The organism is Okeania sp. SIO2C2, assembly GCF_010692625.1.
Lineage (GTDB): Bacteria > Cyanobacteriota > Cyanobacteriia > Cyanobacteriales > Microcoleaceae > Okeania > Okeania hirsuta.
In genome coordinates this window covers 57,672-115,342 of the sequence record NZ_JAAHGM010000007.1, presented here as the reverse complement: position 1 = coordinate 115,342, position 57,671 = coordinate 57,672, and the positions used below count along the sequence as shown (strand labels likewise).

Sequence of the window (57,671 nt, the reverse complement as noted above, 5' to 3'; positions counted from 1 at the left end):
TTCACGTCGAAAAGGCATAAATCCTGAGTTACTAAGGGTTCTAGCCATTTTTAAGGCTTTGACGTAATTCCCTTGTCAAGACTGACTTTGACGCATTTTTCCTACCAAAAAATGTCTAAGTACCATTATTTATTTTCTGGAGATGTCTATTTGAGAAATGACTCAGCATTGATGGTAGGTATTCCTGCACATAACTTTTCCGGCGTTGCTGATTTGAGGTATGATATCATTCAGGATAAGAGGGCGAGCAAAAAACTTTCTCCTTCTACTCGGGGTTTCTTATTCTTTCTCCCCTCCTGACTCCTAACTTCCCCTCCAGGGGTGTGGGGTGGGTTGACTCCTAAGTAATTAGGATTAATATCATACACGTGCTTCAGCAACGCCACTTTTCCAAGTATTTTCACAAAGCAGTTCATTAGACATCTGGTAAAAATCAAAAATCAAATCAATTCTCACACATAAATTATCAATTCTTTCTCCCTACTGCCTACTTCCTACTGCCTACTTCCTCATTTGGTGGAGATGTCTATTTTCAACAAAGCCATAATTAATTATTAGACATCTGGTGAAAAAGATATAAACTTTTTGCAAGAGTAGGGAACAGGGAAAAGCGGTGCGACCCCCCATCGGCGACACACGCATCTGGTAGCGCACTTCTGTGAGGGAACAGGGAACAGGGAATAGATTTTCACACCTAAGATACGAAAAATGATTTTGTAAGTTACTGTTACAACTCTAGCTTATCTTAAATAAAAAGCAAGTTTATTTTCTGGAGATATCGGCGTTGCTGATTTGAGCTATGATTTGTATTTTTTGGCGATTGCTAAACTATATTAATGACAAATATTTGAGATTCTTCAGTTTTTATTTTCATACCTTGATTCAGCAACGCCGAGATATCTATTAATTGTTGACCCTTCCATGATAAAATTCAAATTACTGACTCCTAATTTTTTAACTACCAAAACTTCATGTCTGACAAAACTTATGAATTAATTCTGCGAAACAGTCGCTTATTGCAACCAACTCAACAAACAGAAATAGTAGATATCGCCATTGATGACAGTAAAATTGTTGCTATTTCTAAGGATATTCCAGCTTTTGCATACCAAGAACTTGACCTTCAGGGAAAATTAGTCAGTCCACCATTTGTCGAATCTCACATTCATCTAGACTCTGCTCTCACTGCTGGAGAACCACGATGGAATCAAAGTGGAACATTATTTGAAGGTATAGAAATTTGGGGCGATCGTAAGCAAGAGTTGACACTAGAAGATGTGAAAAAACGTGCTATTGACACTCTTAAACTCCAAGCTAGACAAGGAGTATTATTTGTTAGAACCCACATCGATGTTAGTGAACCAAAACTAACAGCATTACAAGCACTTTTAGAAGTCAAAGAAATTGTCAAAGATTGGATGGCTTTACAAATAGTTGCTTTTCCCCAAGATGGTATTTATAGTAAAGATGAAAACCTCTCACTTTTAGAAAAAGCTTTACAATTAGGAGTGGATGGTGTGGGTGGAATTCCTCATTATGAATTTACGAGGGAAGATGGGGTAAAATCTGTGCATAAAATCTTTGAATTGGCAGAAAAATATGACTGTTTTATCGATATTCATTGTGATGAAATAGATGACGACCAATCACGTTTTTTAGAAGTAGTTGCTGCTGATGCTATTAGAACAGGTTTAACTTCACAAGTGACTGCTAGTCATACTACTGTTTTTGGCTATTATAATAATGCTTATGCTTTTAAATTAATGAGTTTATTAGAGAGGTCTAAAATTAATTTTATTGCTAATCCTTTAATTAATATTACTCTTCAAGGTCGTACTGATACTTATCCTAAAAGACGGGGTGTGACACGAGTAAAAGAGTTATGGGAACGAGGACTAAATGTTAGTTTTGGCCATAATTGTGTGCAAGATCCTTGGTATAGTTTGGGTACTGGTAGTATGTTAGATGTGGCTTATATGGGCGTACATATATGTCAGATGACTGGAATGGCAGAAATTGATGCTTGTTATCAAATGGTTACTTGGAATGGTGCAAAAACTTTAGGAGTAGAAGATGGGTATGGAATTAAAGTAGGAAATCCAGGCAATTTGATAGTTTTAGATGCGGATAGTTGTTTTAATGCAGTTAGGAAACGTGCTACTGTAAAATATGTATTTTGTCAGGGTAAATTATTGGCAGAGACTATTCCGAAAACAATTAAATTTACTTCTTTTACTTAAGGGAAATATTTTTGATTATACTGTAGTTCTTGTGTAATGAAAAAATCAAGAAATAGACTAAAAAAATCGTGGTAAAACTACTTAAAAAAAATGGATAATTTATCATCAATTATCCATTTTTTATGATGAGGATTTCCTGATCAACTCTCAAAGCCTTTGTTTGTAAATTATTTAGCCTTTTTTAGAAAAAAAAAGAATGCAATTTTTTCGCTCCAAAAAGCTGAAAATACTCAAACTTTTAGCAAACCTAGATAGACAGAAACCAGACCATTATTCCTGCCTTCCTATTCCAGATTTATGAGGTATAAAACCTGACTTATAACCTCTACAAAAATACTTTTTCAGCAAACCCTAATTACTAATTTAATTATGAAAAATATCGAAAAATATGTGGAATGTACGGCAGAATTAATCAATTTACCATTACAGCCAGAACACCTTCCCGGTGTAGTAGAAAATCTAGAAAAAATTGCAGCGATCGCTCAATTAGTCATAGACTTTCCCCTGCCACCAGAAATAGAGCAAGCACCAAAATTTGACCCAGAAAAATTAGGGAATTGATATGGCTACAAAAACTAGTGGTGGTGGATTGTAATGGTCGTGCATTGTAATTATTTTTGTTACCAGACACAGCAGTAGGAGCATCTTGCTCCCGTACTCGCGGGCAGGACCCGCACTAGACATTGTTCATCTGCGTATACCATTACTATGCAGAACTATCCAAAAACTTTTTTACTTTTTTACTTTTTTACTTTTTTACCTATTAAACCAAAATGACTATCAAATTTAATGAAATAGATGCAATAGCGATCGCCACAGCCATCAAAACAGGCGAAATCACAGCTCAAACCATAGTAACTAAATGCTTACAACAAATTAACCAGCACAACCAAACCCTCAACTGCTTCACTGCTATTACTGCAGAAACCGCACTTAACACTGCCAAACAAATAGACACAGAAATTGCTCAAGGCAAAAATCCTGGTATCCTAGCAGGCGTGCCCTTTGCAGTCAAAAATCTCTACGACATCGCAGGTATAATAACTCTCGCTGGAGCCAAAATAAACGCCGAAAACCCACCCGCAACAGTAGACGCAACCGCCGTAGCTAAACTCAAACAAGCAGGTGCCATCCTAGTTGGTGCCCTCAATATGGATGAATACGCCTACGGTTTTGTCACCGAAAATAGTCACTACGGCGCAACACCAAACCCTCACGACCTCACCCGCATCTCCGGCGGTTCCTCCGGTGGCTCTGCTGCTGCCGTTGCTGCTGGTTTAGTACCCATAACCCTCGGTTCCGATACCAACGGTTCTATCCGCGTGCCAGCCTCCTTATGCGGTGTATTCGGATTTAAACCCACTTATGGGCGTTTATCACGAGCAGGCGTTTTTCTGTTTGCCAATAGTTTAGACCATGTCGGACCATTTGCTCGTTCTGTAAGAGACATCGCAACAGTTTATGATGTTTTACAGGGGCCAGATATTAGAGACCCAGTTTGTACCCATCGTACTCCGGAAGCTTGTTTGCCTCAACTCAATCACAATATTGAAGGTTTACGCATTGCAGTTGCTAACGGTCACTTTGCCACAGGTGGGGAGCCAGAAGTTTTCGCAGCAGTGGAACAGGTGGCGACAGCATTGGGAGTAACTCGAAGGGTGACGATACCGGAAGCACACCGAGCTAGAGCTGCTGCTTATATTATTACTGCTACGGAGGGAGCTAATTTACATTTGGATAACTTACGCACTCGCCCCCAAGATTTCGACCCGGCAACTCGCGGTCGCTTTTTAGCTGGCGCTTTAATTCCGGCAGACTGGTATATTCAAGCTCAACGTTTCCGCCGTTGGTATCAAGGTTGTGTTGGAGAAATATTTAAGGAAGTAGATATTATTCTGGCTCCCACTACACCTTGTGTTGCGCCACTATTGGGGCAGGAAAAAATGACTATTGCTGGGGAGGAAGTGTTGGTGCGTCCGAATTTAGGTTTGTATACGCAACCTTTATCTTTTATTGGGTTGCCAGTTTTGTCAGTACCCATCCGTCGTACTAACGGTTTACCTTTGGGAGTACAAATTATTGCTGCACCTTATAATGAAGCATTGATTTTACAGGTAGCAGCAGCGTTGGAGATGGAACAGTTAGTAGGACTAAGTTCATAGTTTTGGGGAACTAGGAAACACAAATTCATCTTAAAGTGTATCTCAATTAGACATCTAGTGGTGGTTTATTCTACAATGCGAATGGTAGTGCACCAGGTTTCGGAGATGGCGCTCAATTTGCTACTCTCCTTGGTAGTCCGGATTTGACGACAGATAATTTCGTTCTCAGATAGTATGTCTACGTAGTTTTTAGCAATAGTGGAACTATTGGGAGATAGAGAAGACAAGGGAGACATAGTTATCAAAAAACTTTTTGCTTCTTCTGGAAGGCAACTCGCTATTCTCTATCTTTTTCCTGTTTTTGGTTTCCTGTAAATCTGGTTAAAACCACGATTTTCACATTGCTAGTTTACGAAGTATGGCGCTAGGCAAAACAACCACATTGCCAGTACTGTACCGTAGTACGTATACAGCAGCAATCCACGCTTACGGTGCTAATTGCCACTACCTTCTCCGGCCAAAAGATTATTGAGGCTACTTTTTAAGTTTTTGGTTAATTATAACACATTTTTTTGACACCGAAATTTTACTATAATTTATAAGTTATACCAAATCCGATTACTATAGACCACAATATATTATTGAGAAAAGCTTGATATATATGAATTGTAGTTAACTTATTTGTGGTCTAGCTAAACTGGATTTGGTATTATTAAGTAGTTGACTACTCCAGGAACTAAAGTCACGGAAATTCTTAGAATAAATATTGATTATTTGACTAAAAACATTGATGTATTTGCCTCTTATTTAAAAAATAATTAGGCTATTTTTGAACTAAAAAAATGTTTAAATATCACTCATTAAACTTAAAATCTTAGCTTAAAGGTAGAAAGCAAAAGTTATATCATGTCCGGTAGCATCGGTATTGTATAGCAAGGGTAGGGAACAGGGAACAGGGAACAGGGAACAGGGAACAGGCAAGAATACTTAAGAGCAAGAAAAAAACTTAAATTTCCTGTAGATATTCACCTTTGGGTTTACACGAACGATACCAGCGGACATGATATTATTTATTCCATTAAAAAGTAAAAAGTTATATAATATCAATACCCAGAATAATTATCGAATTGACATTATAATATTTTTATTACTGTAAACTAAGGCAGCCTAATTTAAAGCCAAAATATTGAATTTCAAAGAGTATAAATCCCTTGAGAAATAAAACCAGTCTCATAGGTCACTTTATTTGAGTTTTTACGGCCTACACTTTCATCCTTTATCAACAATTAATGGGAGGGTTGAGAAGAGGTTATGCTAGTCAAACGTTGACAAATTTTACTGAAACTTTAGAAGCGTTTGTTACAGAAATTTCTTACAACTTTTTTTGTTTGCTGCAAGAGCATCAAGATGTTTTTGCAGAGCATAAAGCGAATCTGGGATTTGTTTGGGGATAGACTCAGGTATAATCTACTTGTGATCAAAGATTGAAATTATTTTATTTTACTTTTTTCCAAAAGTCCAGGTATCATTGATAGTCAATCAGTAAAAACCACAGAGATTGGTTGTAGTGCGTTAAGAAAGTGGACATTGGTGGCGGAGGATGTATAGCTTGTCAACTCGTACCATTTTTTTCTTTTAATTCTACTCATATCATAATCTACACTATCTGTCGCCATTGTTGAGATAATTGATATAAATCTGTGAGTTTAAACCATACTTAGTATAATTAATATTTACCCACCTGAATATTTTAAGTGTAAGTCCCACTAGATTAATGCTCAAAAAAGAATTAAGAAGCTCGCTGTTAAAAAAACGTCAGTCTATGTCGGAGACAGAATGGAGGGAAAAGAGCGATCGCCTTTGCCACCACTTACAAAATTACTCCCTATTTCAAAAAGCTCAAACTGTTTTAGCCTACTTTAGTTTCCGTCAAGAAGTAGACCTTAGTTTATTATTTACAAATAATCGAGAAAATTCAACAGTTTCTAATAAAAATTGGGGATTTCCACGGTGTGTCAAAAAAACTCTATCTTGGCATATTTGCCAACCTGAAAGTTCTTTACAAAAAGGCATTTATGGTATCTTAGAACCAGAATCAAATGCACCATTATTACATTCATCAGAAGTAGATTTAATTTTAATTCCTGCTGTTGCTTGCGATCTAAATGGTTATCGTTTAGGCTATGGTGGTGGTTTTTATGACCGGATGTTAAGTTCTGAAGAATGGGCATCAAAACCTACTATAGGAATTGTATTTGAATTTGCTTATTTACAACAATTACCAATAGATCCTTGGGATAGACCTCTAAGTGCCGTTTGTACAGAAAATGGTGTAAAATAGATAGTGTATAATAGGCAATAGGCATCTTCATGGAGGAGTCAGGAGTCAGGAGTCAGAAGTCAGGAGTTAGGAGTTAAGAGGAAAAAAATAAGTAACAAAAGAAGAAGAAAGTTTTTGTTCGTGTAAGCAGAACGGAGTTCTATATAAGTCCAAGTAGTGTCATAATTAACTTATTTGCTCAATGACTATATGTTAGTTCCTAAATTGAAAATTTTTTCCTTCTTCTTTATTGTTTGTTATTTCTTGGTGACTCCTACTTTAGCAATTCAGACAAAAGATGGTACAGTTTATTTTGCTCAACCACCTCGCCTAGTTAAGGCAGTGACTACCCGTAGTGAAACCTATGTTTGGAGTGCAACCTATTACTTTACTCTCAGTTTATTGCCTGATGCTAGAGTGCCATTGGAACGAGTAACAATTACCAAAACTGAAGGATCTGGCAATATCCGATATAACCCAAAGAAAATTATTGCCTTTGAAGGAACTCATCGCCAGAAAGGACAGCAACTGGCAGTCGAAGAAGTGGCGGTCGTTCGGGAAACTAATACTGTCTCAGTAACCTTTAACCCTCCAGTACCTCCAGGCAAAACTTTTACTATAGGTTTGCGTCCAGTGCGGACTCCTAAGTATGGGGGTATATATTTATTTGGGGTGACAGCTTTTCCTGTGGGAGAAAAATCATCTGGTCATTTTCTTGGCTATGGTAGACTTCATTTTTATGACAGTTCTAATAGTTATGATTAAAAGATATTACTAAAAATTATAGAATGGTGAAAGCAGTTATCTTATTATCAGGAGGATTAGATTCCTCAACGGTTTTGTACCAAGCAAAAGCAGATGGTTGTCAATGTTATGCTATTTCTTTTGACTACCAACAACGCCATCGTCGAGAATTAGACTCAGCCAAAAAAATTGCTGAAAGTGTGGGTGTAGTAGAACATCATGTTGTTAGTTTTGACCTCAGACTATGGGGAGGATCAGCATTAACTGATAATCAAATTGATTTACCAAACGATCGCTCTGTTGAGGAAATGTCGCAAAATATCCCTATTACTTATGTTCCAGCGCGTAATACTATTTTTCTGAGTTTTGCCCTCGCTTATGCTGAAGTTGTCAATGCGAGTCGGGTTTATATTGGGGTGAATGCTTTAGACTATTCGGGTTATCCTGACTGTCGCCCAGACTATATTCAGGCCATGCAAGAAGTGTTTCGCCTGGGAACTAAACAGGGGAGGGAGGGTGAAGCGATCGCTATTGTTTCTCCACTTATTGATATGAAAAAGACCGAAATTATTCAATTGGGTAATAGTTTAGGAGTACCTTGGGAGAAAACTTGGTCATGTTATGCAGGTGAAGAAAAACCTTGTGGTGTATGTGATTCTTGTCGCTTGCGGTTAGCTGCTTTCCAGGAGTTGGGATTAACAGATCCATTGTCTGATTAAAAATCTTTGTTCATAGTAGTACGCGCTGGTATATTTACAAATTGCCGGAATGGCTAATTGCTGATTATCTGTATCTAGTCAGCTTTTTTCCTACTCCCTGAATGTAGCGCTATAGTTCCTGTTTCATGGAGTAGGTAGTTTTGTTGCGAATATCGCAATAGAAGTTTTTACTTACAGCGGTTTTCATTTCGGTAGACCACACTAGGGACCTTCCATGGAAGGTCTCTACTGGGTTTTGATTGTGACGTCAGGTCCTCAATCAGCAAAAGCGCTGTAGGAATTTCCCAGAAATCAACTATCTGAGAGTATTAAAAAATAAAAACAAAAAAAATATAGGCGGATTAACTAATTGAATCTGTCAAATTCTACCAATTTCCCTTAAAATTTTATTAACGGCTATTACAATTTTATTAAAAAATAATACTGTTTTAGATTTTTGTGTTTTAATTTTTCTCTTTTAAACACAAAATAATTCTTCAACTTTACTATCACTAAATATTGTAATTGTCAAGAGAAAAACTTTTATAGTATTTGAATTATGGAATGGCAAGAAAATTCTGGTAATTGGGTACTAATACCTTCTCACCCCAAAGCAGTCATACATTTTTTGGGAGGAGCGTTTGTTGCAACTGCACCCAATGTAACTTATCGGTGGTTATTGGAAATGCTAGCAAATCAAGGATATGCAGTAATAGCGACTCCTTTTGTCAATACTTTAGATCATTTAGCAATGGCTAAAAATGTTCTCAGCAGTTTTGATAGCTGTCTCAATCTTATTTATGCTCAAAGAATACTGCGAAAAAAAAGTCTACCTATATATGGCATTGGGCATAGCATGGGATGTAAGTTACATTTACTGATAGGTAGCTTATTTTCTCTAGAAAGAGCTGGAAATATTTTGATATCTTTTAATAATTCTGCAGCTCGTGATGCAATACCCTTGGTGGAACAGATATCTCCTGTGATGAAAGTAGAATTTACTCCATCTCCTAAGATTACAAACCGCCTAATTCAAAAGCGTTATCAAATTCGGCGCAATTTATTGATTAAATTTAAAGACGATGATATAGATCAAACTCTTCGTTTGAGTGATTTGTTGAGATTACGTTTTCCCGATCTGGTGACAGTTAAAAGATTAAATGGAAATCATTTAACACCTTTGGGCCAAGATATAAATTGGCCTGTAGGAAAAGTATATACTCCTATAGATGCGATCGGTCAATGGCTCAAACAAGAAGTTTATCGAGACCTCAATCAACTTAAACGTGAAATTTTGCTTTGGCTCAATCCATTGGCACAAATCTCATAGCTTTACACTCACACATTTTAGATTTAGCTGTTACTATCAGAAGTTTGATTTTGTTCTTTGGGGCATGGCCAATAATCTTTACTAATTAACAAACAATTCCGATTTTCGGATGTACTACGGGTATAACTAATATTGTCTGCTATGGCATACATAAGTTTTATACCCCGTCCACCAGGAGCAAATATATCTGTTTGAGCTGGTTGTGCTTTTAACCATTCTTCCAAGTCAAAAGGCGGACCACAATCCCAAATTCTAATTTCTGTGTGGTAACTGAATATTGTAACTTCAATGTCTATAAGTGTTTCTCTAGATAAATCTCTATGGGCATGGCGGGCTGCATTAGTAAAACCTTCAGCCAAAGCCAGCTCACACTGTAGCCAAACTGTTTTCGGAATAGCTGCTTGATATAATTGTTCAAACCATGACAAAACTTTGTCGTTTTCTCTAAGGTCTGAACTAACTTGTAAAAAAGCACTATGTTTCGTAGGTAATTTATCAGATCCTTTGACTTTATTCACACTTACTGTCTTAAATTTATTACATAATATTTTAGATATATCCTAAGCTATATTGTAAAGTATGTGTATAAAATTTATGTAAATAATTTAAAAAAATGAAGAAAGTTGATGAAAAAAGGGATTCGATCCCAATGTAAGATTGAAGACCACTAATTTTTAAAAGGCGTGGGAGAATTAAACCCAATATCTGCAAAATGAAGGAATTAAGAAAAGAAAAAAAATATTAGCACTTTACTTATATCCTTCCTCCTGCTTCATTCAAATGAAGCGAGTGAAATAAAAACTCCTGTTGGTCTTACTCACTTTTATGTTGGCTTTAGCCGAAACAGTGAATTGTTTAACTGAGTGCATGATGTATAAAATTTTGGTTATTGATGATGATATTGCCATTCAGGAATTGCTCAAAAGAGTTCTCCAGAAACAGGGTTATGAAGTGACGGTAGCAAGTAATGGTGAAGATGGTTTTCAACAGGCACAAAATTTACAACCTGCTTTGATTATCTGTGACTGGATCATGCCACGACTCACAGGAATAGAGGTATGCAGCCGAGTTAAAACAAATTCTGAGCTATCTACTACTTTCTTCATTTTATTAACTTCTTTAGGAACGGTTCAAGATCGAGTTAAAGGTCTGGACGCAGGTGCTGATGACTTTATTTCTAAACCAATAGAAATGAGTGAATTGACTGCCAGGGTCAGAGCAGGGTTACGATTACATCAGCTATCTCAAGACTTACAAACCCAAAAGCGACTATTAGAAGCAGAATTAGCTGAAGCTGCTGATTATGTGCGCTCTCTTCTACCAGAACCCTTAATGGAACCAGTAAAAGTTGAATCACAGTTTATTCCTTCTCGCAAATTAGGAGGAGACTGCTTTGATTATTATTGGCTGGACGACAATTACTTAGCTATGTATTTACTGGATGTAGCTGGCCATGGTTTACGGGCGGCACTTCCTTCTGTGTCAGTTTTGAATTTATTAAGGTCGAAGGCAATACCGAATATAGATTACCATCAACCTAGTGATGTACTTAGAGCTTTAAATAATACTTACCAGATGACCTATCAAAATGACAAATACTTTACAATCTGGTATGGGGTGTATAATCGCTCTGAAAATCAACTGGTATATGCAAGTGCAGGTCATCCTCCGGCTGTTTTAATTTTAGGTAATGGTCAGTCTAGTCAGGTGAATAAGTTGAAGACTCCAGGAATGCCTATTGGTATGTTTCCAGATGTGACTTATGTTGATGATTCTTGTGTAGTTGAGAAGTTGAGTTCTCTGTATATTTTTAGTGATGGTGTTTATGAAATTCCTCAACCTGGAGGAGAAATCTGGGGTATAGATAACTTGATCGATTTAATTTTAGAGTACCATAAATACGGTTATTTTCATCTAGATAAGATATTAAACTATGTGCGAGATTTGAATTGTGGTCATGCCTTTAGTGATGATTTTTCTTTACTAAAAATTATTTTTGGTTAGCTTGCTGATATAAGCTAAGAGACATTTAGTTTTTATGTTCTTTGTTAAGGGTTAAGGGTTCCCTTTGATCAAGAGGTTCTATAGTTTAAATGTTCAAAAGCTTATATCAGGTGTGATAAATTTTTGTTAAAAATACTTAGGGTGTTTGTAGTAGTCTATCAAGATAGTTTTGAGGGGTCATATTACCCAAAAAACATTACCCAAAAATCGCAGTTACAAAAATCTATCCATCACTTCAAAGTTGACAGACCACTAATAGTTTGCAGATATGCCTTCAGTAAAATCTGCCTTTAGTAACATCTTTGATTATGTAGAAACAGCTAATTTTTTTGCCAATATCTGTCGAAAGCCAAATGGTCAATTAATTTATATTGGTGGTCAAAAAGCTAATCCTGAAAATGCTATTAAGATACCTGCAATAGCTGAATAGGGAACTGGATATGTTGCTGAAAACGGAAATATTATCTATATTGTAACAGGTGCTACTTTAAGTATTGTAGAAAATGGTAAGACTATCAGTGAAGAACAAATAACCAATGTGTGTAGTCAATTTTTTGAAAAAGTATGTCAAGAGAGATAGTAGCTCTATTGATTTTTATTTCAAGAAAGTTTAATTCGCCTCCCTTGCCAGATATGCTTTTTATTGAATCATAGAAATTTAATTATTAAATTTTGCTTCTATGTTGTATCATGGAATCCATTAATTAATTTATCGGAGAACTAAACTGTGAATTTTGTTAAGACTAATCAACAGCTCTTAAAGTTAGGACTGTTGACAATTACTACATTCTTTTTATATACATTTTTAGCAAAAGCTCTAGCAGATCATAACAATCTAGAAACAGAGCAAGGAACTATATTATTAGCTGAACTTCCCCGGAATAATCGGCGTATTTGTCTTCAACGTGGAGACAACTGGTCTGAAGTAAATTATTTTGAATCCAAGAACTATTTTGCCAATATTTGTCGTCAACCAAATGGTAAATTAATGTTAGTTGCAGGCAGAAAATCTAATCCGAATCAAGTTTTAGAGTTACCTGTAGAATTTAATCAAGGATATGCTGCAATTGATGGAAATAAAACTTTCAGAGTGAATGATGGTTCTTTTAGTCTAGCAATCAATGGTCTGGTCGTGAAGAGAGAAGAAATTACTTATCAACAACAATAAAACTAGGTATTGTTGATTTGCGATTGAAGCAAAAATTAAAAATTAAGATGTTAGAGTAATTATTTCCTCTATTCATTATGATCAATCAATACAAACAGTCTCTAATATATTTCGGTGGTCCTGTATATGTAGTGATAAAATTGTGGTCAGGCGATATAGCTGCTGCTAGTCTCCCCCTCTCATGTAGCGCAGCGAAACGCTTCATTTAGTTTCTATATCAATTGCTAATCAGAGCCATTGTTTGTGATTTTTATGGTCAACAAATGACTACATTTCATTACATTGGATGATGAGTTTACCCAGTTTTTTCTTAGTATATTTAATAGACCGAGAAACTTCAGCATACTTATTATTAACGTAATTCTGGAACCATTTTTTCGACACACCTGTTACAGGAATTAAAAAGTGCCAAACTAATTTATCAATTAATTCTTTGGCTTCATTACTAAATATAATTTATTTTACTATTTTCCACAAATTGTCACAGACAATTTTGACACTGATGTTTTTGTTTTTCTGAAGTGAATAATCCCATTTTTAACAATATAATTACTACCACAACTAGGGCAGAACTGAATTATAGAGATAGAGATTTTTATGATTACTTTCAATAGATAATAGGAGACTTTTTGGTTAGAATGTTTGGGGTTAATTCCTGATGATTTTATAGCTGATTATATGAAGCGTTTTGCTGCGCGACATGAAAGGCAGAGCCTAGAGGCAGCTATATTGCCTAGACAATAATTTTTAAATTTTTCAGCAGGAGAAAACGTAACTTGAGAGTACAAAGTTCTTCTAAAAAACGGTGTGCTCTCAAGACTGATAAGTATTACTGGAAAAGGCTTACCGAAGAATTAATAATTAAATAATTAAATAATTCAGGTTGAAAGCTTCCCCTTTCAAGGGGAAAAAAATAAATTTTTTCCTTTTAGTTAATCCTCTCCCTTTTAGGGAGAGGTAATTATCCATTATCCATTATCCATGGATGAAAGCACCTATGATTCTGAATCGATAGTTTTTAACCTTGAGTCCCTGAAAGCCTTGGCTAGCAATAGTTATTCCAAGAACTTTACACTGTCTAAAAACGTAATATTTTCAAGATTAATCTCAAAAACTAATAATTTATATTGACTTATCACTACATATACAGGACTATCACTTATCTAGTGTATATACAGCATTAATACCTACATCTCAATCCCAATAAAAAAATTTTCCAGTTTACAAAATTCTACCTTCCTGGTCATCAGTGACTACAACTTCATTTTCGTCAAAGGGTAGATCACCAGTGTTGGTTACTTCATAAGTCCAAGTAACTGTCTCGCCAGCAGCAATTTCTACTGCTTCCTCTATGGTGTCAGCATCTACACCATTAGTGAACTTTTCAATGTCAATACCAGGGTCTTGAGGATCTGGTTCGCCGTTAACGTAGTGACTAGGATCTTCGTCGGTGACATCATCAGCAACAACTGTACCAATATTTTTATAGATGACGTCACCTATGCTGTCAAAATCTAACCCAGAAATAGCACTGCTACCAGCAAGTTCAACTTCCCAAATAGGCGTTGCTGAAGCGCGGGTATGATTAGGGAAAAGAGCGATCGCCGACCAAAACAATAATTCCTATTATTCCTATTATTTGGATCAGGAGTTGGTACATCTCCAAATTTTAGAAGCGTGAATTAATACAAAATAATATTGCAGTTGCAGCATTGCCTCATAGCTTTGGTAAATTTTGGAGTGGAAAGCAAGTAAAAAGTTTAAGGCGTAAATATCAAAAATTACGGAGACAACTTCAGGAAGCTAAGAAACTGAAAAAAATCAAGGACATCGAAAGGCGTGAGCGCAGAATTATGACTCACATCAATCATGTAATTTCTCAACAGTTAGTACAATTTGCCCAAGACTACAACATGGGTTTACGGTTTGAGGATTTGTCGGGTATCAGACAAAGCTCACTTCAACGGCAGAAAACCAAGTCAGATGCTAGTAAAAACCGAGACCATTGGGCTTTTTATCAGTTAGAAGTTTTTACCAGGTACAAAGCGATTAGAGCTGGTATACCAGTGGAGTCTGTACCAGCACCATATACTAGCAAGTCAGACCACCGTAACGGTGTACTAGGTAAGAGAGTTAAGCATACTTTTACGGGATTTGATGGTTATCAATGCAATGCTGATTGGAATGCTTCACAAAATATTGGTCAATGGTTAGGTAAATCATGTCCTTTGAGTCTTCAGAAAGCTGTATCTGTAATGGATATGGATGATTTCAATGTAGGGGTCAATGACAGTCCCTCAACTGACGGTTGTAAAAACAGGGGATAAATCCGCCTGTTTTTACAACCGTCAGAATCCACGCGGATTTATCCCGTGGAGTGTCAAAAGATTATACCAATTCACAAAAATAATGCTATACTTCCGATGAACTTCAGTTATTAAGTAATAATAATCGTTTAGTAATGTTTATAACGATTATCGGCATTAAACCAAGATATCTTATCTCTTTTCACCCTACTCCCTACTCCTTTTTTCCCCTCCACCGGAGGGGTTAGGGGTGGGTCCTTACTCCCTACTCTCAAAAAGATGTAGCAATACTTTTGAGTTTGGTATTACAGGGTTGAAAAGAAGGCTGCATTCTTCCAGTATCAAGTCTTTGCAAATCTAATAATTGATTAACTAATCTCAAGAGACGACGAGAATTACGCAGTGCAATCGCACCTCGATCTAGAGATAAATCTCTGCTGGAATTAACTGCTTCTTCTAACAAACCGATCGTTAAAGTTAAAGGTGTACGAAATTCATGGGAGATATTTTGGAAAAATTCTTTTTGAGGCGGTCTGCTTCTATTAGTCGTTCAGCTTGTTGTCTGGTTGTTTGGTATAGACTGGATTGTTGCACGGCGATCGCTGCTTGGGAAGCTACTACCTCAGCTAGTTCAATTTCAGCAGCTTGCCATTGGTGTATGTCGTCATTGTGACGTAGAGAAATACTACCAATAATTTTACCATCGACAGTTAGGGGTACTACCATCAAAGCACGAGTATTAGAGCGTAAGGGTAGTTGATATTCGTTAAATTCCGGATTGATCTTCAGATCGCAAATTGCTATTGTTTTTTTTGTTTTTAGCAATTCCATTCAAACAGGATTACTACGAATGGGAACAAATGACTGAGGTAATTCTATTGCAGTTGATGATCGATCGTTATCAGGAATTTCTCTATATCAGTGAATCCAGTTAAAAGAATCCGAATAGTATTATGGTATTGGTTGGCAGTTAAACTCAAGAATTCTGTACCACTCATTTTGGGCATTCGCTGGTCTGAAATAATTACAGCTACTTCCTCAGATGTTTCTAGAATTTTTAGAGCTTCCAGTCCACTTTGGGATCCCAACACCTTGTATTCTCTGTGGAAAGTACGGTAAAGAAGGTCTAGATTGTCTAATTCGTCATCGACAACCAAAATTTTCGGTTTAAGTTTTTTTCTAGAACTCATGCACCGCTCTCCGTGCTTTCAAGTCAGTAATGATAAATTATGATTTAGCAAGTTACAGTTATAGATGGGACTCTATTGTGCTGGACAACCGAATGCTAGATGTCCATTTACATCTGTAATAATCAACCAAAAAGCAAATCACCAACTTTGGTACTTGCTTCACTGAAAAAAGGTGCTTCAATCACAGTGATTATTATCAATAATTTATTCATTATCAAGTTAATTAAATTTAATTAAGTGAATAATCTTGATCTTGTATAGCGCTTTCCTACGGAATGCTGGCGCAAATGCGCAGGCAACAGGCAACAGGCAACAGGTAATAAGGGAAATAAAAAGCTGATAATATCAGACTTGTAGCTATTGGGTAGTTCCTGTAATTTGTAAATATACCAGCACGCACTGCTATAGTTGATATTCAATAATATACAGTTGCTTAAAATGTTATAATTAGTGATTTTGATTCAGGATCAAAACAATTTTTACCTACAATAGAAAGTTTTCTGAATTTAAGAAAATTTTAATTATTTGGACTTTTGCTTCTTGTTATACATACTAAATTGTTAGTGGCCTTTCAACCTATCAACTAGTGCCCTGATTAGTATATATACTAAAAGCTGTAGTAGGCTGCTCAATATCATTTTTTAATCTAAAATCACTTTGCCTACAAAAATGACAAGATTTGTCAAAAATTCTAAAATATATTAGCTTTAAACTTTTAATCCTATTGCCTAATTAAGCAGTTGCCTTTTTTCAGATTTTTACACAACCTCAAGATGGCTACTACAGATATTCTAGCCTTTTATATAGAATTTAGATATAGTTAGTAAATTTATTGTGAACCCTCTATTTTGTTTATCAAAGTTTCTAGAACCTCAAGCAAAAAAAAAATTGTCTAATGAATTTAGTTTTTTCATCCGGATTGCTCAACCAAAAGATATCAACAGTATTACCGAAGTTTTGACTAATAGTTTTTACTCCTGTCAAGGAATTATGGGTTATGTTCGTCCTTTTTTACGACTAGGTATTTACGAAGATTTACGCAATCGCATTCGTTCAAAAACTGAGCATTATTTATGTCTTGTTGCTATGGTTGTCGAAAATACTGAGTCTACCAGGGATGTATCTAATACTAGAAAACAAGATTTGGTAGGAACTGTGGAAATTGATGTGCGTTCGCGAGGTGGGATGGATGTCCTCTTATTCAACTCTTGGCAATTAGATAATTTAGATAATTTTGAGTATGCTTATTTATCAAATTTAGCTGTTGATGCTAACTATAGAAAATTAGGAGTTGCTCAAAAATTGTTAAGTTATTGTGAGCATAAGGTATTAGGATGGGGTTTTTGTGAGTTATACCTTCATGTATTAGAAAATAATTATACTGCTCGAAGACTTTACGATAAAGCTGGTTATCAATTACAAGAAGTTGAGTGGACTTTCGGTTCCCTACTATTTGGGCAACCTCGAAAGTTACTTTTGCGTAAATCTTTTTCGAGTAACATTTAAGTCTCAAGAATAAGATTTAATATCAAGTCCGGTAGCATCGGTATTGTCAAGAAGAAGCAAGAGGGAAGAAGCAAGAGGGAAGAGGGAGAAAGACTTATAGCAGTTTTCATGTTTCATAGAATACAGAAATTTTTGCTTAAAGGCAGAAGCGGTGCGGCCCCGCGTCGGTGGCAGACGCAAGTGGTCAGACCCCGCGACGACAGCTCGCTTGCGGAATGCTTACTCCTGTGAGGGAATGTGCACTAAGAGAGGCACTTATGCTGAGGGCAGAAGTTTTGTAGTCAACATGAGTGAAAACCGCTATAAAAGTCTGAAAAAAACTTCAATTTCCTCTGTCACTCAATTTTTCTGCCCTTATCTGCTAAAAATACTCACATTTTAGGACTTACGCATGAACACTATTGGTAGGGTGTGTTTTGCTGTCGCATAACTCCGTTAACGCTCGGCGACATGTTTGCGGAGCATGACCATAGGAAAAAGCGGTAGCGTAACTGAGCAAAACCCTATATCTATATTTCAGTGCGTAAGTCCTGATGTTTAACCGATCAATTATTGCGCAAAAATCATCAATTCTTTCCCCCTACTCTGTAGGGACGTTGCATGCAACGTCCCTACCTACTCCCTACTTCCTCTTTTCCGGAGAGGTCTATTAACAATCTCATACGCCATTTACTCACAACATTACCTAAATTTGTTGGCAACCAAGCATCATATTGAGAATAAACAGGTAATCTTTTGATTAGTTGCCATCTTCGCGATTGCAACACTTTTGCTAAACCTTGATAATGGGGATGAGGATAATCAGGGTTGACTTCATCGTGGAGTCCAATTCCTCCTAAGTCACTCGCACCAGTTTCTACACAAGCTAATAATATTTCCGGTTTTGTAACTAAATTAGGAGGAATTTGTAACGCAATGGTTGAGGGCAAAATTTTACGAGCGATCGCTACAATATCTGGCAACAAATTGATGTCGAAAGCTTCACTATTCCATATTTGTCGCTCACCAGGACTGTAGGGTTGTAAAATAACTTCTTGAATATGACCCCATTTTTTATGAACATTAGCGATCGCTATTAATGTTTCTTTCCAGTCAGTTACAGTCTCTCCAACTCCTAATAATAAACCAGTAGTAAATGGAATTCTTAGTTCGCCAGCTAATTCTAATTGTTGTAAGCGTAAATGTGGTATTTTACTAGGAGCATTTTTATGAACTGTTTGTAGTAATTTAGGTGTCATCTGCTCCAACATTAGTCCCATTGACACATTAACTTGTTTTAACTCCTTCATTTCTGCTCTACTAAGTGGCCCAACATTAGTATGAGGTAAAAATCCTAAAGATAGAGCTAGTTTGCATAAATCATAGATTAATTGGAACCAAGTTGGTCTATTTTGGCTGTTTGGATGTACTTCACCACTCAGAATTAAAATTTCAATTACACCTTGATTTTTTAGGGACAGTAATTTTGCTTCTGCTTCTGATAGACTAAGCCATGAACTTTTACTTGGTTCTGAGCGAAAATTACAATAGGTGCAATGATTAAAGCATTCATAGGTAGGAACTATTGTATAAGCAGGACTATATGTAACAATTCTAGACATGGGTGAAGTATTAAATTTAATTAGTCAAATCTATATTAGAGAGACGAAAAAATTAGTGCGGTTGGAATAATTATTTCATAGAGGAAATACCTTTGTGGCAAGTTGTCAAAGAGGCTAAAACTAGCAATATGAGTAGTTGCTTGGGAAATTACCCAGAAGCAGTATATCGTCATATTTTTCAAATAATTCTAGAGCTAATTTTTGAAATTGTTCTGGTTTTAATAGTTCTTTTTTTCCTCTTTTTCCTTTTTGAAGGTTGCGTTTACCATTTTTGACTCCAACTTCACCTAATTGATTGTATTTTTTGATTATTTCTCAGGCATAATCATCATTAATACCTATAGCGATCTCACTATTTTTCACTGTCCAACCTCATGATACTTTCCACAATAAATGCCACCTTCACAGACTCTACTGGTTCTACAGTTTTTTTATACCTTTGTTTGAGTTCATCTGAACTCAAATAATTTGCTAAATATACTTTTCTTGGCATTTCATTAATCCTATAGTAATCCTAAATAGGTTCTGGCAAAATTCCATACTGAAAAAGCTTTGGGAAATCGAATATTTGACCATCTGCAAAAAACTTAAATAGCCACTTAACTACTTTAAAAGAATTGCAAAGATGATCATATTTTCTGATGAAATTTTTGGCTGGTAACCAAATATCTTCAACAGGATTTTGCTCCGGAGCATTTGGAGCCAACTTTGTACCATGTATCAACCATTCTTATATGCGATAAATTTTGATTAATTAACATCAAATATTCTCGAAATTCTTGAGATTTATGGTAAGTTGCTCCCTCCCAAAATATTGCCAATCTTTTACCCGGTTTTCGCGCTTTGCAAATATTTGATAAATTGTAAGCATTCAGCAGTCAGCTATCAGCTTTATTACCTTTAAAGGAGAAAAAAGCAATTTTATCAAAGCTCTCAGAGTACGAATTTCTGGTTGAGAATGTAGTAGAACTTAAACGAATGCTTGCTTCATTCATTAAAAAGCTGAAGTCCGCAGTTCCGACTATAGGAGGATAGCTGACCGCTAATAGCTGAATGCTTACGAAGTAAAAGAGGTAGATATCCATGAAAATATAGATAGCACCTTAATGATTTTACAAACTCGTTTAAAAAGAAAACCTAATTATCCATAAAAATTCAATAGTTTAAGTTCCCAGCTATATTAATAGTGTTGTGGGTGTTAATGGGAGGTGTTATATCAAATCCGGTTATACAGTTATTGCACTTTCTACTTCCATTCAATGCAGACATAAAATGCTGGAATATCCCCAAATAATTCCCACTTTCTTCCTACTGACTCCTGACTCCTAACTCCGCACTCTTAACTCCGCCGATTATTACGATAACTAATGATCCGGATACTATATCAATGTCCAATTGTAAACCTTGAAAAGCTGTTGAAGAAGGAGACAGGAGACAGGAGACAGGAGACAGTCGGAAAATTACATGGGGATTCGCTCCCCCAAGTAATGCGTGAACACCCCCGTTGACGGTGGGGTATTAAACCCACAAAGAAAATGATAATGCAGCTCCTCTGTAATAGGTTTGCTGATAGCTGAGTGCTACTTCAAATAAGTTATTTTTTATTGACTTTTAAACATAAATATGATACATAATTAACATGATAAACAAAACTTATAACTGAGTTAAACAACACTATCCTTAACACCCCTTTACAAAACGAAATAAACTAGCTATATTATTAACAACGGGGCAGGAAAATAAATAAACACCTGCACCACCGTACCTCGAAAATTTCATACATACATAACAGCAATCATACATTATGACAACTACCTTACAACAGCGTGAAAACGCCAACGTATGGGAAAAGTTCTGTAGCTGGATCACCAGCACAGACAATCGTTTATACATCGGTTGGTTCGGTGTATTAATGATCCCCACCCTTCTCACAGCTACTATCTGCTACATCATCGCATTCGTAGCAGCTCCTCCAGTAGACATTGATGGTATCCGCGAACCCGTCGCTGGTTCCTTAATGTACGGAAACAACATCATTTCCGGTGCAGTAGTACCTTCCTCCAACGCTATCGGTCTACACTTCTATCCTATCTGGGAAGCAGCAAGTTTGGATGAGTGGCTATACAACGGTGGCCCATACCAGCTAGTAATCTTCCACTTCCTCATTGGCGTATTCTGCTACATGGGTCGTGAGTGGGAATTATCCTACCGCTTAGGTATGCGTCCTTGGATCTGTGTTGCATACTCTGCTCCAGTAGCAGCAGCAACAGCAGTATTCTTAATCTATCCTATTGGACAAGGAAGCTTCTCTGATGGAATGCCTTTAGGAATCTCTGGAACATTCAACTTCATGTTGGTATTCCAAGCAGAGCACAACATCTTAATGCACCCATTCCACATGTTAGGTGTAGCAGGTGTATTCGGTGGTTCTTTATTCAGTGCAATGCACGGTTCCTTAGTAACATCCAGCTTAGTACGTGAGACAACAGAAACTGAGTCTCAGAACTACGGTTACAAGTTCGGTCAAGAAGAAGAAACTTATAACATCGTAGCAGCTCATGGCTACTTCGGTCGTTTAATCTTCCAATATGCATCATTCAACAACAGTCGCTCTTTACACTTCTTCTTAGGAGCATGGCCAGTAGTAGGAATTTGGTTCACAGCATTAGGTGTGTCCACAATGGCCTTCAACTTGAATGGTTTCAACTTCAACCAGTCCATCATCGATTCTAGTGGTCGTGTGGTAAATACTTGGGCAGACATCATTAACCGGGCTAACTTAGGAATGGAAGTAATGCACGAGCGTAATGCTCACAACTTCCCTCTAGATTTGGCTGCTGTAGAAGCTCCTTCTATCAATGGTTAATTTATAGTTGATTGATTGAATTTTAAATTACTCAAAAAACCCCTCCCTTTGGAGGGGTTTTTTTTTGATTTCTTTGATGGAAAATTCAAGATGAAAGTTAGATAAATATGAAAATTACTAATACAATCACAAAGCCAATATTTGTTAGTTGCACAGCTCTGGCATTAATATTTGTTGGGTCTTTCACTAAAGAAGTAAATGCACAAAATGTAACATCAGCTCCAGGAGGTAGCACAGGTTGGAATCCTGTTTCTACTACAAATGAGTCAAATTGTGCAGCTAAAGCAGTACAGAAAATGAGCAGTTTAGTAGCAACAGGACTAATCAAAACTGTTACTGGTTCTTCTTCACGGTATGCAAGAGGGAATGCTGTTTTTAATATTGTCTGTCATAAGGATGGTAAGTATGTTAGGGTTGATATTATATGTTTTGGTACTTGCGCAAATGATACTTATGACATTCGTTCCCAGATAGATAAAATGATGAAATGGTAAATCCCACCTTCATCTAAATTATTCAAAAAATCAAATTTTCTTAGAATTTAGTTTTTCCAACGCCTCAAATATTCTTGCTTTTAAATAACATATAAATAAGACTTAAACAAAAACACTATATGTAGTCTGTAACATATTAAAACTATAACGTTATAGTTTTTCAACATAGAAATCTATGAAGAAACCTGGTTTTCGGGTTCTCCTGCTGAAGTCCTGATTCAGTTTATGATAAAAAATAAAATATTAAATATATAAGCTGAATTTTTATGGAATCTGCTGTCAATATTCCCACTGAAGCTAAGAAACCAGAAAAATTGCCAGTTGTGCAAACTACTAATTTGGGTAAATTTTACCGCACTGGTTTTTGGATGAATCAAAAAATAGAGTCTCTTAAAAGCTGTACTTTGAAAGTTTATCAAGGAGAAACTTTTGGACTTTTAGGACACAATGGTGCAGGTAAAACTACTCTACTTAAAACTTTATTAGGAATTGTACGCCCTACATCTGGGTCGGGAATTTTATTAGGGCAGCCAATAGGCGATCGAGTAATTAAAGAAAAAATTGGTTACTTGCCAGAAAATCCTTACTTTTATGAATATTTAACTGGATGGGAATTTCTAGAATTTGTAGCAGGATTATTTCAAATACCAATATCAATACAAAAACAAAGAATTCGAGAATTACTTGACCTAGTCGGATTGTCTAAATCCACAGCTATCAGAAAGCAATTACGTCAATATTCTAAGGGAATGTTGCAAAGAGTTGGTATGGCGCAAGCTTTGATTAATGACCCTGAGTTAGTATTTTTAGATGAACCTATGTCAGGTTTAGATCCAATGGGACGTTATCAAATCAGAGAAATTATTATTTCGCTCAAAAAACAAGGGAAGACTATTTTTTTTAATAGTCATGTTTTGTCTGATGTGGAGAAAATATGCGATCGCATTGCTATTCTGGTAGAGGGAGAATTAATTTGTATTGGTACTTTAGATGAAGTATTAGGAACTAATGAAAGTTATTATGTTAAGGGTAAAAGTGGTAATCTTAAGATTCTTAAACAATGGATACCAGATTTAGAATTTGAGCATAATTTTTGGCAAGGTCATTTGCGGGGAGACCCTAAAGAATTTTTAGTTAGTTTGGGATTAATGAAAGCTACACTGATGAAAATGAATATAGAAAGGCTTAGTCTAGAAGAGTATTTTATGCAGCAATTACGAGAAAAGGGAATTTTTTCTAGTAGAGAATAGGGTAATATGATGTGCCCCTCCGAGGGAGCTACGCTATAGGTTAAATACTTATAAATAACTTAGTGAGGAATGAGGAGCCATCGGATCGGTGACGTACAGGAGTCAGGAATTGGCGTTGGTAAATCAAGAGATGAAACTTTAAGAGTAGTCTGTTTCTGATACCTCTAAATATTTTACCAAAATAAGTGATGGGTATCACCCCTAGTAGAAAATCATCTTACCAATTACCAACGCCCAGGAATTAGAAGATTAGAAAGGATATCAAGTAAAGATTATTTAAATATTTCGGTAGTCCTGTATATGTAGTGATCAGTCAATATAAATGATTAGTTCTTGACATTAATCTTGAAAATATTAAGTTTTTCCTGCTCAAAAAAAATCAAAATTATTGTCTAGGCGATCGCTACATATTGTCAGAAATAAAAATATCAGGAATCAACCCCAAGTATCCTGAAAAAAAGTATGCTATTATCTATGACAGTAATCATAAAAAAATCTCTATAATTCAGATGTCAAATTATCAATTAATCTGTCCTAGTTGTGGTAGTAATTATATTGTCAAAAACGGGACGATTCACAACAAAAAACAAAAATATCAATGTCAAAATAGTCTCTGAAAATTTGTCGAAAATAGTCACAGAAATTATATTAGTCATGAAACCAAAGAACTGATTGATCAGTTATTACTAGAAAAAATTAGTTTGGCTGTTATAATTCCTGTAACATGGTGTGTCATAAAAATGGCTCCAGAATGATGTAAATAATAAGTAATAAGTATGCTCATGTTTCACAGTCTATTAAATGTACAAAAAAAATAGGTAAACTCACTATCAAATGTGATGAAATGTGGTCATTTGTAGGTAATAAAAATCACAAACAATGGCTCTGGTTAGCTATGGATATAGACAGTAAAGAAATTGTGGGTTTTTACTTAGGGGAAAGAGGAGAAAAAGGGGCATTAGGATTGTGGAATTCATGACCAGGTATAGCGCTGTGCGCAGGCAACAGGCAACAGGCAACAGGCAACAGGGGGAATAAATTGCTGATAATATAAGACTTTTAGCTATTTGGCCTCTCCTGCAATTTGTAAATATACCAGCGCTCATTGCTATATCTATAGACACTGTGCAGTTTGTTATACAGATTTTTGGTCAGCTGATGATCTTGTTTTTCCTAATTCAAGACATAAGTCAGTGGGGAAAGAAACAGGTTTAACATCTTAATATAGAAAGATTAAATAATACTTGACTTCAAAGAATTTCTCGGTTGGTCAGAAAAACTTTATCCTTTCCTAAAAAGCTAGAAAACCATTTAGGAGCTACGCGCGTATTTTATTGATCATTATAATGAAGCGATGGCCTGACCACCATTTGATCACTACATATACAGGACTACCAATATTTCTTCGGTACTGTCAATTCTTAAATGTTATTTATAGCTGATTATCTGATAGCGTAGCTCCCCCGGAGAGGCACATAATATTAAGTATGCAGCCCTATTTTTAATATTATTGTTAATGTTTTGTATTGTTGGTAATAATTATGTTTTTCATAACCAATTGAAAATTATAAAGTTGTCATAAAACCTATGATTTATAATTATTGAAGTTGGAATAATGCGCTTAGAGTTATAGAGCAGATGATTATTTTTAAGTGTTTCATCAACAACTATTGATACTACATTTAGTATGAATTTAGAATCTATATAATTTTACATAAAACTGTTCTATTCTCTATAAAAATAGTTTCGTAATATTCTTTGATCTTCATTGCTATATAAATATAAAATTAATTAATCAAAACTTTTTTGATTAAATTTTTATTGTCTTTTTTCAGTCTTCTAGCAATAGTAACTTCTAAAAAAATTTGCCAGGCTTTCAGAGAAAAAAATGCTGGTAATAATATATTTATAGCTGTTAATAATTGTTTTTGTTTGAAAGCAACTATACCCCAATGTAAATTTATATATTGCCGTATATCTTCAAGTTCTGGAATTAGATTAGAATACTTTTTATGAACTTTAGTATATATTTTTTCTTTTATTAAAATATTAGTATTACAACGTTTTTTCAAAGGAATTTTCCTGTCATATCCTCCTATCCAAATAGTACGGTAAACTAAACATTGGTTGAGAAAAATAGCATCACCAAACTCAGTAATTCTAATCCAAGAATCAATATCATCGCAACTCCTTAAATTAGTATCCCATCCTCCAGATTCTAAAAAAGCATCCCGACGAAAAGCAACTTGAATAGGAGTACCAAATGGCAATGATTCTAGTAACATCCCATAGTGAATATCTTCTTGGGAAATATAAAATGCTGTTCCAGGTCCTCTTTTATAAGTACGACTAATTTCTACCTGATGACAATCAACTTGTGCTGCCTGACAAGAAAGAATCACTGCTTGAGAATGAAGAATAATTGCTTTAGTCATTTCCTCTATACAATTAGCTGCCATATAATCATCATCATCTAAAGGTTTTATCCAATCTCCATGAGCATTTTGCACCCCTAAATTCATTGTTGCTGCATGACCTTGGTTAGAAGAAGTACAATAGTAAATTACACGATCTCCTAAGCTATTGACATATTTTTTTGTACCATCTATTGAACAGTCATCAACTACTATTATTTCACATTCAACCGTTTGTTCTAATGCCGAATTAATTGCCCGTTTTAATAAATCTAAGCGATTATAAGTTGTAATTACAATACTAAATTTCATTGGCAACTTTTCCTCTACAATTGCATTAATAATATCAGAAGATAAACTGTAATTTATATTAAAATCATAGTTGCAAATTTTACAATTTTTTATTTACATTATAGCGAAAAAAACTACTGCTACACCAACTTTTACTCTACAATTGCATTAATAATATCAGAAGATAAACTGTAATTTATATTAAAATCATAGTTGCAAATTTTACAATTTTTATTTACATTATAGCGAAAAAAACTATTGCTACACCAATGAATTTACCTATATAAAGATATGCTGTTTGTAATTGATCTACTGTTAATTATAACTGAATTAGTAATATTGCTTCCTCTGCTTGTAATTATCTTCAGTATAACTATGTTCCTGTAGATAATTACAATATATTTTTATCTCTGCTGAATTCAATAAAGTTTGTAGTAAATTTTCAAAAAATTATGCTTTTACAGAATTGTAAAGTATTAAATTTAAAATAACGGTTATAGTTATATTTGAATATTGAAAGATTATTTTCATCCCATTCTCATAGTTTCAATATCAAAGATATATATCTAGAAGTTATTTTTGATTGTTCATCAGTCATCCGTTAATATTTTAAACAGGTTCGTTGAAGACCCTTACGCCTCTGGTTAAAAAACTTATAGTATATATTGATGGCAGGTTGCTCATTTCCATCACACACTTGTTAACACAGTTCCTCCACAGGAGGCTAACTATTCACTTTTGACGGATTAAAATTACTCTTGTACAAACAACTTAACGTATGTCAACTGCCCCTGATAATTAGTTAGTTTTCCATAGAAAATAAGATTGCTAGTTTTAAAATCTAGCTTACTTAAATCTACATCTACTAATATCTCAAAATTATAAATATCTAAGTTTGATATTGCAATCTTAGTTGATAATTATGTTATAAAATTGTATCAAATAGTTTAGTCGTCAAAATTTATGATTGATAAATCATAATTAATAGTGTTTTTATCAAATTTTTTTTAGATATTACTGAACCTATGCCACTAATAAAATGCGATTAATCCAAATATGTACAGTGACGATATGGCTAACGCCACGCTCCGCGAACCCGAAAAAAGCATCACGGGCAAGCAGAAATACGTTCCCATCGTACAACTAGATGACGATATTTAAGTTGATACCACCCACCCGCAACGCTCTTGTTGAAAACTAGGTACAGAAATTTTGATCGGTCGTCCACGTTTCTTTTTGCCTTTCCAAAGTCCCTTAGGAAGTTGAGGTCTAATCCCTCTTACTAGATTAAATATTTTTTGATAAACAGTAGTCAATTCAGACATGGTATCTTTAACGAAGTCAGAAGTTATTTTTGTAACGGGGATTTTGAGCAACCCTACAAAAATATTTCGCCTTAAAAGGCGGGGTTTTAGACCAATTATTTTGATAAAAGTGTGATACTTTTTATACATTTAATGATACCCCTATCATGCTGGTTTTTCTGGCCTGATCGGGAGATTTAGACAAGGTCTAGGAATATTGTAGGTGATTGAGATAAAATATATATACATAGACTTTGCTACAGTTTGAGGAATAGGAAATAAAGACTGTCTATCAGGGCTTACAAAAAAAACACTTATAATATATAACTTAAAAACTAGAGTGCTCCACTATATATGGAGTTTATAACTGAAAAATTTGTAAATCCTATCTATAAGTGTATATTTTTTTATATCGTTAAATGATTGTAAAAGATAGTTAAGAATTAACTGTTTTTGCTAGTGCAAGCGAGTATGATAAAGTATAAAGCTAAACTAAAGTTAACAAAAATTAGTAAGCTCTTGGATGAAATTAACACCCAGGGGTAAAGAAGCGAATAAGTTAAACTATCGAAGGATTTATAGCAGCAAGAAAAAAAGTTATTGTCACATACTTTATTGTCACAAAATGTATTGATATTCATAACTTGTGACTTAATTTAAAAAGTAATTTTTAACTTGAAATTGAGGAGAAAAAATTAATGGCGATCGCTACAATTAATCCAGCAACAGGAGAAACAATAAAAACTTTTGAACCAATCACAGATGCAGAAATTGAAACAAAACTAGAATTAGCAATCACAACTTTTGGTCAATATCGTCAAATTTCCATGACTCAACGTGGGGAATGGCTATTAGCAGCAGCCGATATTTTAGAGAAAAATGCTGAAAAATTTGCCAAAATAATGACCCTAGAAATGGGTAAAACTCTGAGTGGAGCCATCGCCGAAGCTAAAAAATGTGCCCTAGTCTGTCGCTACTATGCAGAAAATGCAGCAACATTTCTCGCTGATGTCCCAGCACAAACTGACGCAAGTAAATCCTTTGTCCGTTATCAACCATTAGGGCCAGTACTAGCTGTCATGCCTTGGAATTTTCCCTTTTGGCAAGTTTTCAGATTTGCAGCACCAGCTTTAATGGCAGGAAATGTAGGTTTATTGAAACACGCCTCTAATGTTCCCCAATGTGCTTTGGCCATTGAAGAAATATTTAAAGAAGCAGGTTTCCCAGAAGGAGCATTTCAAACCCTATTGATAGGTTCCGATAAAGTAGCAGGCATCATGGCAGATGACCGAGTAAAAGCAGGAACTTTAACTGGAAGTGAACCAGCAGGAATGGCTTTAGCAGCAATAGCAGGTCAATCAATCAAAAAAACTGTTTTGGAATTGGGAGGTAGCGATCCATTTATAGTATTAGAAAGTGCTAATTTAGAACAAGCTGTGTCTACTGCTGTTACAGCTCGGATGTTGAATAATGGCCAATCTTGTATTGCAGCTAAACGCTTCATCTTGGCAGAAACCATTGCTGAAGAATTTCAACAGCGCCTATTAGAAAAATTTGAAGCTTTGAAGGTAGGAGACCCTATGTTGCCAGATACAGATATTGGTCCTTTGGCAACTCCATCTATTCTTCAAGAGTTAAATGCTCAAGTAGAAGCTTCTGTTGAGAAAGGAGCAAAAGTTCTGACTGGTGGTCATCTTTTATCTGACAGTCCGGGAAATTTTTACCCTCCTACTATTTTGGCGGAGATTCCAGTAGATTCCCCTGCTTATAAAGAGGAGTTTTTTGGTCCTGTTGCCTTGATATTTCGGGTTACTAATATTGATGAAGCAATAGAACTGGCCAATAACTCTCCTTTCGGATTAGGTGCAAGTGCATGGACTACAGATACAACCCAGACAGATAGGTTAATATCAGAACTAGAAGCAGGTGCAGTTTTTATCAATGGTTTAGTCAAGTCTGACCCACGTCTGCCTTTTGGTGGGATTAAACGTTCTGGCTATGGTCGAGAACTGAGCAAAGAAGGAATTCTAGAATTTGTCAATATTAAGACAGTTTGGATTAAATAATTCAGTATTTGGCGATAAGATAAATAAAGTTAATCTTGTCTACCTACTTAATACCTGTTAGGAGTTATAGCAATTACTTAAAATATTGTCATACTTAGATTTGATATTTCTCAATCCTAGAAGTTGAATTGAGTGCTTAGTATGTAATAATTGTGATTATTTTCAGAGTGATTTTTACACCCCAATCAAATATAGTGTTGCTTTTAAAAGTGGGTATCATACCAAATCCGGTGTTGAAAAGCCCCTTTTAAAACATTGACTAAATCTTTAATTAGAGCAAGGATTTAGGCTATAAAAATAAGAGATGTATGAAAACCGGATTTGGTATTAGATGTGATATCAAATCCGTTTGTACAGTTATCGAAAAACTTTCTTCTATATGTGAAGTAGTAGGGATGCTCCATAGAAAGTCCCTACATATTCCTACTATGGAATCCTAACTTCTAACCCCTAACTCTTAACTCTTGACTTCTAAGTTATCAAATAACTAATTATCCGGATTTGATGTGAGGTATTATAGGATGTTTAGCAAGTATAATTTTTGTATCTAAAATAATTCCGAATCTACCTTTAACGCTTTCCCTATTTCAGGAGGATTAACTGGAGATTAGACAACTTTACCCACTAACAACTTTGAAAGCATCATCTTAGATTCAATCTAACAATAGGCAAGAAAAATAATTTTTATATCTACTACTCAGGTATATTTTTTACTGCCTGTGAGCTGCTTTAACCAAATGTTAAATTGATTTCGCACAGATACTTAATTACCTGGGAAAAAAAAGTTAAATAGAGGTTTGATTTATCTTTATTCCGGAAAAGAAAAAAATAATCATTTATAGAATTTGTGTTTTAAAATTAAGCATTATATTTCAGCCTGTAATTTTAGATAAATAGTCGAAATTACTTTTCGCTGTACCCCTAAATCTATCTGAATTTAAAGTTAAAACTTTCGATTTAGTTTTCTACCACCTTTGATCAAAGGAGAAAAATAGAGATGAACACTGCAGAATTATTGGTAAAATGCCTCGAAAATGAAGGAGTAAAATATGTATTTGGACTCCCTGGAGAAGAAAATCTAAACATTCTAGAAGCTCTCAAAGATTCCCCAATTCAATTTATAACTACCCGACACGAACAAGGTGCCGCTTTTATGGCAGATGTCTATGGTCGTTTAACAGGAAAAGCAGGAGTTTGTTTATCAACATTAGGCCCTGGAGCGACTAATTTAATGACAGGTGTTGCTGATGCTAATTTAGATGGGGCACCTTTAGTAGCAATTACAGGTCAAGTTGGTACTGATAGAATGCACATCGAATCTCACCAATATTTAGATTTAGTGGCAATGTTTGAGCCAGTAACTAAATGGAATGCTCAAATTGTTCGTCCTAGTAATACACCAGAAATTGTCCGCAAAGCATTTAAAGTAGCTCAACAAGAAAAGCCTGGCGCAGTACATATTGATTTACCTGAAAATATTGCGGCAATGTCTGTAGAAGGGCAACCTTTGAATCGTGATAAGCAAGAAAAATCTTATTCTGCTTATCAAAGTATGACTGAAGCAGCAGTAGCAATTTCTAAAGCAAAAAACCCTGTAATTTTAGTGGGAAATGGAGCGATTCGGGCTAATGCAAGTGAAGCTTTAACAGAGTTTGCAACACAATTAAATATTCCTGTTGCTAATACTTTTATGGGTAAAGGTGTGATGCCTTATACTCTTCCTCTGTCTTTATGGACTACAGGATTACAACAACGGGATTATATTACTTGTGCTTTTGATGAAACAGATTTGGTTATTGCAGTTGGTTATGATTTGATTGAATATTCACCAAAAAAATGGAATCCTCAAGGTGAAATTCCGATTATTCATATTGGAGCAAAATATGCGGAGATTGATAGTAGTTATATTCCGATAGCTGAAATAGTTGGAGATATTTCAGATTCTTTGAATGAAATTTTACGACGTTCTGAGCGAATGAATCAAGTAAGTCCGACTGTATCAGAAATTAGAACAAATCTTCGCTCTGAATATGAGGGATATAGTAAAGATAATGACTTTCCAATTAAGCCTCAAAAACTAATTTATGATTTACGTCAAGTAATGGGCCCAGAAGATATTGTTATTTCTGATGTTGGTGCTCATAAAATGTGGATTGCTAGACATTATCATTGTGACCGTCCTAATACTTGTTTGATTTCTAATGGATTTGCTGCAATGGGTATTGCTATTCCTGGAGCGATCGCTGCTAAATTAGTCCATCCTGACCGCAAGGTAATAGCTGCAACAGGAGATGGTGGGTTTATGATGAATTGTCAAGAGTTGGAAACTGCTTTGCGGGTGGGTACTGCTTTTGTGACTTTGATTTTTAATGATGGTGGTTATGGTTTGATTGAGTGGAAACAGGAAAATCATTTTGGTAAGTCTTCTTTTATTAAGTTTGGCAATCCAGATTTTGTTAAGTTTGCTGAAAGTTTTGGTTTGAAAGGTTATCGAGTTGAGTCTGCTACTGATTTAATTCCTACTCTGAAGGAGGCTCTTGCTCAAGATGTTCCTGCTGTGATAGATTGTCCTGTTGATTATCGGGAGAATGTTCGTTTTACTAAAAAGTCAGGTGGTTTAAGTTGTTCTATTTAGTTAGAAGTAGATTTTAGTAGGAGATTTTTCAGCAATTTATGATTGGTTATTGCTTGGTTGCTGAAAAATAATCTGGAGTTGGAGAGTTTCTGTATTTTCAGGAGTTAAGTAGAGTGGGAAATATAAACATAAAGGATTTTGGCGCATTCCTCCATTGGTAGATAAATTTTTTACCTCTGTGTGAGTAACCTCAGTTGAAGAAGCAGAGGGAAAAAATTTGCTTACCAAAAATATCCCATTTCCAGATTAGTTTGATTTTTTTGAGAATCATATTTGAGTAAATATTCACATGGATAAATAGGGGTTGCTGATTAAATCTAAAAGCACTGAAATATAAAGGTTTTAGCATTTTTTAGTTAAAAAAAGTCCAAGCTTTTAGGTCATAATGGTTCAAAAAATTAGCATTTTAGGCTCATAGCTGCGCAGAATAATCAAGGGATTATTCTTCCTCCTACCTCCTCTATAATTCCCATTTCTCCTGTCTCCTGTCTCCTGTCTCCTACCCTTACCCATAAGACTTTTTCAGCAAACCCTAAATAAATTTTTGACTCTTGTGTGACTAACTTTAATTAAAGTGATAGAGGGAAAAATTTTTGCTTACCAAAAGTAGCCTCTTTCCAGGTTAGTTTGATTTTTTTGAGAATCATATTCGGGTAAATATTAGTAACCCACATTCCGCACCACAAACATACTACAAAGGTATTTTTAACGAATAATGTGGATTACAGCCTCTATTTTTGAGAATTGATATTAATAGCCTGTGTAATATGTATTTTTACCTATGATTTTCATAATTATTATCAGGCAAGGTTTTGAATGCTTAGTCTAAGATACTACATTTTGACGTGCGGAATGTGGGTTAGTAAGCGATCGCCTACAAATTCTGGAGATTTTCTCCTCCAACCTAAACAACTTCAGTTGAAAAAGTAGAAGTCAAAAAGTTGCTGACCAGAAGTATTCTTTTTTTGAGATTTGTCTGATTTTTTTGAGCATCATATTCGAGTAAATATTAGTAAGCGATCGCCTCCAAAATTCTGAAGATTTTCGATTTCTACCTCAGCAACTTCAATTAAAAAAGTAGAGAGAAAAAAAGTGGCTTACCAAAAGTATCCTTTTTTGACATTAGTTTGATTTTTTTGAGCATCATATTTGAGTAAATATTCGTGAGCGATCGCCTCTAAGTTACGGAGATTTTCTACTTCTAATTTACAAATCTCAGTATCGGTAGATAAAAGAATAACTTGATGACTAGCAGAAGGGAAATAACGTTCTACTAAATTCTGACGGTGGGATGAATCTAATCTACCTAAAGGTGTATCAATAGCGACGGGTAAATGTCTACCAGAAACCCTTGCCAAACCCCACAAAAACGAAATTGCTAAAAGCTGTTTTTCTCCAGCAGAAATGCGATGTTTAGGAACAACTTGCCCTTGATTATCGTAGAGAGAAAGAGCAAAGTTATTAGTATCAATAGCCACGCGATGTACCAAATCTGATTTATGCAAAAGATAGCGGAAACATTCAGTAACTTCCATCTCTAACTTATTCAATTTTTTCAAAGTTAACTTCTCCTTAAATAACTGCAAAGTTTTCTTCACTTTGCCAGAAGATTCAATGATATTTTGAATATTGTGACGTTCGATAGTTTCATCAGTATAATTAAACAATTCCTTCTTAGTTTTAGTAATAGCATCCTCCAATTTTTTACAATCGCGATCGCTATTTTCACAAGCTATCTGTATCCTAGCTAACTCAGTTTGTGCCTCCTCTAAAGCAGTTTCCAAAATTTCATAAGCTTCCGGAGATGCCGCACTTACCAACTGCTTTTCCAAAACATTAATTTCCACTTCAAAATCTTTGAGACGAGTTAAACTTTCCCGAGCATTTTTCCGACAATTTTCAATCTCATAGCGCAATAAATTTTCTAGTAAAGTTAACGCCTCCTCATCTGCCAATAACCAAGGTTCATCACTTTGATTAATCTCCTCTTCAATCATCAGATTTTCTTGATTAAGAAACCTTTGAATTTTACTAATTTTGCCAGCAGGAATAGACAACTCATTCAGATAATTAACTAAACGTCGGTCTCTTTCCTGAAAAGCATCCAAAGCTATTTCTGCCTCATGGCGTAAAATCTCTACATCACCCTGAGAACTTGCTTGTTCCAAAAGAGGAGAAATTAAAGCCAGAGGTAAAGCTCCCGCAGCAAGTTCAATCATTTCCTGACGAGCATTCTCCATATCTAACTCTATATCTTTAAACTCTTGTTCTAACTGACTTCTCTCCCCAGCAATTTTTCCCCCTTCCGAAACAAATTTTCTCATCGCTTTTTGCTGTTTTTGTTGAGCCTTTTTTAACTGCTTTTGCAAATCTGCTAATTTTTCCGTAGCAACTTCCAAATCTGTCTTTTGTTGATGGAGTTTTTGTTCAATTTCTTCTAAATTTTTTAATTCTGTAGTTTTAGTAATTTGTTTCTTTTTCCGAGTCACCAAAATATCTAAATCTGTTGCCAGGCGTTCAGCTAATTCCAGTCCTAATAATGATTGAATTGCATCTACTACTAAAGGTGGAGGAATTTCTAGTTCAGCCAACTCTTTTACCTGCTCTCCATCAAATAGAAATAAGTTAGAAATTCCTAAAGGTAAGAGATTTTCTATATATTCATCCCAGGCATTTGCTAAGTAAGAATCAGGCCATTCACCATCAAGAATTCCTAGACTATCTTTGCCATCTTTCGGATTTTTTTCCCAGGTACGAACTACGCGATATTCCACAACTTGGTCATCTTGAATATGTTCAAAAGCTAATTCAATGCGAGTTTTTTCTGTAGGGGGAGTATTACGATTTACGCATTGGGAAAGAAAGTCGCCATAAGTTAAATTTCCCCTAGTTGAACATTGGGCGCGATGACCGTAAAGTGCGAGGCGAATGGCATCTAAAAGAGTAGTTTTTCCTCCTCCATTCATACCTCCAAATAAGATGATGGGGTGGGGGCGATCGGTAAGGGTAGGGCGGAGGTTTATTGTTTGTTTACCGGAGTAGGGTCCAAAATTTTGTAAGACGAGTTCTAGGAAAATCATTTTTTAGGGAATAGGGAATAGGGAATAGGGAATAGGGAATAGGGAGTAGAGGGAAAGGTAGTGGGTTAACGAAGTAAGAAGTCAGAAGTCAGAAGTTATTTTTGTAACGGGGATTTGAGCTCCGCTCCAAAAATATTGCGCCTTAAAAGGCGGGGTTTTAGACCCATATTATTTTGATAATTAACTTGATTTTTTTATTCTTAGAATTTACCTTTTTTCGGTAGGAGATAAGTTTGACAAATCCAATTTTCTTATCAACCAACGCCCGAATTTTTGCCTTTGACTTAGACTGAGAAAAACAGAGGTTTTCCACAGATGAGTTTTCCAGAGAAATTTTCATAACTTTCTAGTCATTGTTAAATTTTTAGGGTAGGGGGTAAGTCTGAGAAATAGAATTTTCTTGTAATTTTTGCCTTTGACTTAGACTGAGAAAAACAGAGGTTTTCCACAGATGAGGTTTCCAGAGAAATTTTCATAACTTTCTAGTCATTGTTAAATTTTTAGGGTAGGGGGTAAGTCTGAGAAATAGAATTTTCTTGTTAACCAACGCCCGAATTTTTGCCTTTGACTTAGACTGAGAAAAACAGAGGTTTTCCACAGATGAGTTTTCCAGAGAAATTTTCATAACTTTCTAGTCATTGTTGAATTTTCCCAGTAGAAGGTAAATCTGACAAAGAGAATTTTCTTGTAATTTTTGCCTTTGACTTAGACTGAGAAAAACAGAGGTTTCCCACAAATGAGTTTTCCAGAGAAAATTTCATAACTTTCTAGTCATTGTTAAATTTTCCCACAGTAGATAGGTCTGAAAAAGAGAATTTTCGTGTCAAGCAACAGATAATTTTTGCCTCTGACTCAGACTGGGAAAAAGAGAGGTTTTCCAGAGATTAGTTTGCCAGAAAAATTTTCATCAACAGATAATTTTTGCCTTTGATATAAGACTGGAAAAATAGAGGTTTACTAGAGATGAGTTTGCCAGAGAAATGTTCATAAATTCCTAGTCACTGTTGAATTTTTCCTGTAGGAAGCAAGTCTAACAAATAGAGTTTTACTGTCAACCAACGCCCGAATTTTTGTCTTTGACCTAGATTGGGAAAATAGAGGTTTACAAAAGATAAATTTTCCGGAGAAAGTTTCATATGTTTATTTCTCCCCTGCTCCCCTATTCTTCTGCTTTCCCACTCCCTTACTCGATATCTGCCGAATTTTGACGAGAAAATTTCATATTTGCCCAACTCAATTGTTTAATTTTCTCTGAGACTTTTCCTCGATCGACAGCTTCTTTGAGGTCTCTTTTATTATGAGCGTTTTGAATAGCTTCTTCCTTGGAACGAGAACTTGTTTCAAAACATTGTTCGAGACTTTCATAAATTTTATATCGGTGAGACTTAATATAATATTGCCGCTCTGTATCTAACAGTTTTGCCATAAGTTCAAGGTGCATTTCATCCCCATTACATATTTCTTCTAATACTGACCATTCATCACTACCTAAAAGACTTATTCCTGCACCAGGACGACAGTCTAAAAATTTCTCTCCTGTTACTTCTTCATATATACGGGGTAAACTATCATCAAACTCATGTTTTTCCTCTAACCATATGCGTCTAATTTCACTCAATTCTTCTAAAGAAATGAGAGTAATATTTCGCATATTTTCTGGTGCAGTTTCACGAATTTGTGTTTGAGCTTCTAATAGTTTTCTCAGTAAAGTATCTCGCCATTCTTTTTTGTATGGACCAGGAATTGGTTCTACAGATACTTCACCATCTATATTTCGTTCAAATAGTTGAACTGTACCCCAAATTCGCCGAAAATCTCTTTTATCTCTATCAGAAATATCTAGTTCCCGACGCAAATCTATCAGAGGTTGTAACCATTCTTTTTCCTCATCATTTTGAATCATTGCTGACATAGATTTATCACTATCTACTAAGGTACAAACCCAACATCCAAAACGAGAACTTCCACAACTAGGAGTAGAGGTATCAACTACTAATGGACATTCATTATCTTCCGTCGCACCTCGATACATTGCTAGTAAATCTTTATTACTATTTCCCCAAGGATTTTCCCACTGCATTAAATATAGCCAAACTTCATCAGTTCGCCAGTCTTCAATAGGAGAATAAATTAAAGAATTAAGTAAATTGGCATTAGGACTAAGCCTTTCCCGAACTCGTTTTTCTTCTAGTCTTTTCATTGTTCTAGCGCGGTTAACACTTTCAGCTTTACGAGTACCTAAAACTAGGATAACTTCTCCATTATTTCGTACAGCATTACGAATAAAAAGATTAGATGGTTCAATTTTTAAACGTCCCGTACACCATCTAAATTTTAGGCGGGGTGCGGGATAACCTTTACCAATTAAACCTACCCAATATGTATATTGAATATCTGGTTGTAGAAGGTGAGTTTCTATTGGCATTTTCTGTTTTTGGGCAACTCTCTCAATGTTTTTTAGAGATTGTTTTACCCAAGCAGAAACATAAGGATTTTCTACTCGTGTATCAGTAGTAATTACATAAATTTTTTTAGTTCTTTTTTCTACTGGCAAAGTAGCGATCGCATTCCATATAAGTTGTAAAACTGCGGTACTATCTTTTCCTCCAGAATATCCAACAATTAAGGGGATTTCATCAAGGCAATATAATTCTTGAATTTCTATAGTTAGCTTTTCTATATCTTTGATTAGTTCAGCAGTTGTCCGCTCTGGAAAAAGAGATTTTTGTATTCCTACCATTTTTCAAGACTCCTAAAATTTTTTTTAATTTATTCTGTATGTTTATGTTTATGAGATAAATACATTTTGGCGATGCTATTGTAAAGCTTCTATTCTGGGGAAAGATTCTTTTTCATTTGGCAACCACAGCTGATTACTATTAAATTCCTTCATTGCTACTATCTTTTCCTCCAGAATATCCAACAATTAAGGGGATTTCATCAAGACAATATAATTCTTGAATTTCTATAGTTAGCTTTTCTATATCTTTGATTGGTTCAGCAGTTGTCCGCTCTGGAAAAAGAGATTTTTGTATTCCTACCATTTTTCAAGACTCCTAAAATTTTTTTAATTTATTCTGTATTTTTATGAGATAAATACATTTTGGCGATGCCATTGTAAAGCTTCTATTCTGGGGAAAGATTCTTTTTCATTTGGCAACCAAAGCTGATTATAATTAAATTCTTTCATTGATTTAGAATTTGGTGATTCTTCTTGAAAGTTATTGGAAACAATAATTTTATAATCATCAGAGATTGTAAATAAACCTTTATCAAATGCCCAGTGATGATTTTTACAAAATGATATGCCGTTATCTATTCTATTATCATAAAATTTGGCAAATGGTTTGATATGGGATCCATCTACAATATTTTGCTTTATTGACATGGTGACTTTCATTCCACAAAAAGCACATTTATATTTATAGCTATGTACAACTGCTTTACGAAAGACAGCATCTCTAACTACAGATTTTCTGAGATATGATTTAGGCTGTTTTTGCTGTTGGTTCAATAAATTAATTGAATGTTTTTCCTCATCATCCTCTTTTTGGAATCTTTCATTAATTGCTAGAAGTTCTTTAATATCTTTTTGATTAGCTGAAAACCAAGTTGCAATTAGTACATCTATTAATTCTTTTCTATAATTTTTGTCTTGCAATAGTTCAAAAAGTTCTGGGTCTAAACTGGCATACTCAACTACTTCTTTCAACTTTTTCACGGAACTTGGTTGCTTTAAAGAATTACTTTTAAGATCAATATGCCAGAATCCTTCACTCTTTAGAAAATAAAAAGGAAGGTGTAAACGATTTTTACCTTTATAAATACCAGAAGATAAAATATCCCAATGTTTATTGAAGGTACTAATTAATTCCTCAGATACAGAAATATGATTATTATTGATTAAACCTTGTGTAATCAAATCAATCACAGATAAAATCAAGATTGGTTTATATTCGGCCTTATGGCCAAGCTTTTGACTTGTCTTAAGTTCGGTAAAACGTTGACAATAGTATGCTAAATTTTTTCCCTGTTTAATTCTTGATTTTTGCTCATTTATAGCCCTATGCAAAACATCTATATTTTCAGTATTTATTTGTCATAAACTCGCAGATTAACTAAATAAATATGCCCAATTAAATCTCAAATAACTACCAGAATTAAATTTACTATAACTATTCTCATTCCTCCTTTTTAAAATTACAAAGTTAACTTGATTAGTTTCTCAGCAATACCTGTCACTGTAATGTTGTACTTCGGCAAAATCAATAAATTTTTCACCCCTCCTCTTTACATAGAAAAATAAATTATAGTAATCAGGAATGATTTATGAGAAATGATATTTAATTTTCTTATAAATCAAGTAATACAGCAATCAATCTCTCACATCTGACACCTGATTGCTATATTTATTATAGCGATGCTAAATTGGTTATAAAAATTTTTATAACAGTTAATTTTCAAGGAAAACCTTTAATATTCTGATTCTTAACTATCACCAAAATATTACAACTGAAATTGGATTTCTATGGGTGTATCTCATATTTGCAAAAATACTTTTTTCCTATATATTCCCTGTTCCCTGTTCCCTGTTCCCTGTTCCCTAAAGCAATAAATTTTTGGCTTTATTCAAAATTGAGAGGCACCCATTTCTATAGATGTTATTTCTATTTTAAGTAAGAATGCAATCACGATATTAAATATTAAAATCTATTCATACCAATTCACTTTAAAAATGTCATAAATAGTTTTCAAATTTAAATTTGAAATAATTTCCTGAAATTACTGAGCGTGTCTTTCATATCGCCCATAGAAAAGTTTTTAGGAAAGAATGAAACCGAACAGCTTACTTCAATATCTAAAAAAAGTGCTTGAGAATTTAGGAACAAAATATGTAATTAATTTTGCTTATGTACTTACTGCTGAGTTTGAAGCAATTTTCAGTGTCAAAAATCTCAAAGTATCCTTATTTTAAGGGTAAAAAAAGACATTAATATTCACCCCTTGTGTTTCATTGATTAATATTGACATAATAAATTGTATATGATATACAAATAACTTACGATTAACAATCATATCAATCAAATAGTTTTTAAAAACATTCGTTAACAAAAATTTATATATACATAATTTTTTAAAAATTGTTAAAAATATTTCCCAAAATCAGCGATGAAAAAAACCAATAAACCCACCTCAGAAATAGCAAAAGAAATTTTAGAAAACGATAATCGAGAAAGAGAAGCGATCGCTATCCTTTTAGACAAACATATAGGCAAAGATGACAGACTTTTAGTACAAAAAACCATGATGGGAAAAACGGAAGCTTACATCGGTTCCGTTACTCTAGAATGGTTAGATAGTCGTGTACGTTTTGCCTCTCAACTACCATTATTTCGGCAAAAATTTGATGTAGAAACAGATAATATAATTCGTGACGCAGAAACAATAGATGAAATTCAACAACGTCCCCTAGATTGGTCTCGTCAAGCTCCATTAACCCTATATTTAGCAACAAGAAAAGCACATAAATTTCCAGCAGTATTAGTAGTAATTAGCCCCAGTTGGGTAGATAATCCCAAAGCAGAAGAATGGAATAAAAATGGTGAAGCAAATAAATCTGCTACTGATTTTTTACCCCTAGATTCAGCGGGAAAAGTAGGATTATTAGACCTACGTTTAGAAGTAGCAGTATTTGCCCTAGACGGTCAACATCGACTGATGGGAATTCAAGGTTTAATGGAATTAATAAAGACAGGTAGGTTGCCTAGATATAACAAACAAAAAAAACCAGTAGGTGCAGCTATTAACATTGATGATTTAGCGGAAACCCATCATATTGAATTACCAGAATTACAAAAATTAGCTTACGAACAAATAGGTATAGAATTTATTCCGGCAGTAGTAAAAGGAGAAAGTAGAGCACAAGCACGACGGAGAGTTAGATCAGTTTTTGCTCATGTAAATTTGACTGCTGTAAAATTAAGTAAAGGGCAGTTGGCATTATTAAATGAGGATGATGGATTTGCCATTGTGGCTAGAAAAACAGCAATTTATCATCCTTTATTAAAGGAGAAAGATGATAGAAATCCACGGGTAAATTGGGATAGTGCAACTGTGGCAACTAAGTCTACTGTTTTAACAACTCTTCAGGCAATTCAAGAAATGTCTGAAAGATATTTAAAACCTCGTTATCCTCATTGGAAACCTTCAGATAAAGGTTTAATTCCAATGCGTCCCGAAGAAGAGGAATTAGAAGAGGGACTAGAGGAATTTATGTTGTTTTGGAATTATTTATCTAATTTACCTAGTTATTCAAGATTAGAAAATGGTGTCGAAACTCCAGAATTGAGAAGATTTAGTTTTGAAATAAAACCAGGAGAAGGTCATGTTTTATTCCGACCTGTTGGGCAAATTGCTTTTGCTGAAGCTCTAGGAATTTTAATATATAAAAAAGGCTTTTCCTTGGAGGAAGTTTTTCAGAAATTAAATAAGTATGATGTGGATGGTGGTTTGAGTGGAATAGAATTTTCTGACTCTATTTGGTATGGGGTTTTATATGATTTTAATCGGAAGCGAATGTCTGTAGCAGGGAGAGATTTAGCGATGAGATTGTTTATCTATATATTAGGTGGAGTTTCTGACAAAATGGAACGAGCAGAAATTCGTCGAGAGTTGGCAGAAGCAAGGAGAGTTGGGGATAATCAAGCTGTAGATTTTCAAGGTAAGTTTGTGGAATTAAAAAAGGTAGGGTTGCCGAAAATGTTGTCTTAAAGTGTTAGAAAAAAGTCAAGTTAAACAATTAATAATTAATAATTAATAATTAATTATTAACAATTACCTCTTATTTTCAAGGGGAGGATTGACTCAAAAGAAAATTTTTTCTCTCTTGGTCGATTGGATATGGCGAGGAGACCCGTTCTTACAGACCCGCTCCGAAGATCGCCATCCCACCCTACGGGAAGCTGCGCTAACGACCGCTTGTTTCTCCTTTAAAGGAGAGGCTTTAAACCTTAATTATTCGGTAAGGAAGAGTTGATTGATGTTTTGAATTTTTTCAAATTATTGAGACTAGCTTTAGTGCAATAAACTGCAAAAATTTATCTGCAATGAAAGCTATTTTAGAAGTTTGTGGAGTCAAAAAAAATAAGTCTGCGCTTACAATAATTTCATCGCAATTTTTATTCAGTAATACTACACTACAGAATATTATTTTTAACTATTACTCAATAAATATTTTTCTAAATACTGCCAATGTTGATGCCCGTATTCTTCTCGTAGTAAATCTTTCATATCAGCATTAATAACTAATTCTCCATCTTGATTATCTTGGAATAGTAGTCCATGGTCAAGTACCTCTTGTAGATCGGTGAGAGTATCTATTAAATTGGCGATCGAATAATGTTCTTCTACCCATTCAACAGGACTAGGTATTTCAGAATTAATATTTATTGGATTATTAGTATTAACTTCCATAATTTAATATCAGTAAAAATCCTGAATTTTAATCAATTGTTCAATCTTAATATATCATCTGATTATTCATGCCGTAATTTCAGTGAGGCTAGTCAAAGTGTTATTGTGAAAAATTTTTATGTCTTTTGCGATCTAGATCAATGGTATAGTGTTGCCTTTTGTGGATCTACGGATGTTGAAGAAAATAATTGGAGCTATATATAGAGATAGGTGGCTTTTAGTATGGAAGAAGCTCTTTCTAGGCGTAATTTTCAAATTTCCTTTTTGTTGTGGCATTCTTTTTTATCGTTGATACAATATCAAATTGGATTTGGCTTGTAATTTTTATAAAAAAGTAAAAAAAGTCAAAGTTTTTGCTTAAAGTAGGATTTGAGTATTTAAATAACTTGATTCTGATTTGTTCTATCTAAAGTAGTAATAGTTTAAACAACATAATTAAGATGGCTATAAACAAATTTTATGGATAGTATTTTTATTCAAATAGTTGCCTATCGCGATTTAGAATTAGTCCCAACAGTAGAAGAAGCGATCGCCCATGCCACTCATCCTGAACGCCTCACTTTTGGCATTTGTTGGCAGTATGGTACGGATGAGGAAAAGGACTATATCAGCAAACTTAAAGGTATTAAAGATTGTCGTATTATTGCAGTGCCTGCTTCTGAAGCTCGTGGCGTAGGTTGGGCGAGGTCTTTGGTACAAAAGTTGTGGCAAAAGGAACGTTATACTCTACAAATTGATGCCCACATGAGATTTTTGCCTGGCTGGGACATAGAATTGATTAAAATGCTGGAAATGTGTCCTAGTGAAAAACCTCTTTTGAGTACTTACCCTCCTGCTTACAAACCCCCCAGGGAATTGGTTGGGGATACGCCAAGTCGTTTAGAGGCAAAGGAGTTTGGAGATCCTGGTATTTTAAGTTTGAGAGCAATAGGCGATTTGAGTAAATGTAGTATTCCACAACTAGGAGCTTTTGTTGCTGCTGGGTTTATTTTTGCAGATGGGTTAATTATTGAGGAAGTACCCTACGACCCGGAGATTTATTTTACTGGGGAAGAGGTATTATTTGCTGCGAAAGCTTGGACAAGGGGATGGGATATTTATCATCCTAATCTTAGTGTTTGTTGGCATTTTTATAATACTGGTAAAAAGCGGGTTGTACATTGGGAAGATCATCAAGATTGGTGGGTACAAAATAAGATATCTGAATCTCGTTTTCGTCAGATTTTGGGAATGGAAACTGCTACGGAAGATTTTGGGATTTATGGTTTAGGAAATGTCAGAAGTTTGGCAGAGTATGAAGCATTAGCTGGTGTTAGTTTTAAGGAACGTTGGTTTATTCGTTTTATTTAGGGAAGAAGGAAGAAGGAAGAAGGAAGAGGGAAGAAGGGAGAAGTTAGAAGTCAGAAAGTTAGAAGTCAGAAAATTAGAAGGAAATTAGTTAAGTACAAAGGTGAAAATTTTTCGCTTTGCTGGAAATATGATTTTCTCCTAACTCCTAACTCTGACCAAAAGACTTTTTCACAGCAAACCCTAATTAATTTTCAAGCTAATAAATCATCTACTGCCACACTAAAACCTATTAAAACTTTTTGAGTAGTAACAACCTGACCAGAAGTAAACATTAAACCTTGATTTTCAGTAACTATTATTATCCATTTACTCTCAGGAAAAACTAACCAAACTTCTTCACCAAAAGTTAAAAGTTAAAAGTTATCAGGAAGTTAGCCAACTACAAGCGTGGGAATTTTTCTATTTCTTGAAAATCGGAAAGTTCTCTGAATTTATGAATCAGAAAAAATTTCAAGTCAACACTAAAAAGTAATTAATTCTCAAGCTAATAAATCATCTATTGCCACACTAAAACCTATTAAAATTTTTTGAGTAGTAACAACCTGACCAGAAGTAAACATTAAACCTTGATTTTCAGTAACTATTATTATCCATTTACTCTCAGGAAAAACTAACCAAACTTCTTCGCCACCAGATTCTAAATATTCTTGAGCTTTTAAAAAGACATTTTCAGCTAAATCTGTAGGAGAAATAATTTCTGCACTTAAAGGAAAACTCTTTAAGAAGGAAGAAGCAAGAAGCAAGAAGGAAGAAGGGAGAAGTCAGAAATTAGAAGGAAGAAGGAAGAAGCAAGAAAGAAGAAGGAAGAAGTAAGAAGTAAGAATATGAGATTGTATTGATAGTAGAGTTTGGCATCAATACCCAAATCAAATTATCAAATTATTGTGCTATTTTTCATCTTTTTGTCGCTCCTGCTTAAAAGAACTCCTAACTATATCTCCAATTGATATACCTGAATCCTCTATTTTTGAATCTTGTATATTTATGTTGTACTTAGCTCTTTGAGTTTTACTTATTTGAAAAGGCAGTATTAGAAGCTCTGCAATTTTTTTAGAAAAACTACCTATGTCTCGAATGATAAATACAAATATAATTAATTTTGCCAAAAAAGCTAGATTTTTACCCCAATCTGGAATCAATTCCAAGATTTGTGGAATAGTAAAAAATAATATCAAGAAGGTGACAAAATTCGTTATTCTAGAAATTTCATCCTTCTCACCTTTATATGTTCTTGGAATAAGTTGAACTTTGCTACTATCTTGATTTGAAACAAATAATCGCTGACAACTAATAACTGTTAACTGATAACTGATAACTGATAACTAAATAAACTGTTAACTAATTATCCACTGCCTAGTTCCGAAATATTTACAAGAATGAGCAGCAATATTAGCAGCATTTGTCAAAGCTTCTGTAAATTCTCTATGAAAAATATAGTGACAAAAAGCTCCATGAAAAATATCACCAGCACCTAAAGTATCAACAGCATTAATTTTTGGAACTTCCACATTACCAAACTTACCTTGACTCAAATATTTGATAGGTTTTTCTCCTTGAGTAATGGCAATATGTGGAATATTTTGATTTGCTAAATAGGTAAAAACTTCCTCTTGACTCTCACAGTTAGGAGGATAAAAATTAGCAGAACAAATAGCATAATCAACAAAAGGTAAAATTTCCTCAAATCCTGGTTTCCAACTACCACCATCTATAACAATAGGAATATTTTTTGACTGAGCAATTCGAGCAACTTCTAAACTCGCTGCCATTTGATGACCGTCGATTAAAACAATATCAATATTATTAATAATATCTGGGTCAATCAATTCTTTTGAGATTTGAGACTTAGTAGCATTGATAGAAATTACAGCGCGATCGCCTGTATTTTGAGTAGTAATAATTGATGAAACTGGTGGAGGTTCGGAACGATTTTTATCTAAGTCTTGTATCGTGACATTATGCTTTTCTAAATCTGCTCTAATTAGGTGAGTTATCGGATGATTTCCTAGCCCACAGAGAAGAGTTGTTTGATTATCAAAGTAGCTAAATGTTACCGCTGCATTTGTGGCAGGTCCCCCTGCTGTAATAGTATAATCGGCAGCAACAATTTTTTGATTTTTTTCGGGATAAGTTGTTGTGATATAAAGTAAATCTAAGGTTATTAATCCCACAAATAGTCCGGTTTTAGTCACTTTTTATTTCTGCTTTAGCAACTTCAAAAAATATATTGACAGTATTCAAAATAAAATCAAAGAGCGTGTCAGACAAATTGATAAATGTTTGCTAAAAATACCCAGTTTTTTTCTAGTAATCATGCCAAGTCAGGTTTAGTATGATTGCTATATTATGATCTTTTTCTTTTGAGTTTAATACCCCACCGTCAACGGGGGTGTTTACAATTGGTTGGGGTTTGTAGACGCGGAGCGAGCGGCTTGTCGAAGACTATCCCCATCTACTTTTTCTTCCTTCCTTCCTTCTTCCTTCTTCCTTCTTCAATATTATTTTAGTAAACGTAAACCACTTAATGTTACTAAAACTGTAGACCCTTCATGACCGAGTACTCCAAGAGGCATATTGATATTTCCAGTAAAGTTAGCGACTAATAATAGGAAAATAAACCCAATAGCAAAAGTAATATTTTGTTTAATAATACGATTAGCGCGACGACCTAAATTTATAGCTTCTACTAATTTTTCTAAGCGGTCTGCCATTAATACAATATCTGCTGATTCTAAGGTAACATCACTACCTGCATTACCCATAGCAATACCAACTGTAGCTAAGGATAAAGCGGGAGCATCGTTAATACCATCTCCTACCATTGCTACATTTCTATTTTGTTGTTGCAAGCGCTTAATTACTGTTAATTTATCTTCTGGTAATAATTCATAATAGACTTGATTTATACCAAGATTTTGAGCAACACTATGAGCAGTTTGTTGATTATCTCCTGTCAGCATAGCTATAGATTTTATCTTCATAGACTTGAGTTGATTTATCATTTTACCAGCTTCTAAACGGACAGTATCAGCAACAGATATTAAGCCAATAATTTCTTGTGATTGTGCAACAAAAATCACTGTTTTCCCCTGTTTTTGGAGGCGGTTACTTTCATCTAAAAAGTAGGAACTAAAATTATTTACTTCTGACTTAATTAAATTTTCTTTGCCAACCATAATAATTTGACTATCAACAATACCAGTAATTCCTTCCCCAGTTTTTGCTATAACATTAGTTGCTTGTTGCCACTGAATATTTTTTGTAATTGCTGTTTGAGTAATAGCTTTTCCAATAGGATGTTCAGAACAAGATTCTAGGGCAGCAGCTAACTGTAAAACTTCATTTTCTGACTTACCTTTTTTGGGGATAATATCAACAACTTGTAGTTCCCCAGTAGTCAGAGTTCCTGTTTTGTCGAAGGCAATTCCTTGAACTTCTCCCATCATTTCTAATTGAGCACCATTTTTAAATAAAATTCCCTGTCTAGCTCCATTAGCAATGCCAGATAATAAAGTGGGCATAATTGATGCCATTAAAGCACAAGGAGAAGCAACAACTAAAAATATTAAAGCTCGATAAATTGTAGTTTCCCAACTCCAATTTAATAAAAATGGGGGTAAAATTCCAAGCAATAGACCTGAGATAACTATAACTTTGGCGTAAATTTTCTCAAACTTTTCCACAAATCTCTGAGAGGGTGGAGTTTCAGTTTTTGCTTGTTCAACTAAACGAATTACACGCTGAATTAAACTACTTTCTGGAGATTTATTTACTTGTAGTCTTAAAACACCATTACCATTTAATGTACCTGCAAAAACTTCATCTCCTACAGTCTTATCAACGGGTATAGATTCTCCTGTAATTGGAGCTTGATTGATGGTACTACTGCCTTCAATAATAATACTATCAGTTGGGATAAGTTCTCCAGGTTTAACTAAGACAAAATCTCCCATTTTTAATTGATTAACTGGAATTTCTGTTTCTTGATTATCGACTATTAATCTGGCAGTATCAGGAGTAATAGCCATTAATTTTTGAATATTACGTTCAGTTCGCTCCATAGCAAAAGTTTCCAGAGCGCCACTAATAGCAAAAATTAAAATTAGCACTGCTCCATCAATTATTAAGTGATATTCTTGTTGCCATAAACCTAAAACAGCAGCTCCCAAAGCAGCAACAATCATCAATAAATCAACATCTAATTCTTTTTCTGACCAGAGAGTTGTTATACCTTCTTTAGCACTTTCATAACCACCAATTACATAAGCTGTTGCTAGAATTAATAGTGCTAAACCAACCCAATTAATTTGTAAACAAAACCAACTCAAAAAAATCAGTACAGCACAGGTTCCCGCAGCAAATGCTTCTGGATAATATTGAGCAAGTTGGAGGTATTGAGGCAGAGAAAAATTTTTCTGATTCATCTTAGTTAAAGATAGTTTTTACTAAGTTTTTTGGCAACATAGTTATGATTACTTCTCACTGTTAAGGGAATGTAATCTAGTAGTGACTTTTTATTCTATCTGAATTTTTAAATTGCTTTTACCGAAAAATTCAGGTATAAAGCCTCTCCATTCATGGAGAAAAAAGAAAAAAATCCTTTGATCCAATTCTCTTATTTATAAGAAGAGGTAATTATAAATTCTTAATTCTTAATTCTTAATTCTTGAACCCCTCCAAAATCAATAGCTAACTGAATTCTGACATTAGCATAATAATATAGACATATTCATAAAATCAATAATAGTTTTATTTTCATACATTTTTCTCATTTTAATTATGGGTTTAATACCCCACCGTCTAAACAGTGTTCAAAATTGTTTGGGGTTAGAATCCCGATGCAATTTTCCCTCCTGACTCCTTCTTCAATCAAAATATCTTGCATGAGTATCTCTTGTCTACTTCAGCCAAAAATCTATATCTTTTTCACGTTTATGTCTAATAATTATGTATGGTTACAGCACTTTTTAGAATAGTGAGGTACGCTTTTAAGGCTAATCTTTTTTTCCCTACTCCCTACTCCCTACTCCCTACTCCCTACTCCCTAAAGTCCTAAAATTTTGTACCTCATCAACTACAAAACTGCTGTAAGTGTTCATGTTCTATTGAGGATAGCTATAGCTAAGTGGTAATTTTGATATAGGGTTTCTCAACCTAATTAGGTACACTTATCTTTATTTGTTTTCTATTCCCTATTCCCTATTCCCTAGAACCAAAAAATTTTGTACCTCACTCTTTTTGGGAATTGCTATAAAATAGATTTATTAGTAAGAAATTGGTGTATCTAAAAAATTAAAAAAAGTGAATAAATTAATAATAGACTTTAGCTGCCCAATAATGCCATCTCATCTTAAATTACGACCCTATCAAGAACAAGCTATTAATAATTGGTTTACAAATAGAGGTAGGGGAATTTTGAAGATGGCAACAGGTAGTGGAAAAACAATAACTGCCTTAGCGATCGCTACTCAACTTTATCAAAAAATTGCTTTACAAGCATTAATTGTTATTTGTCCTTATCGTCATTTAGTAACTCAATGGGGAAGAGAATGTGAAAAATTTTCTCTCCAACCAATTCTCGCTTTTGAGAATGTACATACTTGGCAAAATCAACTTTCTACTACACTTTATAATATTCATTCTGGCTATGAAAAATTTATTACTGTTATTACTACAAACTCTACTTTTATTTCAGACAGTCTCCAATCTCAAATTAAATATTTTCCTGAAAAAACTCTGATTATTGGGGATGAAGCACATCATTTAGGTTCGCCCAAGTTAGAGAAGAGTTTACCAAAAAATATTGGTTTAAGACTTGCTTTGTCTGCCACGCCAGAAAGATATTTTGATGACCAAGGAACTACGGCAATTTTAGATTATTTTGGTGAAGTATTACAGCCTGAATTAACTTTGGCTGATGCGATTAGACAAGGTGCTTTAGCTCGTTATCTTTATTATCCAATTTTAGTAGAATTGACTGAAACAGAAAGTCGCGCTTATGCTAAATTAACTTCCAAAATTGGTTGGGCATTATTATTATCAGAAAAAGAAAATGTAGAAATAGAAAAAGAAGATTTAACAGCTTTATTAATTCAGCGTTCCCGTTTAGTCGCTTCAGCAACGAATAAATTAACAGCATTAAAAGCATTAATGGCTAATCGTTTACAAACCAGTCATACTTTATTTTATTGTGGGGATAGTTCGGTAGAAACTGAAGATATTTCAAATTTAAGACAAATGGAAGCAGTGGTAAGAATATTAGGTTATGAATTAGGTTATCGAGTTAATACTTATACTGCTGAAACTTCAATTAAAAAAAGAGAAAAATTAAGGCAACAATTTGAAAGTGGGGAATTACAAGGTTTAGTAGCAATTCATTGTTTAGATGAAGGGGTAGATATACCAGCAATTAAAAATGCAGTTATTTTGGCAAGTAGTCAAAATCCACGACAATTTATCCAGAGAAGAGGACGAATTTTACGGCCTCATCCAAGTAAAGAAAGGGCAACTTTATTTGATATGATTGTTTTGCCTCCAGATATGGGTAGAAGTACCTTGGAAGTAGAAAGAAATTTACTCAGAAAAGAATTAAAACGCTTCTTAGAATTTGCTGATTTAGCAGATAATTCTGGGGAAGCTCGGAGAAAGTTATTAAACATTCAAAAAAGATACGGATTGTTAGATATTTGAATCTGAAAAATTAATGGATTTTGTTTAACCGTATTATTACCAGATGAATTTTTGAAGAATCAAGTTAAAATATTTAGTAAAGTCTCCCTGTGTCAATTCTAGTAGAAGGATTAGAACGCTTGAAATTTTGAAAAATTATTGATTCTTTTCAATTACAGCAGTTTTAGACTTGATGAAGTACAGATTTATAGTGCTTTATCCAAACAAACAGGGAATAATAAATAGAGATTAAAATTAGACTTTACCTTACCATCCTTAAAAGTGCAGTAAGCTAAGTTCTGTCTATTTTGTTTACCCAATTTTTATGATTAATTTATTTATCAACTCCGATAACAGTTCTATAGCAATCCGCGCATTGGTTATGACAATTTTTATAATAATTAATTTGAACTGAAAACCTTTAAAATTATGACTAGGTCTTCCTAACTCAGTCTTCCTGTACGGGCGTTTTGCTCCGCAACATATAAAGCGGAGAGCTTCTACGTTAGCAAATGGCTATTCGCCCCTACCAGCAAAATATTACAACTTAAATAGGATTGCTACATCTTAAGTGCCTCAGCAAAATTAATTGTATATTTCCAATCTATTTTCTGAACGTTAAATCTCCTACTATATCTAGAATGCCACTATTTTTTATTAAAATTAAAATGCACTGGTTATTTTGTGTGCCTACTTATAGCAAACAAAATTCACAAGAATTTAATTACAGATTAATATGTAATTCCTGCCTACAACCAAACACTTTAGACCAGGCAGCAATTGTCAAAATTAAACCTTTTTTCCTCCCTGTTTATATACCTCTCTTTAGAATTAAGCAACAACTCATCTAACAACATGGGTAAGAGTTCCATACTTGTCGATCTATTGCATGGATTTTTGACAAATGATTTAGGATTGCTATATATATTAATCAAGCTTACTTTCTTCTTCAAGAAATTGGTATTAGTTGGTAAAAATATCCACATAATTAAGCAACAACTCATCTAACAACATGGGTAAAAATTTCATACTTGTCGATCTATTGCATGGATTTTTGACAAATGATTTAGGATTGCTATATATATTAATCAAGCTTACTTTCTTCTTCAAGAAATTGGTATTAGTTAGTAAAAATATCCACATAATTAAGCAACAACTCATCTAACAACATGGGTAAGAGTTCCATACTTGTCGATCTATTGCATGGATTTTTGACAAATGATTTAGGATTGCTATATATATTAATCAAGCTTACTTTCTTCTTCAATAAATTGGTATTAGTTAGTAAAAATATCCACATAATTAAGCAATAACTCATCTAACAACATGGGTAAAAATTTCATACTTGTCGATCTATTGCATGGATTTTTGACAAATGATTTAGGATTGCTATATATATTAATCAAGCTTACTTTCTTCTTCAAGAAATTGGTATTAGTTAGTAAAAATATCCACATAATTAAGCAATAACTCATCTAGCAACATAGGTCATTTTAGTTATCAGTTAGCCTCCTCAGGAGGAGCTACGCTAACAGTACCTCCTGGAATAAGGAGGCTTGGCATAAGGAATATTCTCTTTTTTTTATCCCTTAAAAGGGGAGGCTTTAGACCACAATTTATCGGTAAGAGTTTCAGACCTTTTATCTATTGCGTCAACTTTTTACAAATGATATATATATTGATAAAGTTTTCTTCTTCCTTCTTGCTTTGTATAGCAAATTCAAAAAATATATTTAAGTAGTCAAGCAAAATTAATTGCATATTTGATGGTCAGCTTAAATAGGTAGGAAAAATTATTTTTAGATTGACATCTTGTTCACAAAAGTATATTTTTATGCCCTACTCCCTACTCCCTACTCTCTACTCTCTTGTTGCAAATGTTAAATTAATTTTGCACAGGTACTTACAGTAAAATAACCTGCCAAACTATTAAATAACTTGCACTCTTCTTAACTTCTAACTCTTGACTCCCGCCAACAAAAACTTTGTAGCAATATTTTTTAAACTGGTATTACTTCTTCCTTCTTACTTAAATAAAAATGACTCTAAAATACTCAGACAAAGTAACCACAAAAATATCAACAATTTTTTCAGAAAAACATTCAAAGTATGACATTAAAACTCAAGCAAAACTGAATAATATTCAAGAACCAATTACCAGCGCACCAGCAGAAGTAAAGCAGATTATTGGGCGAGTATTACAACTAGAAAAAGACCGACTTTATAAAAAAATACCCCGGATAAATGATGACATTCTTAAAATTATCAAGGAAGCAGTGCAATGAAATTAATCTCAATTATATTGTGTAATTTCCGTCAGTTTTATGGAAAAACACCAGAAATAATTCTGGCATCAGGCCAGAAAAATACAACAATTATTCATGGCAATAATGGTGCAGGTAAAACAACCATAATGAACGCCTTTACTTGGGTACTTTATGAAAAATTTAGCGCCGCTTTTATAATAGAAACTCAACTGGTAAATAAACGAGCAATTACAGAAGCAAAACTTGGTAAAGCCATAGCTTGTTGGGTAGAAATTGTATTTGAACATGATAATAAATGGTATCAAGCCAAACGTTTATCTCGAGCTTATCGCAATGAAAAAAATGAAATTGAACATGGTAAAAGTGAATTGTATATGCAGATAGCTGGAGATGACGGACGTTGGTCTCCACCTCCAGAACATCCTGATGATATTATTGGTAGAATTTTGCCAGAAAGTTTACATAGATATTTCTTTTTTGACGGAGAAAGAATTGAGTATATTGTTAGAGACGACCGGAAAAGTGAAATAGCAGAAGCAACGAAAGAATTATTAGGAATTGAAGTATTAAATCGTTCTGTTAGACATTTAGGGGAGGCAAAAAAATCCTTAGAAACTGATTTGAGATTAATTGGTAATCCTGAAACTAAAAAACTGCTGAAAGAAAAAAATCAAATTGAACAAGAAATTAACAAATTATCAAAACGCCAAACAGAGATAGAGAAAGAATTACAAGATCATCGAGAAGTTAAGAAAGAAATTAGTAGTCGTTTAGTGGAATTTAAAGGTGCAGAAGGATTACCCCAACAAAAAGACCAATTAAACATCCAGGTAGTATCAATCAAAGAACAAATATTACAAGCTTATCAAGGGTTAAAAAGAGCTATATCAACTCGTGGTTATATGGTTTTCTTGTCAGATGCCATAGGAAAATTCCGAGAAATTTTTGGTAATTTAAAAGAAAAAGGTGAGTTGCCCATAGGAATCAAAAGACAGTTTGTACAACAGTTATTAGAAAAACAACGTTGTATTTGTGGAGCAGAATTAACTATAGATTCTCTAGGGAGAAAATCAGTAGAAAAATGGATGGAAAAAGCCGAAATTGCTGATGTAGAAGAAACCGCAATTAGAATGAGTATACAGATAGATGAAATTGATAAACAAGTACTAGAGTTTTGGGATGAAGTCGATCGACAACAAGCTAATATCGAAAAATTGCGTCATCAACTTTCACGGGTTGAAAATGAGTTAGAGTCAGTTCAAAAAAAACTACGAAGTTATCCAGATGAAGATATTCAGCAGTTACAAAAACGGTTAGATGAAATAGAAATTAAGGTAGGAAACTTAAACCGAGAAACTGGGTCAAATGCTCTACAGCTAGAAACTTTAAATAAAGAAATTAAAATCTTAGATAAACAACTTGATAAACAACAAATGAATGAATTAAAACAAGTTTTAGCCCAAAGGCGAATTGCAGCTACTCAAGATGCTATCAATAGATTGATAGAAGTCCGAGCGCGTCTAGAAAAACAGTTTAGAGTTTCTTTAGAAAAACGAGTACAAGAGTTATTTTCAGAAATTTCTTTTACTCCCTATATTCCTAAATTGAATGAAAATTATGAATTAACTTTAGTAGAAAATACTGGTGGAGAAGATGCTTTAGTTGCCGCTTCTACAGGAGAAAATCAAATCCTCAGTTTGGCATTTATTGGTAGTATTATTGACGAAGTAAGAATCTGGAGTCAAAAAAACACTTTAATGGGACCCGATAGTAGCACTTTTCCCATAGTAATGGATTCTCCTTTTGGCAGTTTAGATGAAATTTATCGCAGACAAATTGCTAATATTATTCCTCAATTAGCAAATCAATTAGTTGTATTGGTAACTAAAACTCAATGGCGAGGTGAAGTAGCGGAAGAAATGGCTGATTATATTGGTAGAGAATATGTGCTTTCTTATAATTCTCCAAAATTAGATTGTGAAGAAGATGCTATTCAGTTAAGTGGAGAATCTTATCCTTTGGTAAAACGTAGTCCGAATGAGTTTGAATATACAGAAGTACTTGAGGTAGATTATGATTAAACTCTAAAATGCTGTGCAAACAGCTAGAGGTACTTTTAACGCAGTTCTTCCAGCAGGAGGCAACTGATAACTGAAATTACATTATTTATGTGAATTAGTATTAGTAATATCAATTCAAGTTGTTAAGTGGAGATATTTTAGAGTAATCTCACCCTTTTTATCTTGCATTTATACATAAGATTATTCCGTTATCACTGTGCTCGTTTGTGCAGCATGACCTAAGAAAGTCAGAAATAGGAACTCACCAAGTCAGAAGTTTTTCGCACAATCATTTTCGGTAATAAAATCTCTATTTTTAGACTGAGAAATATAGTGACGCGACCCCCGCTATCAATTTTATTTTAGCGGTTAAAAATTAGTGGTGAGTAACAATCTCCCGCTAATTTTAACTTCTAACTTTCAGTCCGAATGCTCCGCAAACACACTTCTGATTTTTGACTTCTTGAATATAGCTCCTCGGAAAGAGGTAAAATAGTCAAATGTTAAACAGGAGAGAAATTATGATACATAATATTCAAGATATTGAAGGCATGAATTCTGTATATGCTGAAAAATTAATAGGAGTAGGTATTACTAATGTTGCAGAACTATTAGAAAAATGTTCTTCTCTCGCAGGAATAGAAGAATTGGAGCAAGCTACTTCTATTGAAAAAGACCTGATTATTCAGTGGGTTAATTTTGCTGATTTATCACAAATTAAAGGAGTAGATCGGGAATATTTTTCCCTATTATCAGCTTTGGGAATACATACAATTTCTGAATTAAAAAATCGGTTTCCTGAAACACTCCACTATCAGATGATGAAGCTTAACCATCAAAAACAACTCGTGCAACGCTTACCTAGTTTAAGTATGGTTAGAAGTTGGGTTGCTCAGGCAACAAATCTTCAAAGAAAAGCTGCCCATAACAATGTGCCAACTACTAAATTACCATTAAAAAAATGGTCTATAGATTGGTCTGATTAAGAAAAAAGGTAGTGGTAAACAAATAATGATTTTTGAAGTTTAACTCCCAACAATTAAAGGAATATACTAACTAATATCCTGATATCTTTAGGACTAAGAGAAAAAACAGCAACCCTACAGCTTAAAGTTAAAAAAATCTAGCGAGAAACCCCATAAGTTCTCATTCTGTGAAGCACCTAAAAAGCCCAGGTTTTTTTCCTTGCATTGCTCAAATAATTGTGAGAAGATTTAAGTATAAGGGTTAACTTGCCTATACGCTTGACTTTTTATTCAATCAAGAAATATCTATGAAATAGTCTGGAGAAATAAAAGACACAAATTTGACATTCTCTCCTGGTAAATCGGAGATGATACCGGGAGTCCTCAAAGCTGCATTTTTGATAGAAGCGATCGCTAATAAAGAAAAACCCCATAAGTTCTCATTCTGTGAAGCACCTAAAAAATCGCCCAGGTTTTTTGCCTTGCATTGCTCAAATAATTGTGAGAAGATTTAAGTATAAGGGTTAACTCGCCTATGTACTTGACTTTTTATTCAATCAAGAAATATCTATGAAATAGTCTGGAGAAATAAAAGACACAAATTTGACATTCTCTCCTGGTAAATCGGAGATGATACCGGGAGTCCTCAAAGCTGCATTTTTGATAGAAGCGATCGCTAATAAAGAAAAACCCCATAAGTTCTCATTCTGTGAAGCACCTAAAAAATCGCCCAGGTTTTTTGCCTTGCATTGCTCAAATAATTGTGAGAAGATTTAAGTATAAGGGTTAACTCGCCTATGCACTTGACTTTTTATTCAATCAAGAAAAATATATGAAATACTCAGCACTCACTGCCACAAACAGTCTAGAGAAATAAAAGACCCAGATATAACCAGATTTGAGGTAATTTTTATTAGTTATTGATTGATAGCGATGTAGCTACCGCACTTGCTCCGCCAACGCTCTATTGAAAAACCGGAAAAATTTTCATCTTGTGAAGCACCTAAAATCATCAAGCAAGATAGTTTGCCTTGCATTCTCCAAATAATTGTGAGAAGATTTAACTATAAGGGTTAACTCGCCCATGCTCATGACTTTTTATTCAACTAAAAAATAGTATTTCACATAAATATAAATTATTATTCGTTTTCAATTAGAGAGAATTTAAATAGCTCTCCTATGAGAAATCCAGCTATTTAATTGTAATTTGCTCGAGAAAAATCAGACTTTTTAAACACTAAAAAATGTTGTTGTGGTAAAAAATCATCAGTCTCTTGC

At 34.4% G+C, this 57,671-nt stretch carries 47 protein-coding genes and 3 pseudogenes (1 of these 50 only partly in view); 27 read left to right on the top strand and 23 right to left on the bottom strand.

The window, feature by feature from the left end; genetic code table 11:
- Nucleotides 1-230 precede the first annotated feature (230 nt).
- A complete protein-coding gene (locus tag F6K18_RS07015; RefSeq protein ID WP_287519728.1) occupies nt 231-380 on the bottom strand; it encodes a hypothetical protein in 150 nt (49 codons plus the stop codon).
- A 591-nt stretch (nt 381-971) separates the two neighbouring features.
- Between F6K18_RS07015 and codA the strand changes: the two genes are divergently transcribed.
- From codA to F6K18_RS06975, 8 genes are all read left to right on the top strand, one after another.
- Entirely contained in the window at nt 972-2,240 is a 1,269-nt protein-coding gene (gene codA / locus F6K18_RS07010) for a cytosine deaminase (protein ID WP_287519726.1), read from the top strand.
- Between the two features lie 369 nt (nt 2,241-2,609).
- Entirely contained in the window at nt 2,610-2,801 is a 192-nt protein-coding gene (locus tag F6K18_RS07005) for a DUF4089 domain-containing protein (RefSeq protein ID WP_124147341.1), read from the top strand.
- A 212-nt stretch (nt 2,802-3,013) separates the two neighbouring features.
- Entirely contained in the window at nt 3,014-4,402 is a 1,389-nt protein-coding gene (locus tag F6K18_RS07000; RefSeq protein WP_287519725.1) for an AtzE family amidohydrolase, read from the top strand.
- Nucleotides 4,403-5,631: 1,229 nt separating this feature from the next.
- Complete coding sequence (locus F6K18_RS06995; protein WP_287519724.1) at nt 5,632-5,796, top strand: hypothetical protein; 165 nt, start codon at nt 5,632-5,634, stop codon at nt 5,794-5,796.
- A 320-nt stretch (nt 5,797-6,116) separates the two neighbouring features.
- Complete coding sequence (locus F6K18_RS06990) at nt 6,117-6,683, top strand: 5-formyltetrahydrofolate cyclo-ligase (RefSeq protein ID WP_287519722.1); 567 nt, start codon at nt 6,117-6,119, stop codon at nt 6,681-6,683.
- Between the two features lie 189 nt (nt 6,684-6,872).
- Nucleotides 6,873-7,427 (top strand): DUF2808 domain-containing protein, encoded by a 555-nt coding sequence (locus F6K18_RS06985; RefSeq protein WP_287519721.1) that lies wholly within the window; start codon nt 6,873-6,875, stop codon nt 7,425-7,427.
- Nucleotides 7,428-7,453: 26 nt separating this feature from the next.
- Nucleotides 7,454-8,125 carry a 7-cyano-7-deazaguanine synthase QueC gene (queC, locus tag F6K18_RS06980; RefSeq protein WP_287519943.1) on the top strand — a complete coding sequence of 224 codons (672 nt, stop codon included), beginning with the start codon at nt 7,454-7,456 and terminating at the stop codon, nt 8,123-8,125.
- A gap of 538 nt (nt 8,126-8,663) precedes the next feature.
- A complete protein-coding gene (locus tag F6K18_RS06975) occupies nt 8,664-9,434 on the top strand; it encodes a DUF1350 family protein (RefSeq protein WP_287519719.1) in 771 nt (256 codons plus the stop codon).
- Nucleotides 9,435-9,457: 23 nt separating this feature from the next.
- Here F6K18_RS06975 and F6K18_RS06970 read toward each other — a convergent pair whose 3' ends face one another.
- Nucleotides 9,458-9,952: an ATP-binding protein gene (locus F6K18_RS06970; protein ID WP_287519718.1), complete on the bottom strand. Its 495-nt coding sequence runs from the start codon at nt 9,950-9,952 to the stop codon at nt 9,458-9,460.
- Between the two features lie 352 nt (nt 9,953-10,304).
- Between F6K18_RS06970 and F6K18_RS06965 the strand changes: the two genes are divergently transcribed.
- The 3 genes from F6K18_RS06965 (at nt 10,305) to F6K18_RS06955 (ending at nt 12,606) form a co-directional block, all read left to right on the top strand.
- Nucleotides 10,305-11,438, top strand: a complete 1,134-nt coding sequence (locus F6K18_RS06965) for a PP2C family protein-serine/threonine phosphatase (RefSeq protein WP_287519941.1) — start codon at nt 10,305-10,307, stop codon at nt 11,436-11,438.
- Between the two features lie 268 nt (nt 11,439-11,706).
- Complete coding sequence (locus F6K18_RS06960; protein ID WP_161564718.1) at nt 11,707-11,868, top strand: hypothetical protein; 162 nt, start codon at nt 11,707-11,709, stop codon at nt 11,866-11,868.
- A gap of 297 nt (nt 11,869-12,165) precedes the next feature.
- Nucleotides 12,166-12,606: a hypothetical protein gene (locus F6K18_RS06955; RefSeq protein WP_124147332.1), complete on the top strand. Its 441-nt coding sequence runs from the start codon at nt 12,166-12,168 to the stop codon at nt 12,604-12,606.
- Nucleotides 12,607-13,827: 1,221 nt separating this feature from the next.
- Here F6K18_RS06955 and F6K18_RS06950 read toward each other — a convergent pair.
- A complete protein-coding gene (locus F6K18_RS06950) occupies nt 13,828-14,223 on the bottom strand; it encodes a hypothetical protein (protein WP_287519717.1) in 396 nt (131 codons plus the stop codon).
- Nucleotides 14,224-14,318: 95 nt separating this feature from the next.
- Between F6K18_RS06950 and F6K18_RS06945 the strand changes: the two genes are divergently transcribed.
- Nucleotides 14,319-14,933, top strand: coding sequence for a transposase (locus tag F6K18_RS06945; protein WP_287519716.1), 615 nt, complete (start codon nt 14,319-14,321; stop codon nt 14,931-14,933).
- 283 nt (nt 14,934-15,216) lie between these two features.
- Here F6K18_RS06945 and F6K18_RS37255 read toward each other — a convergent pair.
- Both F6K18_RS37255 and F6K18_RS37250 read right to left on the bottom strand, forming a co-directional pair.
- A pseudogene (locus F6K18_RS37255) lies at nt 15,217-15,788 on the bottom strand (GAF domain-containing protein); the annotation flags it as partial.
- Complete coding sequence (locus tag F6K18_RS37250; protein ID WP_375341296.1) at nt 15,788-16,102, bottom strand: response regulator; 315 nt, start codon at nt 16,100-16,102, stop codon at nt 15,788-15,790. The pseudogene F6K18_RS37255 and the gene F6K18_RS37250, both read right to left, overlap by 1 nt.
- A gap of 888 nt (nt 16,103-16,990) precedes the next feature.
- Here F6K18_RS37250 and F6K18_RS06935 point away from each other — a divergent pair.
- On the top strand, nt 16,991-17,608 hold the full coding sequence (locus F6K18_RS06935; RefSeq protein ID WP_240038813.1) for a GNAT family N-acetyltransferase: 618 nt from the start codon (nt 16,991-16,993) through the stop codon (nt 17,606-17,608).
- A gap of 611 nt (nt 17,609-18,219) precedes the next feature.
- Here the strand turns inward: F6K18_RS06935 and cofG are convergent.
- The 3 genes and pseudogenes from cofG to F6K18_RS06920 all read right to left on the bottom strand — a co-directional run.
- Nucleotides 18,220-19,209: a 7,8-didemethyl-8-hydroxy-5-deazariboflavin synthase subunit CofG gene (cofG, locus tag F6K18_RS06930; protein WP_124143730.1), complete on the bottom strand. Its 990-nt coding sequence runs from the start codon at nt 19,207-19,209 to the stop codon at nt 18,220-18,222.
- A gap of 352 nt (nt 19,210-19,561) precedes the next feature.
- Nucleotides 19,562-19,702 carry a hypothetical protein gene (locus tag F6K18_RS06925; protein WP_287519713.1) on the bottom strand — a complete coding sequence of 47 codons (141 nt, stop codon included), beginning with the start codon at nt 19,700-19,702 and terminating at the stop codon, nt 19,562-19,564.
- 21 nt (nt 19,703-19,723) lie between these two features.
- Nucleotides 19,724-20,073: pseudogene (locus tag F6K18_RS06920) on the bottom strand (IS630 family transposase); the annotation flags it as partial.
- Nucleotides 20,074-21,013: 940 nt separating this feature from the next.
- Between F6K18_RS06920 and psbA the strand changes: the two are divergent.
- The 4 genes and pseudogenes from psbA (at nt 21,014) to F6K18_RS37245 (ending at nt 25,182) form a co-directional block, all read left to right on the top strand.
- Nucleotides 21,014-22,075, top strand: coding sequence for a photosystem II q(b) protein (psbA, locus tag F6K18_RS06915; protein ID WP_202218252.1), 1,062 nt, complete (start codon nt 21,014-21,016; stop codon nt 22,073-22,075).
- A gap of 107 nt (nt 22,076-22,182) precedes the next feature.
- Nucleotides 22,183-22,569, top strand: a complete 387-nt coding sequence (locus F6K18_RS06910) for a hypothetical protein (RefSeq protein WP_287519710.1) — start codon at nt 22,183-22,185, stop codon at nt 22,567-22,569.
- A gap of 266 nt (nt 22,570-22,835) precedes the next feature.
- Nucleotides 22,836-23,819, top strand: coding sequence for an ABC transporter ATP-binding protein (locus tag F6K18_RS06905; RefSeq protein WP_287519709.1), 984 nt, complete (start codon nt 22,836-22,838; stop codon nt 23,817-23,819).
- Between the two features lie 509 nt (nt 23,820-24,328).
- Nucleotides 24,329-25,182, top strand: a pseudogene (locus F6K18_RS37245) (IS1 family transposase).
- Between the two features lie 424 nt (nt 25,183-25,606).
- Here F6K18_RS37245 and F6K18_RS06890 read toward each other — a convergent pair.
- Nucleotides 25,607-26,545, bottom strand: a complete 939-nt coding sequence (locus tag F6K18_RS06890) for a glycosyltransferase family 2 protein (RefSeq protein ID WP_287519707.1) — start codon at nt 26,543-26,545, stop codon at nt 25,607-25,609.
- 1,136 nt (nt 26,546-27,681) lie between these two features.
- On the bottom strand, nt 27,682-27,849 hold the full coding sequence (locus F6K18_RS06885) for a hypothetical protein (RefSeq protein ID WP_287519706.1): 168 nt from the start codon (nt 27,847-27,849) through the stop codon (nt 27,682-27,684).
- Between the two features lie 677 nt (nt 27,850-28,526).
- On the opposite strand from F6K18_RS06885, the gene F6K18_RS06880 reads away from it, so the two are divergent.
- Together F6K18_RS06880 and F6K18_RS06875 are read left to right on the top strand one after the other, a co-directional pair.
- Nucleotides 28,527-29,894: an NAD-dependent succinate-semialdehyde dehydrogenase gene (locus tag F6K18_RS06880; RefSeq protein WP_287519705.1), complete on the top strand. Its 1,368-nt coding sequence runs from the start codon at nt 28,527-28,529 to the stop codon at nt 29,892-29,894.
- A 997-nt stretch (nt 29,895-30,891) separates the two neighbouring features.
- Nucleotides 30,892-32,529: an acetolactate synthase large subunit gene (locus F6K18_RS06875; protein ID WP_287273748.1), complete on the top strand. Its 1,638-nt coding sequence runs from the start codon at nt 30,892-30,894 to the stop codon at nt 32,527-32,529.
- A gap of 36 nt (nt 32,530-32,565) precedes the next feature.
- Here F6K18_RS06875 and F6K18_RS06870 read toward each other — a convergent pair whose 3' ends face one another.
- The 7 genes from F6K18_RS06870 to F6K18_RS06840 all read right to left on the bottom strand — a co-directional run bounded on the left by F6K18_RS06870 (nt 32,566) and on the right by F6K18_RS06840 (nt 39,681).
- On the bottom strand, nt 32,566-32,757 hold the full coding sequence (locus F6K18_RS06870; protein ID WP_287519703.1) for a hypothetical protein: 192 nt from the start codon (nt 32,755-32,757) through the stop codon (nt 32,566-32,568).
- A gap of 162 nt (nt 32,758-32,919) precedes the next feature.
- Nucleotides 32,920-33,042, bottom strand: a complete 123-nt coding sequence (locus F6K18_RS06865; protein ID WP_287519701.1) for a hypothetical protein — start codon at nt 33,040-33,042, stop codon at nt 32,920-32,922.
- Nucleotides 33,043-33,626: 584 nt separating this feature from the next.
- A complete protein-coding gene (gene dndD / locus F6K18_RS06860) occupies nt 33,627-35,609 on the bottom strand; it encodes a DNA sulfur modification protein DndD (protein ID WP_287519700.1) in 1,983 nt (660 codons plus the stop codon).
- 472 nt (nt 35,610-36,081) lie between these two features.
- Nucleotides 36,082-36,234: a hypothetical protein gene (locus F6K18_RS06855; RefSeq protein WP_287519698.1), complete on the bottom strand. Its 153-nt coding sequence runs from the start codon at nt 36,232-36,234 to the stop codon at nt 36,082-36,084.
- Nucleotides 36,235-36,792: 558 nt separating this feature from the next.
- Nucleotides 36,793-38,349, bottom strand: coding sequence for a DNA phosphorothioation system sulfurtransferase DndC (gene dndC, locus F6K18_RS06850; protein ID WP_287519696.1), 1,557 nt, complete (start codon nt 38,347-38,349; stop codon nt 36,793-36,795).
- Nucleotides 38,350-38,488: 139 nt separating this feature from the next.
- Nucleotides 38,489-38,653, bottom strand: coding sequence for a hypothetical protein (locus tag F6K18_RS06845; RefSeq protein ID WP_287519694.1), 165 nt, complete (start codon nt 38,651-38,653; stop codon nt 38,489-38,491).
- Nucleotides 38,654-38,694: 41 nt separating this feature from the next.
- Nucleotides 38,695-39,681, bottom strand: coding sequence for an HNH endonuclease (locus F6K18_RS06840; RefSeq protein ID WP_287519692.1), 987 nt, complete (start codon nt 39,679-39,681; stop codon nt 38,695-38,697).
- Nucleotides 39,682-40,440: 759 nt separating this feature from the next.
- Here F6K18_RS06840 and F6K18_RS06835 point away from each other — a divergent pair.
- Both F6K18_RS06835 and F6K18_RS06830 read left to right on the top strand, forming a co-directional pair.
- Nucleotides 40,441-40,584 (top strand): hypothetical protein, encoded by a 144-nt coding sequence (locus F6K18_RS06835; RefSeq protein WP_287519690.1) that lies wholly within the window; start codon nt 40,441-40,443, stop codon nt 40,582-40,584.
- A 194-nt stretch (nt 40,585-40,778) separates the two neighbouring features.
- Nucleotides 40,779-42,380 (top strand): DGQHR domain-containing protein, encoded by a 1,602-nt coding sequence (locus F6K18_RS06830; RefSeq protein WP_287519688.1) that lies wholly within the window; start codon nt 40,779-40,781, stop codon nt 42,378-42,380.
- Between the two features lie 441 nt (nt 42,381-42,821).
- On the opposite strand, the gene F6K18_RS06825 is transcribed toward F6K18_RS06830, so the two are convergent.
- Nucleotides 42,822-43,082, bottom strand: a complete 261-nt coding sequence (locus tag F6K18_RS06825) for a hypothetical protein (RefSeq protein WP_124143742.1) — start codon at nt 43,080-43,082, stop codon at nt 42,822-42,824.
- 459 nt (nt 43,083-43,541) lie between these two features.
- Between F6K18_RS06825 and F6K18_RS06820 the strand changes: the two genes are divergently transcribed.
- Together F6K18_RS06820 and F6K18_RS06815 are read left to right on the top strand one after the other, a co-directional pair.
- Nucleotides 43,542-44,432, top strand: a complete 891-nt coding sequence (locus tag F6K18_RS06820; protein WP_287273758.1) for a GlcNAc-transferase family protein — start codon at nt 43,542-43,544, stop codon at nt 44,430-44,432.
- On the top strand, nt 44,392-44,520 hold the full coding sequence (locus tag F6K18_RS06815; protein WP_287519957.1) for a hypothetical protein: 129 nt from the start codon (nt 44,392-44,394) through the stop codon (nt 44,518-44,520). The genes F6K18_RS06820 and F6K18_RS06815 overlap by 41 nt, the downstream gene beginning before the upstream one ends.
- A gap of 391 nt (nt 44,521-44,911) precedes the next feature.
- On the opposite strand, the gene F6K18_RS06805 is transcribed toward F6K18_RS06815, so the two are convergent.
- From F6K18_RS06805 to F6K18_RS06790, 4 genes are all read right to left on the bottom strand, one after another.
- Nucleotides 44,912-45,175, bottom strand: a complete 264-nt coding sequence (locus F6K18_RS06805; RefSeq protein ID WP_353735021.1) for a hypothetical protein — start codon at nt 45,173-45,175, stop codon at nt 44,912-44,914.
- Between the two features lie 144 nt (nt 45,176-45,319).
- Nucleotides 45,320-45,577 carry a hypothetical protein gene (locus tag F6K18_RS06800; protein WP_287519686.1) on the bottom strand — a complete coding sequence of 86 codons (258 nt, stop codon included), beginning with the start codon at nt 45,575-45,577 and terminating at the stop codon, nt 45,320-45,322.
- A 189-nt stretch (nt 45,578-45,766) separates the two neighbouring features.
- Nucleotides 45,767-46,624, bottom strand: coding sequence for a sugar kinase (locus tag F6K18_RS06795; RefSeq protein WP_287519685.1), 858 nt, complete (start codon nt 46,622-46,624; stop codon nt 45,767-45,769).
- 306 nt (nt 46,625-46,930) lie between these two features.
- Complete coding sequence (locus F6K18_RS06790) at nt 46,931-48,856, bottom strand: heavy metal translocating P-type ATPase (RefSeq protein ID WP_287519684.1); 1,926 nt, start codon at nt 48,854-48,856, stop codon at nt 46,931-46,933.
- Nucleotides 48,857-49,769: 913 nt separating this feature from the next.
- Between F6K18_RS06790 and F6K18_RS06785 the strand changes: the two genes are divergently transcribed.
- The 4 genes from F6K18_RS06785 to F6K18_RS06770 all read left to right on the top strand — a co-directional run bounded on the left by F6K18_RS06785 (nt 49,770) and on the right by F6K18_RS06770 (nt 56,414).
- Nucleotides 49,770-51,122, top strand: coding sequence for a DNA phosphorothioation system restriction enzyme (locus tag F6K18_RS06785; RefSeq protein WP_287519940.1), 1,353 nt, complete (start codon nt 49,770-49,772; stop codon nt 51,120-51,122).
- 2,018 nt (nt 51,123-53,140) lie between these two features.
- Complete coding sequence (locus F6K18_RS06780) at nt 53,141-53,386, top strand: hypothetical protein (protein WP_287519682.1); 246 nt, start codon at nt 53,141-53,143, stop codon at nt 53,384-53,386.
- Nucleotides 53,383-55,449: an AAA family ATPase gene (locus F6K18_RS06775; RefSeq protein WP_287519681.1), complete on the top strand. Its 2,067-nt coding sequence runs from the start codon at nt 53,383-53,385 to the stop codon at nt 55,447-55,449. Before F6K18_RS06780 ends, F6K18_RS06775 begins: the two co-directional genes overlap by 4 nt.
- A gap of 500 nt (nt 55,450-55,949) precedes the next feature.
- A complete protein-coding gene (locus F6K18_RS06770; RefSeq protein ID WP_287519680.1) occupies nt 55,950-56,414 on the top strand; it encodes a DUF4332 domain-containing protein in 465 nt (154 codons plus the stop codon).
- A gap of 1,175 nt (nt 56,415-57,589) precedes the next feature.
- Here the strand turns inward: F6K18_RS06770 and F6K18_RS06765 are convergent.
- On the bottom strand, nt 57,590-57,671 hold the 3' portion of the coding sequence (locus tag F6K18_RS06765) for a class I SAM-dependent methyltransferase (protein WP_375341295.1). 698 nt of this gene lie beyond the right edge of the window; the window shows 82 of its 780 coding nt (coding positions 699-780); its start codon lies beyond the right edge, outside the window; its stop codon occupies nt 57,590-57,592.

What these genes read in the sequence shown, in the direction of transcription:
- F6K18_RS06865 (WP_287519701.1), bottom strand. Translation starts at nt 33,042, where the DNA reads ATGGGTAAGGGTAGGAGACAGGAGACAGGAGACAGGAGAAATGGGAAT.
- cofG (WP_124143730.1), bottom strand. Translation starts at nt 19,209, where the DNA reads ATGTCTAGAATTGTTACATATAGTCCTGCTTATACAATAGTTCCTACC.
- F6K18_RS06830 (WP_287519688.1), top strand. Translation starts at nt 40,779, where the DNA reads ATGAAAAAAACCAATAAACCCACCTCAGAAATAGCAAAAGAAATTTTA.
- F6K18_RS06880 (WP_287519705.1), top strand. Translation starts at nt 28,527, where the DNA reads ATGGCGATCGCTACAATTAATCCAGCAACAGGAGAAACAATAAAAACT.
- F6K18_RS06770 (WP_287519680.1), top strand. Translation starts at nt 55,950, where the DNA reads ATGATACATAATATTCAAGATATTGAAGGCATGAATTCTGTATATGCT.
- dndD (WP_287519700.1), bottom strand. Translation starts at nt 35,609, where the DNA reads ATGATTTTCCTAGAACTCGTCTTACAAAATTTTGGACCCTACTCCGGT.
- F6K18_RS06780 (WP_287519682.1), top strand. Translation starts at nt 53,141, where the DNA reads ATGACTCTAAAATACTCAGACAAAGTAACCACAAAAATATCAACAATT.
- F6K18_RS06845 (WP_287519694.1), bottom strand. Translation starts at nt 38,653, where the DNA reads ATGGTAGGAATACAAAAATCTCTTTTTCCAGAGCGGACAACTGCTGAA.
- F6K18_RS06960 (WP_161564718.1), top strand. Translation starts at nt 11,707, where the DNA reads ATGCCTTCAGTAAAATCTGCCTTTAGTAACATCTTTGATTATGTAGAA.
- F6K18_RS06995 (WP_287519724.1), top strand. Translation starts at nt 5,632, where the DNA reads ATGGGAGGGTTGAGAAGAGGTTATGCTAGTCAAACGTTGACAAATTTT.
- F6K18_RS06965 (WP_287519941.1), top strand. Translation starts at nt 10,305, where the DNA reads ATGTATAAAATTTTGGTTATTGATGATGATATTGCCATTCAGGAATTG.
- psbA (WP_202218252.1), top strand. Translation starts at nt 21,014, where the DNA reads ATGACAACTACCTTACAACAGCGTGAAAACGCCAACGTATGGGAAAAG.
- F6K18_RS06985 (WP_287519721.1), top strand. Translation starts at nt 6,873, where the DNA reads ATGTTAGTTCCTAAATTGAAAATTTTTTCCTTCTTCTTTATTGTTTGT.
- F6K18_RS06835 (WP_287519690.1), top strand. Translation starts at nt 40,441, where the DNA reads ATGAAACCGAACAGCTTACTTCAATATCTAAAAAAAGTGCTTGAGAAT.
- F6K18_RS06905 (WP_287519709.1), top strand. Translation starts at nt 22,836, where the DNA reads ATGGAATCTGCTGTCAATATTCCCACTGAAGCTAAGAAACCAGAAAAA.
- F6K18_RS06890 (WP_287519707.1), bottom strand. Translation starts at nt 26,545, where the DNA reads ATGAAATTTAGTATTGTAATTACAACTTATAATCGCTTAGATTTATTA.
- F6K18_RS06910 (WP_287519710.1), top strand. Translation starts at nt 22,183, where the DNA reads ATGAAAATTACTAATACAATCACAAAGCCAATATTTGTTAGTTGCACA.
- F6K18_RS06855 (WP_287519698.1), bottom strand. Translation starts at nt 36,234, where the DNA reads ATGAAAATTTCTCTGGAAAACTCATCTGTGGAAAACCTCTGTTTTTCT.
- F6K18_RS06925 (WP_287519713.1), bottom strand. Translation starts at nt 19,702, where the DNA reads ATGCCAAGAAAAGTATATTTAGCAAATTATTTGAGTTCAGATGAACTC.
- F6K18_RS07000 (WP_287519725.1), top strand. Translation starts at nt 3,014, where the DNA reads ATGACTATCAAATTTAATGAAATAGATGCAATAGCGATCGCCACAGCC.
- F6K18_RS06790 (WP_287519684.1), bottom strand. Translation starts at nt 48,856, where the DNA reads ATGAATCAGAAAAATTTTTCTCTGCCTCAATACCTCCAACTTGCTCAA.
- dndC (WP_287519696.1), bottom strand. Translation starts at nt 38,349, where the DNA reads ATGGTAGGAATACAAAAATCTCTTTTTCCAGAGCGGACAACTGCTGAA.
- F6K18_RS06975 (WP_287519719.1), top strand. Translation starts at nt 8,664, where the DNA reads ATGGAATGGCAAGAAAATTCTGGTAATTGGGTACTAATACCTTCTCAC.
- F6K18_RS07005 (WP_124147341.1), top strand. Translation starts at nt 2,610, where the DNA reads ATGAAAAATATCGAAAAATATGTGGAATGTACGGCAGAATTAATCAAT.
- F6K18_RS06885 (WP_287519706.1), bottom strand. Translation starts at nt 27,849, where the DNA reads ATGTCTGAATTGACTACTGTTTATCAAAAAATATTTAATCTAGTAAGA.
- F6K18_RS06990 (WP_287519722.1), top strand. Translation starts at nt 6,117, where the DNA reads ATGCTCAAAAAAGAATTAAGAAGCTCGCTGTTAAAAAAACGTCAGTCT.
- F6K18_RS06820 (WP_287273758.1), top strand. Translation starts at nt 43,542, where the DNA reads ATGGATAGTATTTTTATTCAAATAGTTGCCTATCGCGATTTAGAATTA.
- F6K18_RS06875 (WP_287273748.1), top strand. Translation starts at nt 30,892, where the DNA reads ATGAACACTGCAGAATTATTGGTAAAATGCCTCGAAAATGAAGGAGTA.
- F6K18_RS06785 (WP_287519940.1), top strand. Translation starts at nt 49,770, where the DNA reads ATGCCATCTCATCTTAAATTACGACCCTATCAAGAACAAGCTATTAAT.
- F6K18_RS06775 (WP_287519681.1), top strand. Translation starts at nt 53,383, where the DNA reads ATGAAATTAATCTCAATTATATTGTGTAATTTCCGTCAGTTTTATGGA.
- F6K18_RS37250 (WP_375341296.1), bottom strand. Translation starts at nt 16,102, where the DNA reads ATGAGTTCTAGAAAAAAACTTAAACCGAAAATTTTGGTTGTCGATGAC.
- F6K18_RS06825 (WP_124143742.1), bottom strand. Translation starts at nt 43,082, where the DNA reads ATGGAAGTTAATACTAATAATCCAATAAATATTAATTCTGAAATACCT.
- codA (WP_287519726.1), top strand. Translation starts at nt 972, where the DNA reads ATGTCTGACAAAACTTATGAATTAATTCTGCGAAACAGTCGCTTATTG.